We start from the raw sequence: 57671 nt of genomic DNA, 5'->3' as shown, positions 1-57671 counted from the left end.
GCTCAAAGAAAGTGAAACTATTCAAAGTATAATCGGTGGAGTTGATAAAGAGACTGGAGAATATCAGGGAATTGAGGCATTTCTCAGCAGTGAAAGTATAGTCCATGTTGCGCCAAGAATATTAATTGCACCTCAGTTTACTCATCAGTTACCTGAAATAGATGGAGTAAATCCAGTAGTGAGTGCTTTAATTTCCATAGCAGAAAAATTAAGAGCAATTATTGTTGCAGATGGACCAAATACCAATGATGAAGAAGCAATAAAATGGCGAAAAAGCATCAGTAATTCAAGAGTTTACGTAGTTGATCCATGGGTTAAGGTGTTTGAAGGGGAAGAAAAACCGGCAAGCCCATTTGTAGCAGGTTTAATAGCTAAAATAGATAGCGAGCAAGGATTTTGGCATTCACCTTCAAATAAAGAGATAAATGGTATTGTTGGAACAAGCAGGCCTATTGATTTTACGCTCGGTAATACAAATTGTAGAGCAAACCATTTAAATGAAAATGAAGTAACAACGATAATTCATCAAAATGGCTATAGGCTTTGGGGAAATAGGACATGTTCAAATGACTCAAAATGGGCTTTTTTGTCAGTGAGAAGGACTGCAGATTTAATTAACGATAGTTTACTTCGAGCTCATTTATGGGCAGTTGATCGCAATATTACCAAAACCTATATAGATGATGTGATTGAGGGGGTAAATTCTTATTTGGCCAATTTAAAAGCACAAGGAGCGATTATCAGTGGAAAATGTTATGCAACACCAGAGCTCAATACACCGGCAAACATTGCAAGCGGGAAAGTGTATTTTGATTTCGAGTTTACACCACCATATCCAGCAGAACAGATTACTTTCAGGTCACATCTTGTGAGTGGTACAATATTATAAAAAGGGGAGAAAGAGATGTTACCAAAGATTTTAAAGAATTTTAATGTATTTGTTGATGGTCGTGGTTATGCAGGAAAAATAGATGAAATTACCCTACCAAAACTTACCATAAAAACAGAAGAGTATCGTGCTGGTGGTATGGATATTACAGTAAATATTGATATGGGCATGGAAAAGATTGAAGCAGATTTCACTTTTGCTGAATACGATACAGAGCTCTTTCGGCTATTTGGGCTGATAAATGGGAATTCAGTAGCTTTGACGCTCCGTGGTGGAATGCAAGGTAGTGGTAGCAATGATATTGAAGGAGTAATAATCAATTTAAGAGGCATTTTTAAAGAATTTGATTTTGGTAGCTGGAAACCTGCTGAAAAAGCCACTCTCAAATGCACTGTAGCTGCGCATTATTATAAACTTACTATAGGTGGTAATGAATTAATAGAGATCGATGCTGAAAATATGATCCGTAAGATTAACGGTGTTGATCAGATGGCACTACTTCAGACGGTACTTGGAATATGAAGATTTTTAGAATTATATTTTTTAGATGTTGATCAAATAGTTATAAATGTTTTACAAGATTTTATTTTTTATAGGAGAATTTTATGCAAACTATAACACTAAACAACCCAATTACAGTTGATGGAATTTCTGTTTCAGAACTTACCGTTAGACGTCCAAAAGTTAGAGACTATTTGGCAATAGAACGCATTAGTGGTAGTGACCTAAATAAGGAAGTAACTTTGACTGCCAATCTGACATCAGTTGCAAAAGAAGCAATTGAAGAATTAGATATTGCTGATTATGTAAAAGTGCAAGAGGTATTAAAGGATTTTTTTTCACCGATTATCCAAAAAACTTGAGATCAGAAATACTAGTGCTTGGCTCTATCATAGGTGGTGGAGTTGAGCACATTCTTGATATGGAGATTAGTGAATTTATTTCATGGAGCAAATTAGCAAGGGAGCTTAAATGTCAACGTTATCTATAAAAATCGGAGCTGTTTTAGATGGCAGTTTTAATACTGTAATAAAGGGCAGTAGTAATCAACTTACTTATCTTGGTGAGAACATAAGGAAGCTTGACTCATCTTTAAAATCAGTATCAAAATTTAAGCAGTTGGGTCATGATGTTTTGACTAGCAGGAGGTCGTGGAAGGGCTTTGAAGATCAAGTAAAATCTTTAGCTAAACAAATGAAGGCAATAGAGAAACCGAGCAAAACCTTAAAAGCAGAATTTGACAAGGCCAAAACCTCCGCAATAAAAGCAAAAGAAGCATATTTGAAAAAGAGAGATGCTTTGCATTCATTTAATGAAGCAGTAAGAAAAAGTGGAAGAAATATTAAGTCATTAGTAAGTGATCAATATAAACTTGGTTCTTCTATTGAAGTGCTAAAAGGTAAGTATGGTAAGCTTGGGTCTGCAATACGTAGTCACCAAAGTTTTTTAGCAAGCAAAGCACATTTTAAGTCACAAATTATAGAGACTATTGGGCTAGGGCTAACGCTTGCAGCGCCAATTAAAGTTGCTGTTGATTTTGAATCGGCTATGGCTGATGTAAAGAAAGTAGTAAAATTTGTGCAAAATGACACTAAAGATGAAGCATTAAAGTTTGCTAAAGAGTTAAAGAAATTATCTCGGGAGATACCCTTGTCAGCTGCAGAATTAGCACAAATAGCTGCAAGTGGTGGTCAACTTGGTATTGACAAAAATGATCTTATTAAGTTTACAACAGTAGTTGCCAAAATGACCACAGCGTTTGATATGTCGGCAGAAGAAGCTGGTAATGCTATTGCGAAAATATCCAACGTCTATGGAATTAAAGTTGATGGTATGGAAAATGTAGGTAACATAATAAACCATCTCTCAGACAATACCGCTGCTAAAGCACAAGAAGTGGTTCTTACATTAAATAGAATTGGTGGTAATGCTAAACAGTTTGGTTTAGAAGTTGATCAAGCAAGTAGCTTAGCAAGTACGTTCATAAGTTTAGGTAAACAACCTGAAAAAGCAGCAACTGCTATAAATAACTTTCTTAGTAAACTACAGACTGCAAGAGAGCAAAGTCCTGAATTTCACGATGCATTAGATGAGATGGGAACAAGTATAGAAGAGCTCGAACAAACCATTAAAAAAAATCCTCAAGAGGCAATATTACAATTCCTTGAAACTTTAAAAAGAATAGACGATCAAGAGCGTGCCGGTATTCTTATGAATCTATTTGGCGCTGGGTTTCAAGATGACATTGCTCTTTTAGTAGGAAGCTTAGACATTTATAAGAAAGCTATTGAACAGGTAGCTGATAAAGGAAAGTACCGCTCCTCAATGCAGAAAGAATTTGAAAATCGGGCAAACACTACAGCTAATAAATTACAATTACTTAAAAATGCAGTATTTGAAGCTGGAATGAATCTAGGGTCAGTGATGTTGCCTACTTTAAATTATGTAGCTGGAAGTTTGAAAGCAATAACAGAGCGTATAGCTTCTTTTGCAGAAAAATATCCAACTTTAACTACAGTAATCATGAGTACTTTAGCAGCTTTGATAAGTTTGAAAGTCTTAGTAGTGGGAGTAGGCTATGGAATTACTTTATTAGGAAGTACAATTTTTGGTCTTAAAGCAACGATATTGGCAACATTTTCATTTTTATCAGCTATAGTTTTCCCTGCAGTAATAACAGGGCTAAGAGCAATAACACTAGCTGTAATGACTAACCCAATTGGACTTTTAATAGCGAGTCTTGTTTCTGGTGCAGCTTATGTTCTAACTAACTGGCAAAAAGTGAAAGACTTTTTCTCTAGCTTTTGGAAATCACTCATTGAACCTATAGGAAAAGCTTTTTCATGGATGGGAAATACAGTTAGTAGCATATTTGCTGAGAATAACCCGATTAGAAAATTTGAAAATAATGGAAATTTTGTTAATAAGCTTTCTAAAAATAGCATTTTCAGTAACGGAAACCCATTGACAAGTAATAGTGCTATTAAACAATTTTCAGAAAATAGTAAAGGCAATTTTGAGAGTTTTAAAGTTAAAGGTGTTATAGAAGAAAAAAGAGCTATAGAACAAGAAGAAATTGAGAAAGCATTCAAGAAAAGTAGATATGAAAATAGGGAATCTAAAGTATATAACCAAGCATTCTATCAAACGTTTAATATCAACATTAAGTCTGAAGATGTCCGCAGCGTTGCTGATGCAGTAATAGAACGATTTAGAGAACAAGCACGTGGGGCACTTTTTGATATAGTTGAAGAGTTACATTGATGTTGCTTGGAAAATGTAAGCTTGAACCAATAAGCCTAAGATACAGTAAAGAAAAAAGGTGGTATACAATTGAATGTATTGAAAAAACGTCGCTACAAAACATTGGTTCAGGAATTGAATGTATTGATTTAACAGGAGTGATTTATTCACGTTATCAGAGTAATGGCTTAGAACAGCTAAAAAATATACGTAACACTCAAGAACCACACGTTCTAGTTGATAATTCAGGAAGTGTATTTGGAAATTTTGTCATTACTAATGTAGAAGAAAAGCAGATATTATTTTTTCCTGATGGAAAACCGAGAAAAGTTGAGTTTATTTTGAAGTTAAAAAGTTACAGTAAGTGATTTATTATTACACGAAAGAAAACGAAATGTTGGATTACATTTGCTGGAAACATTATGGATACAGTAGTGGAGCAGTGGAGGAAGTATTGCTTGAAAATCCAGGCCTTGCAGAATACGCAAGCTTTTTGCCCGCTGGATTAAGAATTAAGCTTCCTAAAATTCAGAAAATATCGAAAGAATCTGTCATAAATATTTTAGATGAATGACGCCAGACTTTGATATAGTAGCAAAAAATAACCCAGTAACAGAGGTTTTAAAAAAGAGTTTAATATTATTACGTGTTACTGATGGATCCGGTACTACAAGTGACGAAGCTGAGATATATATTAGTTATAACTCTAGCGCTTTAGAACTTAAGGGTAATTTACAGGTTTTTCTAGGATATAAAGAAACAGGTTTATTACCTATGGGGGTATATAAGGCAAATCAAATTACAATACAAAGTCCACCACAAACTTTAAGAATAAAATGTGACGCTGCAAGTTTAAGAGGATCATTAAAGGAAAGAAAATCAAAGGAATGGAAAGACATTACCTTGGAAGATTTGATTAAAGAAATAGCACAAGAACATGGGTATGAAGGTAAAGTCGCTGAAAGATTTGAAAATACATTTATACCACATACCATTCAAGCAGATGAAAGCGACATGAGTTTTTTGGAAGGATTAGGCAAAAAATATGATGCACTAGTAAAACCAGCAGGAGGATATATAATTTTTATTCCAAAGGGAGAAGCAAGATCAGCGACTGGAAAGATGTTAGGTACAACAGTATTAACACCTAAAGATATTATAAATTGGGAGGTAAATTTTAATGTGCGTAACAAATATGGATCTGTTATTGCAAAATGGCACAGTTATGAAAAGGGAGAAACTATAGAAGAGAAAGTGGGAAATGAGGGTCCAAGTTATACCCTGCAAACGCTTTACTCTACCGCAGAATCAGCAATTAGTGCAGCAGCAGCTAAGTTAAAACAACTAAAACGTAGTACATCAAATTTAAATGTAACTGTTCCTGGTAATCCAGAATTATTTGCAGAAGCTAAGATCAGCCTTTCAGGATTTTGTCAGGAAATTGAAGGTGAATGGATAATTAGCAAGGCAGAACATATTCTGAATAATAGAGGATATCAAACTATAGTAGAGGCAACAGTGAGCAAAGCTGTTTAAGTGAAACTTAAGCAAATGGTCATTTAATTCCAAATAAATATATAATACATGAACATAAATTCGATCATATATAAAAATAGACTAATTTTATTAATAGCACTAGCAGTATGTATTGTAATCGTATGTATTTCCTTATCTGAAAAGAGATATAAAGATAGCATTACTAAATTAGAGATTGCATCTGAAACTTGTGACCTAGAAAATATCGAGCTCTTGATACAAAATAATGTAAATATTGGCGAAAAAGCATTGCATTATGCTGCAGAAAAAGGATGTTTAGAAATTATAAAATTTTTAGTAGAAAAGGATGTTGATATAAATACTGCCAATAAATTTAAGCGAACAGCACTACATTATGCTGCAGATAATGGACATTTAGAAATTGTCAAATTCTTATTAGATAAAGGATCAAATCCTATAGCTACAGATCGAGATGGAAGAAGACCAAGAGATATGGCTGTAGTGGAATTGCGATATGATAAAAACAAAGGCAAAACATATAGAGAAATCATAAAGCTACTTGCTAAAGCAGAGGATCAATACGAATCAACAAAAAGTAATCACTAAAGCTGTAAGTTTTCTATAATCTATACATAAATTTCTAAAACTATCCATAACAAGTTAATATTTTCACATGAAAAAGCAAAAAATCCCAATTACGGTAATTATTACCATATTAATCCAAACCGTAGCATTGATATGGTGGTTATCCAAGCTAGACTCAAGGGTACAATTTCACGATAAACTCATTGAATATGGTTTAATGGAAAAAGTGTTAGTACTTGAGGAAAGGGTAAAAAATCTTTCTGAGGAATTGGATGAACTTAAAGCTGATTTAAAGTAATTATTCTTCTACTTTTGGTGTATAAGGATCAGATTGAGATTGACGATCCTTCCAGTTTTCGATGTATTGCTCAACTAATTGAGGATCCCCTGTTATAATCAGTAGATTCTCAGCATTTCTTGATTCAGCTGCATAGGTGAAATTAAAAGAGCCAGTTATTATTTTGTTATCATCAATAATCATTATTTTACTATGAGCAATCGCTGGTTTAAAGTCAATCCATATCGGGATTTTGTGCTCAAATAATTCGTTAATTACACTATGTTTTGAACTAGTTTGTGATTCATCTAGAATAACCTTAATATCAACTCCACGCTTTTTAGCTTGAACCAAGGATTCAGCAATAGGCTTTGAGGTAAATTGGTATGCCTGAACCAACACAGATTTTTTAGCATAGTCTACGGAATCAATTATTAGGTTGGTGCAATTTTCTCCAGGCGTGAAGCAGACTGTGGCTTTTGGGCAGGAAACACATCCCGATAAAAGCGAACAAGTTAATAAAATCAATAAATACCTAACCATGGCAAAATACATCCTTTCAGTTGACGGCGGAGGCATAAGAGGCATCATACCAGCCATTATACTAGCAGAAATAGAAAAGAGGGCAAGGAAACCGATAGCTGAAATCTTTGATTTAGTGGCAGGAACCTCAACCGGTGGAATTGTTATAGCAGGATTATGTAAAAAAGATAAACAAGGAAACCCTCAATATTCAGCCAATGATTTAGTCGAGCTTTACCAAAAATACGGGTCATATATTTTTAAATCTTCATTTTTGAGAAGATCAATATTTTCTTGGCTTAATTGCACACAATACCCACATAAAAATATTGAATTTGTACTGGATAAATATTTTGGCGATGATATCCTTAAAAACACTTTAAGTGATGTGTTGATTACGAGTTACGATATTCACAATAACTGCCCATTTTTCTTCAAAAGCTGGAAAGAAGGTAATATTAAGCTGAAAGATGCACTCAGAGCTGCAACGGCTGCACCTACTTATTTCATACCAAAACATCTAAAAATTAACCAGATAAACAGAGTATTAGTGGATGGTGGGGTGTTTGCCAATAATCCAGCGGCTTGTGCATATGCAAGTGGTAAGAGGTTATTTCCAAATGATGATATTCTACTGTTATCGATAGGTACTGGAAGAACAGACAGAAGCATAGAGTATGCCAATTCAAAGAGATTTGGAAAAATAGGCTGGATAAAACCTTTGTTAAATGTGATGTTTGCCTCTGGATTGGACTGCGTAAATTATCAGATGAATCAAGTAATAGGCAATAGATACGTAAGAATACAATCGCAATTGAAGCTAGCGTCGGCTGACATGGATAACATTACATCAAAAAATATCAAATTTCTTCAACAGGAGGCAAAGGCAATGATAGAGGACAATCAGAAAGTGATAGAAAAATTCTGTATAGAAATATTAAATATATAACTATCTTTACTTACATCTTAATATATTGTTTAACACAATTCAATTTTCACACTCATCAGCAGTTAGGCCACTTGCTCGCACAATAATATCAATAGCAACACCTTCCTTAACTAGATCTTTTGCAATCTTGATTTTCTCTGCTTTTTTAACCTTTTCTTTACCAGTTTGCATTCCTTCAGATAAAGATCTGGCTACCGTATCCAGTAATTCTTGATCCTCAATTTTTTCGCATTTACCTACAAACCTCAAAACTGGCTCATTTTCATATTCTGTTAGTCCAAGAGCTTTAATGTTAACTGATAATGTCTTTGCTATCTTATATAATATTTCAATTGGAATGTCTGTATATCCTCGTTCATAGTCGTGTATTTCTTTAGGTGTTGAACCTATTTTATTTGCCAAGTCCTCCTGAGTGTATTCCCGTATTAATCTCTGCTCTTTTATCCTTTTCCCCACTTTGTAGAGTATAGAATCAGTACAAATTTCTTTCTCTATATCATCATACTCATAAGTAGATAAGCGAGTCACTTGGGAAATAATATCAACTGAAACTCCTTCTTTCACTAGATTCTTTGCTACTTCTATTTTCGCTTCTTCTTGACTAATTTTTTCGCTAATATATACAAACCTTACTAATGGATACAGTTTCTTTCGTAATTCCTGATCCTTAATTTCTCTATGTATTTTTGTTAGATAGACTATTTCTTTATCCTCATCTTCATACCAACTGTTTTCTCTTAGTACTGTTGGTCCTGGAAGTAGATCTATAACATTAACTGACAATGCTCCTGCTATTATATACGATTCTTTGATTGTAATAGCCTTGCACCCTAGTTCAAAGTTATGTATTTCCTTATGTGTTAAACCAATTTTGCTTGCTAATTTTGCCTGAGTATACCCTTGTACTATCCTACAACCTTCTATTTTTTTCCCCAGCTCGTAGCTTGCTGAGCCAATATGCTCTGAATTATCATAGATAAATCCTCTAAAAGCTGTTTTTCCTACAGAAGCAAACATATATTCTATCACAAAAAAATCCACCATTGGCTAAGTTTTTATGAAATCACAAAAATTTCTCAATCATATAATTTGATAAGCCTGTCGTTTGCAAGATAATATCAACAGAAATTCCTTCTTTCACTAAATTCCTTGCAACTTCAATCTTCTTTTCCTCTCTGACCTTTTCTCTACAAACATGTATACTTTTAAATAAAGACTTGATTAGCATATCGCGTAATTCCCGACTCTCAATCTTTTTGTATTCTTCTATCAAGTTTGATAGCTTTTCTTCCGCTTCACTATCCTCATCTGATTCGGGAAGTAGATCTATGATACTGATTGATAATACCTTTGCTATTTCATCTAACATTTCAAGTGAGACAGCAGCTCGCCCTTGTTCATATTCGTATATTCCTTGATTTGTTATGCCAACTTTATTCGCTAAATCTTTTTGAGTATATCCTCGTATCAATCTCCACTCTTTTATCCTTTGCCCTACTTTGTATGGAATGGGAATTTTGTTCTCCTCATACTCACCAATAGATAAGTTAGTTGTTCGAGAGATAACATGAGCAGAAACTCCTACTTTCATCAAACCCCTTGCTACTTCCATTTTTACCGCTTTTCTGCTTCTTTCCTCACTCAAACGAATAAATTTGGTTAATAAATAAAATACCTCGCTTAATTCTTTATCCTTATACCCCTTTACTAAATTTAATATTTCTTTATCTTCAAAATATCTTTTTTCATTTGGTAGCGTCTCTCCACAAACTAGACCTTTAACATTTACTGATAATGCTTCTGCTATAGCATATAACTTCTTAATTGGAATTTTACGGTTCCCTTTCTCATATTGCAGTATTACCCAGTACTTTACACCAATTTTCTCAGCTAAACCCTTCTGAGTATAACCTCGCTCTAACCTCCAACTTTTTACTTTTTGTCCTACTTCATAATCTAGACTTTTTTCCACGCAAAAAACCATATATATAATATTTTCTACTATAGCTCAAAGGCTCCAGGGAGAGTAGACCAGTGGAACTTCCCCTACCAGTCTCTCGCAGAACTGTACATAAACCTCTCAGCTTATACAGCTCCCATTATTTAGCCTTTTTGACCCTAAACCTAGTGTCCAATGATAGAAAATATTTGGAGACCTATCTCTCACCTTTCCTAGAAATTGTCTTGCTAGTCTTCCGTGACTCCTGAGTCTCTTATATTTCCTTTTGACCCACTTTTCTAGATGCCGCTCTACATTCTTTAGAGATTTGTAGACCTCAGTTCTGTAAAATTTGCCATAGTACTGATACCAGCCTCTGACTATTGGATTTACTTTTCCTGATATCTCCTCTAATGTTATATGCGTATTTCGTAGCATTTTCCATGATCTTATGGTTGTAGTAATCTTTTTCTTGGCCTTGTTGCTAATTGCTGGGAGAAATGAAACAAAATGCTTCCCTATTTTATTTCTTGCTAACCTGGGTCTGAATGTGTAACCCAGAAAATCAAAACTTTGTTTAGGAAATTCATCTCTCCTATTGTCATCCTTACAGTACACTATCTGTGTCTTTTTAGGATGTAATTTCAACCTATACTCAGCCAATCTTTCTTCGATCATTACTTTCACAAATCTTGTCTGTTTCTCTGTTCTGCAGTGCACTATCGCATCGTCCACATATCTCTCAAATGGTACCGTCGGATAGTTCTTTTTCATCCATATATCAAACACATGATGCATGAATATATTAGAGATGATTGGGCTAACTGAACCTCCTTGCGGAACTCCTTTATCCCTAACTACTTTACTGCCATCTGCAAGTTGTATAGGGGATTTCATCCACCTTTCAACATATAGTATGACCCATTTGCAGTCTGTGTGTTTCTTGATAGCCTGAAGTGCTAAGTCGTGATCCAGATTGTCGAAGAACCCTGATATATCAAGGTCTACCACCCAATCGTACTTCCAGCATCTCTTACGCGCTGTATCTACCGCATCCAATGCTGATTTATTCGATCTATAACCATATGAATCCTCATGGAATTTTGGCTCCACTAACGGTTCGAGATACATTGTTGCTGCTGTTTGCGCTATCCTATCTGATACTGAAGGAACACATAAAATTCTTTGTCCTCCTCCCATATCTTTCGGTATTGCTACAGCTTTTACAGGCTCTGGAAAATAACTTCCGGATGTCATACGATTCCATAGTTTGTATAGATTATCTTTTAGATTTTCCTCAAACTTTGTTATCGAAACCCCATCTACACCAGCAGCACCTCTATTTTTCGATACTTGTTTATAAGCTCTCCAAATAAGTTGCTTTGGTATATCAAAAGACTTTGTTTTATTCATTAACTCCTCCCTTTCGGTTGATAAATAACTAAAACTAAATAACTCAGCTCCTTCGCTCCATTTCCATTACAGAAACTTCTTCACTACTACGAGCTGATCCGCCCCTGTTTTCCGCATCGGTACTCTCATCCTCAGAGATCAGCTCCTTGGATTTCTCCCTTATCATCGAAACGACAGGTTCCCGCAGTTCCACGCAATAGCCCAAAATAGATTCATGCCACCTCTATGCCGGACGCCATCTATCCAGTAAACAAGCTCCCGATAGATTTATCCCAGGTTAAGTCTAACCCCTGGTTTTGACATCATCCAATTCCTTTCGACACTTTATCAGTGGTTCATTTTCATTCATCTCTCTATTTTACACATGACGCATATTTGCGCCTTTTCCATAACGCTCACTACCTTAGCTTTTTACCAAAGCAGCTTATGGTTGTTTGAAGCCTGCTCTTGTAAGCCGGCTCCGAGGGGCCCACCCCCATCTATTGCGTAGCTTTTGCACTTAGTTTGCTCTTACTTGAACATTCCTTGTGTCTCTACGGCACACTAAACTCTGGAACCTTAAAATAAATGAATTAAAGTTCCCTAAAGGTTTCTTTACTACCTCCACATACCCTATTTACCCATGAAGACAATACTTCATCATTGCTAATCTCTTTTATAGCATACTTTTCATTCCATATGCCACATCTAGTGAAATTACCTTTCTCTACTGCTTCTTGAAGTTTCACTCCCCCAAAAAGGCAGTTTTTTCCTATTTCTTCGCCTCTTTTTTGTAACTCAGCCCACATTTCCTTGTTTTCTACTCTGACTTGTACTTGATCATATTTTTTTACATCGTGGTACAATATAATATTTAGCTGACCAATGCTTGTAGGAAATTGTAATATAATAGAGCTTTCATCTGACATATCGATATAGTTTCTTATACCTCCCTTCTCGCTTTTAACCTCAACTGCATCATTACCAATTTTTAAAATATTACTTCCTAACTTTCTGTTTGCTTCCAGTATTTTGGCTACCTCTACCTTGCTATTATCAGAAAATTCTATATATGATGTTGTATTGTCTATCTCGAGATCTATTAAGGATCCTTCTTGAACAGCACTTTCGCCAGCTTTTTCTAGTTCTTCTAGTTGCTTATCTATCTGTGGCTGAACTTCTGGTTGTAGCTCATCATAGATTTCACCTATCAGTTTATTCTGTAGTAGAGTATCATGAAACTCTGCACCGCTTAACATTAATTTACGTATTACCTTTTTACGATCAACCTTATCAAATTTATGAAAATGTGTACCTAATACTACATACTCTGAGAAACTCCATTCCCCATCATTACATGCATTTAGCCTTGTTCCATCACCTATTACTTCATCTATAACTTTGTTCATCTCTTTTGGGGTTTTTGCTTTTACCACTCCACTCTTAAACCAGCTCAACTTTTCACTTTCGCTTATACTTGGCTTTATTTTTTGCAAGGCAGAGGTAAATGGATTTTTATCTTCTTGATCACTTGCAGGTTTTGTGCCATAAACATAGTCAAATCCTTTCCCACAGTTGATTTTGTTTTCGCGAACTTCTCTACCAGGGAAAGGTGCTATTTCCTCAGGCTTTTTAGCCTTATTAATTTTGCTTACAAAGGTGGATTGCTCCTTAGTACGACCAATTCCTATAATCGCATTTAACACCTCACCTTTTGATAATCTATCAAGATCAATGTTTAACTCGTAAGTACCTCCTTCTTGATCATCAAAAGGTACAATTATTTTATTACTCATATTAGCCTCCGCTATTAAATATATTTTACTAAGTCTATAACCGACTTTATTACTTTATAATTAATTTAATATATACTTTCTCATTAATTATAAACAAGAATTAATGTATTTGCAAATACTTTCTTCATTCAAGTAGCTAAATAACTCATGAAAAGTAAGACTCTTCATCTACTTCAAACATCTGCTTTATAACAGTCCTTGCTCTTTAAAACTAAAATATCCAACACTTGTAATGATAATGTGATCCAGTAACCTAATCCCTATAGTCTGACAAGCTTTAGCCAAGTCTTTAGTTACAGCTTCATCCTCATCAGATGGCTTTAACCTTCCTTCTGGGTGGTTATGCGATATTATTATTGACGTCGCTTTCCTTATTAATGCCTTTCTTGTTACTTCTCTTATGTAAAAAGGTACCTTATCCACTGTACCAGTGAACACTTCTTCCCCCTTTAAATGGCACTTTTGATCAAAATATATTATTTTCATCTTTTCCTCCTCCGAATAACCAATACTCACCCTTAAATATTTTACTATGGTTTCCAAGTTATCCATTACAGGTCCTTTCTTTAACTCTTCTCTTGGTACTCTCTTTGCAGCTTCCTTTAGGCATAAAATTACTGCTACTGTAGAGTCAGTTATCCCTTCTATAGTTTTCAAGTCATCTATTTCCTGGCCTAAAACTCCTCCTATTCCAAAACTATCTATTAGCTTTCTAGCAATAATTCGAGCTTCTTCCCTGTCATGCACTGCACTTAGAAACGTTTCTATTACTTCACGATCAAGTAGAGCTTTACCGTTGCTTTCTAATGCTCTGAATTCTATTTCTTCTCTACGATCTTTCTTATTATTCATAAAAATTACCCTTCACTAATAACAAAATGTTTTTATATATTTACTGCCATTTTTTAGCAGTCTTGGCATAAGGCCATAGCTTTTGAGTGAAGTCAAATCAATTTTTCAATCTTTTTTACTTATTTTTTCATCAAAAAGTAAAGATATTAATAGATACTGATTTTTTATTTTAAATTTGTTGAATTTCGTCTAAAGAGATGCCTACTGTTTTTAAAATAATATTGATAGAAATTCCTTCCTTAACTAAATTCTTTGCAATTTTCATCCTTTCTACTCTCTCCACTTTCTCTTTGCAAACTTGTATACTTTCAAACAGAGATTTTATTAGTACATTACGTAGTTCTTGGCTTTTAATCTTTTTGTATTCTTCTATTAACTTTGATAGCTCTGCTTCACTATTCTCATTTTCTGTTGTTTCTGGAAGTAGGTCTGTAATACTAATTGATAGTACCTTTGCTATTTCATCTAACATTTCAAGTGAAACAGCAGCTCGTCCTTGTTCATATTCATATATTCTTTGATTTATTATACCCACTTTACTTGCTAAATCTTCCTGAGTGTATCCTCTTCTCAACCTCCATTCTTTTATTCTTTGACCTACTTTATACGGAATAGAAATTTTTTTCTCATCATTATCATATTCATCAATAGATAAATTGGTTGTTCGAGAGATAACATGAGCAGAAACTCCTTCCTTAACTAAACCCTTTGCCACCTCTACTTTTACTGCCTTTCCACTTTCTTCCTCACTAATACGGATGAATTTGGTTAATAAATAAAACGTTTCACGTAATTCTTGATCCTTAATCTCTTTATGTCTTCTTACTAGATTTAATACCTCTTCTCCCTCGTACTTTTCCTCATTTGATACTTCTTGTCCGCAAGCTAGATCTCTAGCAGTTGTTGATAATGCTTCTGCTAATTCATATAACTTCTTAATTGAAATTCTGCGTGTTCCTTTTTCATATTGCAGTATTACCTGATATGTTGTATCGATTTTTTTTGCTAAATCTTTTTGAGTATAGCCCTTTGCTAATCTACGATTTCTTACTTCCTGTCCTATTACTTTGTAATCTAAAAAATTAGAGCATTTATTCTCTTTTTTCACATTTTATACTCCATAACCAGAAGAGCTGTTACGTATACTTAATTGGCAACCTTTTTGACAAACTGAACTCATCTCCTTTCAAACAATTTTTCTATATCACTTAGTTTCATTTCTATATACGTTGGTCTTCCGTGATCAGAATATGGAGTTTTCTCAATTTGTCTTAGTATCTCATTCATCTCTTCCAATTTCATTTTTCTTCCTGCTCCGTGGCAAGCGATTATGGATGATATTTTGTTCACCTTATCCTCTATTGGTAGCGTATCTTCTATTTCCATTAACTTATCTACTATATCAACTAGCATCTCTTTTATATCTATTGTTCCCAAGATTGCAGGTATTTCTTTTACCCTTACTTTATCTTCTGATTCTATTTCAATACCAAAACCCATTTCAAAAAGCTTATCTTTATAAGTTTTAACCATCTCCATTCCAGCTTGGTTTTTAATTTCAACTATTTCAGGAATGAGAAGTTTTTGTCTTTTTATGCTTGTTAAGCACTCGTATATCAATCTCTCATAGGCTGCATGTTGATCTACTATAATCAGCCTATCTCCAGCCTCAGCAATAATGTAAGTATTGTAGACCTGACAGCGTGCATATCCTAGAGGGTGATCCTCTATCAAATCAATTTGCTTCTTTTCTAGAACCATCGTTCCCTTTTGGGTTGGAGATTCTCCATATTTAAACGTTTCTGGTAAGCTTTGCCTTCTTTCATCTGGTGCATTGAATTCTTTCATTAAATGATTTTCTAAAAGACTTGGCCTCTTTTCATAAAATTCTTTTTGATCTTTTTTCTCTTGACTATCAACCTGCTCTTGGCTTTTACTATCATTAAAAATTAGCTCCTCTTCAATACCTTGATCACCCGCTGCAAATCTCGTTGATAGTGTTTTTATTATCCCTCTTCTCACTATTTCATATATTAGCCTTTTATTCTGAAATCTTACTTCCGATTTATTTGGATGCACATTTACATCTACTTGGTCATATGGTACTTCTAAATGCAACACTGCAAAAGGATACCTATTGTTTGGAATAAAATCGTGATACGCATATCTAATTACACCAACAAGTAGATTCTCTTTTATTGGCCTTCCATTAACAAACGTATAAATTTGAGTTGAGTTGCCACGATTGACATTAGGTTTACAGATGTGTCCCTTAAGTTTGATGCCTTCTTCTTCCTCTTTAACTTCCAGTGAATTGCTTTGAAATTCTTCTTCTATTTCACATAATCTGTTGAACAGCGAAGTTTGCTTAACATATTTTAAGAGCTTTTTATTACCAGAAGTGAGAGTAAACCCAATACTATAATTAATCATCGCTAAGTTATTCACAATATCAACAATACTTTGTGTTTCTGCCCTTTCGGTTTTTAGAAACTTTAGTCTATTTGGTGTAGCAAAAAATAAGTCACGAACTTCAATATATGTACCTTGCAACAAAGAACAAGGGGTAATCTCTCTTATTTTTTCTCCTCCCTCATATCTTATAGACCATGCTTCCTTTGCTCCACTTGCCTTAGACGATAATTTCATTCTACTTACTGCTGCAATTGAAGGCAAAGCTTCTCCTCTAAAGCCAAGATGTTTGATTTCTATTAACTCACTATCGCTTAATTTTGAAGTAGCGTGGCGCATAAACGCAAGTTCCAAATCTTCCTTTTCTATTCCATTTCCATCGTCTGTTACAGTTATAAGATTACGCCCACCACTTTCTATTTTGATCTCTATCTCTGAACTTCCAGCATCTATTGCATTTTCTACTAATTCCTTTACTACACTCGCTGGCCTTTCTATTACCTCTCCCGCTGCTATACGATTTATAGTTTTTGTGTCTAAAAGAATTATTGCCATAACACTCCCTCCAATCTATAAAACTTAGAGCTCCCTCTATTTTTTTGTGATTTCTTGATCTCACAATCTCTATATTTTAGCTTTTTAGATTTCTTTCTAGCAAGTCTATCTGCTTCTTTATTATAGGTATTACCACTGTGAGCCTTAACCCACTTCCAGTTAATATCATGCTGCAAGACAATTTCATTCAATTCCTTCCATAATTCCTTGTTCTTTACTGGCTTTTTATCAGCTGTCTTCCAACCATTTGTTTTCCACTTGTTGATCCACTCTGTTATACCTTGTTTAATATACTGACTATCAGTGTGTAAAACAACTTTGCAAGAAACTTTCAACATCTTTAGCCCGTTAATCACAGCCTTTAACTCCATTTTGTTATTCGTTGTGTTTTCTTCACCTCCAGAGATGCGTTTTTTGATAAAGATACTTTTATTTTCATACATCACCACGGCTGCCCATCCACCAGGCCCCGGATTTCCATCCATCTGTATATATTATAACCTTCTTTTTGTCCATATTGACAGGATATAGATTTAACATAAATTTGCTACTGAAATGTTGACACTAAGTTTCAAGATCTTTATCATGTAAAGGTGTGGGAGATTAATGAACCTGTCCTCACGATATTAGGTAAATCGTAATTGAGCTTTTGGGCTTGTATTTTTATTAGGAGGTTAATCTCTCACACCCAAAATAAGTGTTTTTAAAGCTCTTTATAGCTCATGAATTCATTTGCTGGGGTTTATGGAGGGAGTTGTAAAAGATGATAAAATAAACAGCTAAGGTGCGCAGTAGCATTCTATGGTCATCTATGAAGGTAGTTTTTTGCCAACTCTTGAAATTTAGCTAACTTTAATAGACTTTAGCACAAAAACGTTGAATATTTCTTCACAATTGTGTATAATTATTAATGCTTTTTAAGTCGATTCCCTATGGCTCTTTCAAAATTTTTAGATCCTAAGCTTGATTTAACATTTAAGAAAATATTCGGTACTGAAAAAAATAAGAATATCCTTATTCACTTTTTGAATGATATTTTGGGGTTTACTGAAATAAATACTATACAAGAAGTTGAATTCCTTAGCACCATTATGGACCCTGAAATTGCCTCTGATAAGCAGAGTATTGTTGATGTTCTGTGCAGAGATTCCACTGGGGCCAGATACGTGATTGAGATGGTGCGACCTGAAAGTCTTCGGTCATATTGTTTAAAAGGAGAGGAATTCATTCAGAAAGAAACTGAAAGGATTCTAAAACTTATTAAACCAGATGTTTTGCCGTCTGAGTCTACGCATCAGTGCGAATCGGGCAACCGGTTGGTGCCAAGCGATGCGGACAATGAACCTCCTCTTGAAAAAGAAGATGCTCAATCGTGAGAGGGGCATAAACTGCAAGCATCATGTGGTTGGAGGGCTAGGCTAGTGGTATGGTGAACGTAAGTGAAGCTTTATAAGTACCGATACGATGAAAGAGCTAAAGATGCTGATAAGCTCTGACCAAAAGGTAATGTGGATAAGTTACATTTTTCATTTCTAGATGTACGCAAATAATAACTCCACCGGTATAGAGAAGCCACCTAACCCACTGTTGTATGACTGGAGAAACAGGGTAAGCCTGTATTTTCGCCTACATGGCAAGCAAACCGCAAGGAATGCTGATGGAAGTGCAGGTAAAGGAGAATGGAGAAAGCGAATGCCATTTTGTAACGAAATGGATAGAATTTGTAACATTAATTCGCGTGAAAACGAGCAGACTTCCATTTGGTCCCTCGTGACAAGAAACTTTGTTAACCACTTAAGGTAGGAAAGCAGATGATTACAAGTAAACCCGTAAGTGCATCTACCGAAAGCTTTGAAGCATGGAAGCAATTGCCATGGAAGAAATGCCAGAAAGTTATTGTGAGGCTACAAAGACGTATTGTTAAGGCTGTCCAAGAAGGAAGATGGGGTAAGGTAAAAGCTTTACAACATCTTCTCACACGCTCTTTTAGCGGAAAAGCTTTGGCTGTTAAGAGAGTAACTGAAAACCAAGGAAAAACCACAGCAGGTGTAGATCGTCAACTATGGTCAACTTGCAATGCTAAATTTCAAGGAATAAAGCAGTTAAAGCAAAGAGGATATAAACCTTCTCCGCTAAAACGGATTTATATCAGTAAATCTAATGGCAAAAGAAGACCTCTTGGAATACCCACGATAAAAGATAGAGCCATGCAAGCATTATATCTGTTTGCTCTGGAACCGATAGCTGAAACGATCAGTGATCGTCACTCCTATGGCTTTAGACCTAAAAGATCCTGTGCAGATGCTACAGTAGCTTGTCATTTGTTACTGGCAAGTCGTAATCAACTACAATGGATACTTGAAGGTGATATCAAAGGATGCTTTGACAACATTAATCATGAATGGCTTATGAAGCATATTCCTATGGAGAAAAAAATTCTGCATAGTTGGTTAAAAGCTGGCTTCCTAGAATCAAAAACTCTGTATCCCACAACTGCAGGTACCCCGCAAGGTGGTATAATTTCTCCAATACTAGCCAATTTAGCCTTAAACGGACTTGAAAAGTTATTGGAAAGTCGATTTGGTAAACTCGGCAGTAGAAAAAGAAACAAAATCAGAAGTGGAGTGAATGTAATCAGATACGCAGACGACTTTATTATTTCAGGTTTCACACATGAAGTACTGGAAAAGGAAGTTAAGCCTTTAGTATCATCTTTTCTTCATGAGCGAGGTTTAATTCTGTCAGAAGAGAAGACAAAGATTACATCTATCACAACAGGGTTTGACTTTCTTGGTTGTAATGTACGTAGATATAATAAGAAGTTAATTATTAAACCTTCGAAAGAAAGTATTAAAAGACTTCTTAATAAAGCACGTACATTGATAAAAGCAAATATAGCGAACACTCAGGCTATAGTAATTAAGTCACTCAACTCTCTACTGAGAGGATGGGGAAATTACTATCACCATGTGTGTGCTAAAAAAGCGTTTAGAAAGATCGACAATGAAATTTGGCATAGTTTATGGAAATGGGCAAAGAAAAGACATCCTCGTAAAGGATTACGTTGGATAAAGAATCGTTACTTCAAAGTAATGGGTCAACGCCAATGGGTTTTTGCTGCACCCATATGCAAGAACAAACCAAAAGAGATACGGTATTTAAGACTGCTTAAGCTGATTGATATACCTATCAGACGACATGTTAAAATCAGAGCGGATGCAAATCCCCTTGACTTAAAATGGAAAAAGTATTTTGATGAGAGAGTGAAACGAACAAGAATGTTAGCAAGCTCTTTCTCAAGAGAAGGTTCTCTACTGTTGGTGTCACCATTAAGAATGATGTTTCCTGAGGAATCATGAAGGACAAGCCGGTTCTAGAAAAGAAGAACTTAGATAAGGGGCTCAAGCGTAGTGTGGGGAAACCTGCATGCTGCGTTTCTAAGGGAGGGGGTAGTAGTAATACTGCTTCCTTACCTGACCAGTTCACTAAGACCAAGGGCTTCGAAAAGCGTGCTCAATATTATGCTGCTAAAGCCTATTCAAGTCAAGCTGATCAAGGTGATGACTATCATAACCTCAAGGAAATTATCTTTATTGCTGTTGCTGATTGTATTATTTTTCCAGACAAAGCTGAGTACAAATCTAATCATGTCATTTTAGATCAAAATAGCTTTGAACATGACTTAAAGGATTTTTACTTCGTATTCATAGAATTACCAAAATTTACAAAAACAAAGGAAGATCAACTAGAAAATATAGTAGAGAAATGGTGTTATTTTTTTCGATATGCAGGAGAAACAAGGGAAGAGGATCTAGATAAGATAGTTGGTAGTGATGTAATAATAAAACGAGCTTATGAAGAGATGAATAAGTTTAACTGGTCAGAAGAAGAATTACTAGCATATGAACAAATGAAAAAACGTATAATGGATGAAATAGCTGCTTTAGCTCAAAAATTTGATGAAGGTCTTAGGGTTGGAGAAGAAAGAGGCATCCAAATCGGCCAGGAAAAAGGCAGAAAAGAAAGAGAAATTGAAGTTGCAAAAAACCTACTTAAAGCAGGTGTATCTGTTGACTTAATAGCTGAATCTACCGGTCTTCCTAAAGTTGAAATTTCAAAACTTAAGGAAAAAGCCTAAGTATTGTAACTCCTTTAGAGCCCTTATCCATTAGTCTAATATATTAAAGCCTATATCTAACTCTTCCACTATTCTTGCTACTGGCCTATTTGATTCTCTCACTAATTCTACGTATCAGTCAAACATAGAATGCCTAAATATAGAAAATGTTTTTCATAAAATTTTTTTATCCTTGATAATTTTATTGTTGATATTTGATTCTAACTTTTGCATAATGCAGTAAATATTTTTATATAGGAGGTAGAATGCCAAGATGGACAGATCGTCATGCTAGAGTACTTGAAAAATTGCAAGATTCTATTCAACGTACAGATCCAAATGTTGCTGAAAAGAAATTAGCTATCAAGAGATGGGTAGAAAACTATATGGAGTATGTGCAATTCTTTAAGGATGATAAGCTGCAGTTTTTGTACAATATATTCCAAGATGAAAATTGTTGGTCGGATACAAGGTTAAATAATGTTTTTTTAGGTCAGAAATTGACTGAAGAGAAAATAGGTGGAATAGATAACCCACTGCCAAGGTATGATATGGCATCTAGGTATTGTATAATGGATAAGATAGGTGATTTTTTCAATAAACAGCTTGCATTCTCTAAGGGTCAATTTACTCCAGAAGAGATAGATACTCAACCACTATCGGCTGAGAGCCGAAAGGTTGGATATAGCGCTGGAAGCGCGGTGAGAAGCTAAAGCTACTCCAATCTTATACTAGATATAGAATGAGGCTGATGTGCATCTGTATGTTTATTGATGTACTCATTAATGACTTTATCTGTGATATGTCCGCTGGTAGCACTAAAGTATCCTCTTCCCCAAAAACGCTTTCCCCAGTACATTTTATTTAGCTCTGGAAATTCTTGTTGAACTTTGCGTGAAGACCTGCCTTTGGCTCTTTGAACAAAATCACTCACAGCTATATGAGGAGGTATTACTACGAATAAATGTAAATGATCTGATGATATTACTCCGTTTTCTATCTTAATCTCCATTTCTTCAGATACTTCTGCTATGATTGTTCGTATTCTCTCCTTCATAGCCTTAGTTAATACTCTGTACCGATATTTTGTAATCCAGACTATATGGTACCTATGATAAAATACAGTGTGTTTTCCTTTGTCATATTCCGTCATAACTATACTTTATAAAGTACAGTTATGACATTGACAAACTAAAGTTTCTCCACCTAGAAGGTGGAGGCTTGTACCATCTTATGGAAAGTCAAGGTAATCCGATAAGTGATCAATATGTAAGAAACATTCTGCTATTATCTATGAAGAGGCGAGATCCAGTATGGCTTTGTTGCATAGCACTGATAGGCATGTAAATCACAGTGAATTCACGCAGCTAATTTAAATTTAGCCATACCTATATCAGTAAATTTGTTCAATAAGTAGCACTTAATTAACAGCTCTTTTTCACGATTTACCTCTGATTTATTTTTCAAGCCAAACCCAAATATTTGCTTCAACCTATAGAAAAAGACTTCAATATAAGACCGTGCTCCATACTTAACTTTTTTCTTCCATTCATTAATACCATCTTCATAATTCTCATATGACCTAATTCTACTAATATACTTGTTTCTTTCTGATAAGTAGTCAGCTAAACAAATTTTAGTATCCTTCCTAGGGCGAATAATAGGCACAATATTGTATTTTCTGCATTCTTTATACACACTTTTTATATCATAAGCCGCATCTGCTCGAATAGAACAAATGTTATATTTATCACTGACTTCTTCTAACATATCGCAGACCGGCAAATAGTCTACAGCAACACCACTAGTGTAGTTCATGCTTATTGCTTTCTTATCATTTATGTTTAAAACAACATGTAATTTTCTTACTTGACCATAACCACTGTATTTTCTTTTTCGAATATTAAGCTTACTATGCCCACCGTTATTATTGTAGATACTAACTCTAGTGCTATCTACGGCAATTTCAACATTTTCCAGATCGTCTTTATTGCTTCTATGGTCATCAATCTTCAAATTAAGCTTTTTAAATCTTCTGGAAGCTTGTGTATAGCTGATAATCTTAAGTTTTTTGCCTATTTGTACCATATAACCTTTTACAAAACCTACAGCTTGTCTCAAGCCAATTCTAAAAAGATATGTGTATTAAAATTACAACTTTATCACTATAAGTGTTATTGCCACCTGCAACTTTTGGACTATTTTCATACCAATTTTCTATGGCTTGATTAACAAAATGAAAAACATTTCCTCTTTTTTTGAGAAACTCGTTATATTCTCTTTGGTTACTTACTCTCATTTTTTGTGGCATAAGTTGTACTTGTTTGAAAAATGCCTGTTTTACAACAAAATGCGTTAGTAGCCATATATTAAAAAGCTTTTCTTTTTACAATAACCTCAACCAACACTAGCTATGCAACAAAGCCATGAAGGATAACGGGAAACTGTTAAGTCCGGTTTTGAAGCCGAGGGGGGAAAGGCAACTTTCTCTCCTTAGGTAACAGGACCCCACCTCAAGCTTGATCGCCTCGAGAACCCTATGCAACTTTCTTTCTCTGTATGCAACGCACACAAAATGTTCACCATTTTTTTTATCTGCTACTTTGAGAATTCTTGGAAGATCTCGCTTGTAAAAGAGTAACAAGGGTTCTAAAAAGCAATCAAGTCTTTTTTCTCTTAAAATATAACATAAAAAGTCCACTTCGTTGTCATACCCTTCGCTGTAAAAATCTGAACAAGCATCTGAATATTTACCATTTTCAAGATTGGACTTTATAGAACTTACTATACACGCTTTCATGATACAGATCTCAAAAAACACATACTGCCATTAGTACACACTATTAACTATTTGTAAAGTTTTTTTATGATAGCAGGATCAATATTAACATCGGTAAAATGACCCATCATACTATCAAACTCTTCCTTCTTTTTAACAGACATCTTATCTCGTATAGCACAATATTCATCTGTATCAAGCTTATCTTTTAGGTATTTGAAGGCTTGAATGGAATTCCATGGCTCCCCATCATAGTCACGTCCATGCCAATAACTAAGATTCTGAAGAGCGTAACTGAATATCAATAGCTTCTCTTTCCAGGAAATCTTGTTCTGAAAAAAATTTAATAAATTATCGACTTTGTTTTTATATTTTAAGCTGTCCACAGCATCTAAGTAACATGCACAGTGAGCAAAGACTTGCTTATACATCTCAATTATTTCATTATGATTAAGTTTATATTCACATTTCCTCAGCAAGCCTTCAATCTCCTCAGCTTGAATTACATCAACCTCAGCCTTAACATATTTATAATGTTCTCTTTTTATTTCACTTGCGGTTAAAGTTGCTTTTCGATTATTTTCTTCTTTTATACGTTTATTTTTACTATTGAAATTTTTATCGTAGAAATTAACACAAGGCAACTCAAAACTGAGCTTCTTAAGATCTATTTGCTTTACAACATTTTTCGAAAACTTATTTGGAAAATTGCCATTTAAAATTTTTGTTTGAAGATTAAGTAAAATTTTGTTTGCAGAATTTTTATCTTGAGGATCAGTAATAATGGTTAAGAGATCGCTCTTACAAATGTAATCAAATATGCTCAGACCTTGAGAGTCTGTTTCTTCCTCAATTAGATGTTTATAACCTCGAGGTGTAGAAGAGAGCACTTTTTCTGTTAAAAGTTTAAAAATTTCTTTTTTTGTATTATTCTCTGCAGTGCCTAAAATTGTAAAAATCAGCGAGTTATGCCCTCCATGTAGCGTATTGCGTAAAGGATCAGCATTGTGTTTCAATAAGTACTTCACCTCCTTTATAAGTCCTTTATAGCAAGCAAACATTAAAGGTGTAACTTGTTGTTGAATGGAAGAATATTTCTTATTTTTTAAAAAATAACATGGCAAATCAACCTCTTCTTCGTTTACTTCGCCTTTATTGAATTCAGTTTGAAGTTTTGGGAAAAGCACTTGTTTATGCAATTTGATTAAATAAATCTCATCACAATCATCGAAGTCGAAAATTTTCTTCATACTGCTTAATGGAACTGTGTCTTTCGTTATCTTCAATAGTTCATATCCCTTATTAGCAGCCACTTTTTCCTCATATGAAAGATCATTATCAGTTGGATGTAAATAAACGATATTGATGTCAAATACGTAAGAACCACCGTAGTCAATGAGCAGCTGCTCACCTTCTTTAATATTTTTTAGCACTTGAATAGCCCTACCATCATTGCTTTCTGCAAAATAACAGTTACAAGAAAAGCTTGAATGATTTAAGAAACGTGTCCAGTTAAAAATACACGTTGCGTCTAATTGTTGATTTTTATTCATAATCATCAAAAATTTTCTATCAACAACTTCACCAGACTTAACATTTTTCCCTTTGTAATAACCAATAACATCACCTTTTTTAATATACTGCCGAGCGTACACGCCAAGGTTGTACTTACCCTCAATCGCAGCAACTTCTGCAATCCTAAGTTTAATCGGGTTATTGCTTTCTTCTTTTTTATCCTTTAAATACTGACACTCACCTTTACCTTGCTGCCTACTTACATATTTCAGGAACTTTTTTTCTTCTCCTTTTTCAAAGGGGATACTAACACTAAACTTCATCTGACAAAACTTATTATAAAAAAGTTATTTTAATAGCTTAAGGAGAAATATAATACAAAAAAAGGAAGTGATTACCAATTTTTGTTATTGGAGAGAATATAACGAGTTTCTCAAAAAAAGAGGAAATGTTTTTCATTTTGTTAATCAAGCCATAGAAAATTGGTATGAAAATAGTCCAAAAGTTGCAGGTGGCAATAACACTTATAGTGATAAAGTTGTAATTTTAATACACATATCTTTTTAGAATTGGCTTGAGACAAGCTGTAGGTTTTGTAAAATAGGCAAAAAACTTAAGATTATCAGCTATACACAAGCTTCCAGAAGATTTAAAAAGCTTAATTTGAAGATTGATGACCATAGAAGCAATAAAGACGATCTGGAAAATGTTGAAATTGCCGTAGATAGCACTAGAGTTAGTATCTACAATAATAACGGTGGGCATAGTAAGCTTAATATTCGAAAAAGAAAATACAGTGGTTATGGTCAAGTAAGAAAATTACATGTTGTTTTAAACATAAATGATAAGAAAGCAATAAGCATGAACTACACTAGTGGTGTTGCTGTAGACTATTTGCCGGTCTGCGATATGTTAGAAGAAGTCAGTGATAAATATAACATTTGTTCTATTCGAGCAGATGCGGCTTATGATATAAAAAGTGTGTATAAAGAATGCAGAAAATACAATATTGTGCCTATTATTCGCCCTAGGAAGGATACTAAAATTTGTTTAGCTGACTACTTATCAGAAAGAAACAAGTATATTAGTAGAATTAGGTCATATGAGAATTATGAAGATGGTATTAATGAATGGAAGAAAAAAGTTAAGTATGGAGCACGGTCTTATATTGAAGTCTTTTTCTATAGGTTGAAGCAAATATTTGGGTTTGGCTTGAAAAATAAATCAGAGGTAAATCGTGAAAAAGAGCTGTTAATTAAGTGCTACTTATTGAACAAATTTACTGATATAGGTATGGCTAAATTTAAATTAGCTGCGTAAATTCACTGTGATTTACATGCCTATCAGTGCTATGCAGAAGTGCAGGTGTGTATAGTGCATCAGATACGTAACTCACTGAAGTATGTAGCTAGTAAAGATGCAAAGAGTTTTTTGAGTGATTTAAAGAAGGTGTATCAAGCTTCAAGTAAGGAAATTGCCGAGAATTATCTGTTGGAATTAGATGAAAAATGGGGCACAAAGTACCCTATGGTTATAAAATCTTGGCAGAATAATTGGGAAAACCTATCTGGTTATTTTAAGTATTCCGACCCAGTTAGGAGGATAATCTATACTACTAATCCCATAGAGGGGCTACATAGGCAAATTAGGAAATTCACCAAAACCAAGGGCTCATTTACTAGCATAAATGCCTTGTATAAACAGGTATATTGTGCTATAAAGAAAGCGGAGGAGAAATGGACTATGCCTGTACATGATTGGGCATTGACTATATCTCAGCTCGACATTTTCTTTCCCAACAGATTGAAAATTGAGTTGAGCTAAAAATGCGGTTTGACACAGTTTATTTAATACTCTCGGTAATGAGCCAGAGCCCGAGCTTGAATTTCCTGGTGTGATTTCTTCTGGTTCTCGTAAGAGGAAAAGGGCCTTTACGCTGAGTGTTAATTAAGTAGTTCACCCATTGGTGTAAGTGATTTTTCTCGTTGTAGCAAATAGGGAGATGTTTTGTGTCTTTAATTAGAAGTTTAGTTGATGGAAATCTTGAAGCTTTTAGACAAGAATTTGAATCTTTTTTAGATCGTTGTTCATCTTTCTCGCATCATGTGGGTTCAGGTCGTTTCCTTCCTGTATTCTTTTTTAGTATGTTTGCTACTGCACATGATGCTAATATCTTAAAAGCAAATGAGAGAGTGTATTTTCGTTTTGATAATCATGGTATTGATACAGGTGGTAGAAATAGAAATACAGGGAACCTAAAAGTCGCTGTTTATCGTGACGGACAGCAAGTTGTCAGATGTTACAGTATTTCTGATCGTCCTAATAGTGATGGGTTAAGGTTCAGTACAAGGGAGAGAAATGCTCTAGTGCAAGAGATTAGACAGCAAAATCCAAATTTAAGGAAAAAAGACTTAATTTTTGAGCAATACAAAGTATACATGCATGGAAAGGGCAAGAGTCAGGGAAAGGCAATTGCAAAAGTATTCGGGGTGATTAGTGAAAGAGATAGATTTGCTAAATATTCAGCGTCTGAGGTTAGCCTTCTGAGGCATATAGAACGTAATAGGCTTAGGGAGATTAATGTGCGTGTGCCACGCAGTGTGTTGACAGTTAAGGAAATAGCAGGAATACAACTTAATCAAAATCAGCTCAGACAACTTGATAGATCAGTCAATTTTGCACAGGTAGTACAAAGTCAACAAGGGACTGACAACTTTATGGAAATACTAGCAAACAACCAAAAACAAAATGTAGAACGTAGAATGCGCGAGGAAGTTTTGCCATACATCACTCACATCTATGGTAATTACAGACAAGCGCTAAAAAATAATATTAAAAATCGCAATCAAAAATTTGAGAGTCACGGGTTTTTATTAGGTTTTTTAGTAAATTTTAGTCATCGCTACAAAATAGATATCGACCTTGAATTGTCTATTGGAAATTCACACGTTGCTTTTCTTGTACATCATCAAGCAGAGAGAAAAAATATTTTTATTTTTAATATTACTAGATGTAAGGCACCGTCAGATGTTGCATTAAACCGTGCCATAGGCTACGCTGAAAGGTTATACGATTCTTCATTTATACCTACATCAAAGCATACTGTTTGTGTTGGATTGAATTTTAATGTAAATCTAGATCCTTTTAGTGTTGATACAGTAGAACTTCAACAGGATAAATTTCCTTTAGTACAAAGATTATTTGAGTGTGTAGAGAATGAAGGCATTAGAGAAAATGTTAGAGATTTCTTACTTGAACATCTTCCTGCTGAAATACCAAGAAATGCAGAGAATTATAATAGAATATTTGATTGCATAATTGGGTTCGCTTCTGGAAATAGTGTTTTTGATAGGCACCATTTACAACTCGAAGGGGGAGGGGAAGCACCTGTAACAAAGTATACATTTAGACATGGTGATGAGGGTTTAAGATGTTTAACTATGGTCTTTCATGCTGAAGGTTCTGATATAGTTATACTTCATATTAGAGCTCACGATGCACGACAACAAGGAGCAATCAATTTACAAGATCTTAATATGAATGGGAATAATGTTCATGTATGGGAAGTTTCATACACACTTAATAATCAACTTTACTTTAATATTCATACAGGTAACCTTGGTTTATATCACAATTACCAAAATAATAATGCAAATAATTTTATTGGTGGTAATCTTGTGAAAGTCCCTAATGCTGGAAATGTGTATAATGCCTTAGATCAAGTTTTAAATGATGGCTGGCGAGATAAAGCTCAGTATCAAGAATTACTTAGAAACATTTCTGCAGTATTAATGCCAGAAAATATGAATGGTAATGCAATAATAGATGTAGATAGCGAGGACAAGTTTCGGTCTATATTGTATGGTGTGTTTTATAATTGTGACGATATTTGTAAAGTAGTTTCTAGGTACAAGATAAGTCAAATATGTATTTCCGATATAAGAATGGTAGGAAAAATAGTGGAGCGAGTAAATACAAGAGTTGCAGAGCATAGATTAGATCTCCTAGTATCAAGGCAACCTACAGAGAATGATTCAGATGTTCACTCAATTGGATTTATATTAGGATTTGCTAATGATCAAAGCGTAGTAGCACAACAGAAAAGTAATGCAAAACAGAAGATGCGTAAATTTACGAATGAAGTGAAAGAACGTAGGTTACTTTCTACTTGTGGAAGTATGATTTTATCTTATGCTGTATTTAATAGAGGTGCACAGGGAGCAGAGGACCTTATATTTTCACATAGAAATAAACTTGACTCCAGTCGTGCTTCAGGACCCGGTGGAAGGACAGAAAGAATTGTAAGGCTAGAAGATGATATTTTACCCCTAGTAAATCTGCATATTCAAGATAATATAATGGGTCTTAATTCGATAGAAAATGTGCATGATATACTCACACTAGACTTTGCAACAGATAATCGTTACTATCATTATTGGCTTCAAGAAAGGGATATACGTTCTGCTGCAAGGACAACACTATATAACTTACAGCCTGTTCTGCATAATAATGTGCTCTTTGCCACACTACCTATAGGGTGGGTAAATGATCATTTGCAAAAGTTGCAAAATCATATTAGCAATAAAGAAATGCAAAACAATGAAATATTGATATCAAATTTGATTGTTAATATAGATGGCAGCCATTGGGCTACATTAACTATTGCCTTTCAAAATAGGAAGTATTATGGGTATTATGCTAGTTCAATTGGTGGTAACGTTCCGGATAAGCTAAACAATCTTATAGTAAATGGTGCTCCTGTTCCAGTCCATAATGTTCTTGCTGACCAGCAAGACAATGCGTTAGTACAGCAGAGAGATGGCCATAATTGCGGTATCTGGGCATTAGAAAACGCCAGAGATATTAGTCAAGCTTTACAACGAAATGGTGATCTTGGAGAACAAGGTAGAGGTGTGTTAGATGAAATGCGTGATCTTCTTACGTTAAATGTTCCAGGCCTGGATAATATAGTTGATCCAGACAATCTTAGAAATGGACAATACTTTCAAGAGCGGAGAAGAGCAATCTCAAGAGAATTTCAAAACATTGATAATATTCACCAATTTCCTGAGGAGGAGCATTTACTCAATAGAAGGGTTGTTATATCATGTCAAAGGCTAAATGAAATTCGTCAATTACTATTAAGTTTTTTAGAGCGCCAATATCCAACGCATGGGGTATGGCACCAGCAACCACAAGGAGGGAAAGGACCACCTATGTCACTTACTGTTAGTGATATAGGCAATTTTGGTAACCCACAATCTACCTTAGAAGATCCTAAAGCTAGTAATATCTCTGATCTTAGCAAAGGTAAAAGTGGCAGGCAGAGGTAACCGGTTGTGAAGGGAGTGTAAAAAAAACTTACATATCAAGTTATTTGAAGGAAAATCTTAAATGAGCAGCCGTTAACTTTACAGTATATAGTGTTAATAAATTTAAATAATATAACCATTTCCGGCGCTCAAAATCAGCAGTGTGAGAAGAGTTTGTTTTGGAATGAATTGGTCTACCAAACGATACATACGAACTTTTTAATATAGTGATTTTGCTATACGCTAAAATCAGCTATAATGGCTTACTTTCACTAGGCTTACATACGAACCAATTTGCCTAAGCTTATGGAAATAATTTAAATCTTCTATTTTTAGAATTTTATTTTTACGCAACGTGTTCTCACAAATATACGATCTTTTTATGTTTTTTGGAGGAAGTAAATAATTCAATTCCTTATAACACTAATTAGTATGGTCTTTTCATTAAATTTATCCTTTCAAAAAGACTATGCTTTATTCACCTGCTTTAATGGTATTATAATATTTTACACCTAAACCTACTCTATAAAAATTCACAATACGAATTAGTAAATAGATTATATTCAAATTGATTGTATTTATTATATATAGCGCATACAATATATTACTTGTTTATTTTAGTAGGGGGTATAGGTATGTTTAGTTTTAAGCAGGTAGTACAATATAATTTATTTGGTAGTAACGACCTTGAAGGCAATTCATCTTGTGAATTTGAAGATTTTCCTGAAGAGGTATTTGAGATTAGCAATGAAGAAAATCAAGCAATAGATAGTTTGAAAAGTAAAATAGAAAATCTACAACAAGAAAATTTTGATCTTAAAAAAAATGTATAGATTATATTCAAATTGATTGTATTTATTATATATAGCGCATACAATATATTACTTGTTTATTTTAGTAGGGGGTATAGGTATGTTTAGTTTTAAGCAGGTAGTACAATATAATTTATTTGGTAGTAACGACCTTGAAGGCAATTCATCTTGTGAATTTGAAGATTTTCCTGAAGAGGTATTTGAGATTAGCAATGAAGAAAATCAAGCAATAGATAGTTTGAAAAGTAAAATAGAAAATCTACAACAAGAAAATTTTGATCTTAAAAAAAATGTAGAGTTACAAAAACACTATAAGAAAAGAGTAGAAGAGTATTACGAAGAAGTAAGTGAACTTACCAGAGAAATGCAAACCCTAGAAGGGAAAATTAAAAGGCTTGAAGTTGAATTACAAAGAAGGACGAGAAATTTAACTGAAAATGATCAAGACATCGAACAGCTAAAACAGAAAGTAGAAATATTATTATTAGAAACTCAGAACAAAAGTGATATAATTAAGAACTTAAATAATCAATTAAAAGAGGCAAAGAATGAAATTCAGTTAACAGACAAAATAAATGAAGAATTACAGCAAAAACTGGTTTTGACTGAAGATGAGTTAAATAGAGTAAGAAAAGAAAGTACAGTGCTGATAAACAGTATAGAGGATTTGAAAGGTGATTATGAAAATCAGATATTAGAAAAAGAGAAGGAGCTTAATGATGTAAGAGATCAATTTTGTATTTATTTATCAGAGTATAAAGAACTATTTGCAGAATTCAATAGACTGCAGAAGGAAAACGAAAGTTTAAAACAGAAAAATTTCTATATTAGTAATGAAGTGTCTCTTGCAGATGAAATAAACAAAGAAAACGTAAGAGAAGAAATAGCAAAGCTTCAGTTTGTACCTGAAGTGAAAATTAAACATATTATTGATAATAATGACCAAGAATCAACCTTACCAGATAGAGAAGCAGAAAATTATCGAACAAGTGAAGATAAAAACCTTGAAAATACTGATTTCGAGATTGGAGTATGGAATGAAGCTGACGATGAAAGTAGCGATGACCAGAAATCAACCTGGCTATATGGAAAAACAGAAAATTGCCGAACAAGTGAAGATGAAAACCTTGAAAATAATGATTTCCCAATTGAAGTATGGAACGAAACGGATAGTGAAAGTGACAATGTTAGCCCTTGCCCTGATTATGATGAAAGTTTTGGTAGGCGTTACAGTCAACTATTCTATGATGAAGCCATAATTCATAAAGAAAAAGATACTTTTGTTTTAATTCGTCAAAAAGATTCTTTTTCTTTAGCGAAAGTAAAACCGAATACAAGAGAAGAAGAAAAGTATGAAAGTATTTGGCAAAAAATAAATAAGATCCATGATTATCTGGACACTTTAGGTTACTCTGGTAGCGAAGAAGATTATGAGGAGTGCGAAAAAGAACTTGATAAAGTTATAAACGAAGCACTGAAACAAGGAATAATGTTCACTTTTCCATATAAATCTGATATGTCCTTGATAGATCGTATAGCTGACACATTCCCAAAGCTATATTTATCTGCTGACACTACTCGAATTTATGAGTTTTTACACAAGAAAAAAATATTTCAGATAATATCAGAAGGTGCATCTTTAAACAGATTTAGCGATGAAGAGCATGGAGATGTAGTAAACGTAATTTGTTCAGATAAAGATACCTTAGGTCAGCGAAAAGCAAACCTTTCAAAGCTGAAGGAGTTAGCACTTGAAAGTATTATAAGTAAAAATGAGCAAATTGATAAACATGACTTTGAACTAGAAATAGATAATGGATATTTTTGTATAGATTACCCACAAAATAGTACTATTGAAGTTGCAAAGATATTCAATAATCAAAAAGCTAAAGATTTAAATCTAAACATTGGTGTACTTCAAGTTGGAAAAAGTATAATTAGAGTTGAAAATATAGGAGGAAGTAGAAATTACACAGACGTATCAGGAGATAGCATTAGAATGTCTTTTACTACCGAAGTAGGAGAAATCAGTATTCATCTATGTCCTAGTGAGAAAGATAGTAATAAAATAGAGGTGAGGCTTGTCGATGAAGTAAGATTTAACAAGTTAGAGAATAAATCAAGTTTAGGGCAGAGTTGTCTGTTAGGGGGAAAAAGTGTTTTGACAGCTATAGAAAATGGATATTTCGAAAGAAATAGTAGTGTTTTTAAAGAGTCAGGTAAGACTATTAAACAGTCAGAGTGTACAATGGAAAATCCATCTAGCTTTCTAGAGGGGGTGAATAAAAATCAATTACTCAGAGTAAATGCAAGAGCTTATGGTCGGGGATTATGATAGTTGCTGTACATTGTAGATATAAAAATAAGGGGGATGAAGATGCGTTTTAATTTAGAGCCGGGAGGTGCTTTTTGTGATGGTAAAAATAAGCTTGTAACTGTTAAAATAAATGATGAAGAAAAGATTAATTTATCTGTAATAGTTTAGACTTAATCGGGAATGTTCAAAAAAGCGTGTCAAGCCGCATTTTTAGTTCAACTCAATTTTCAATCTGTTGGGAAAGAAGATGTCAAGTTGAGACATAGTTAAAGCCCAATTAGGGAGAGCCATAATCCACTTTTGCTCCACTTTTTTTATAGCACAATATACCAACTTATACAAGGCATTTGTACTGGTAAATGAGCCCTTGGTTTTAATGAATTTCCTGATTCATCTATGCAACCCCTCAATTGGATTGGTGGTATAAATTAGCCTTCTAACAGGGCCAGAATACTTAAAATAACCAGACAAATTTTCCCAATTGTTTTGCCACGATTTTATGACCAAAGGATATTTTTCACCCCATTTTTCTTCCAGCTCAAGCAAATAATTTTCAGCGATTTCTTTACTTGAAGCACGATATATTTTTTTCAAATCATTCATGAAAATTTTCACATCTTTGCTGGATACATATTTCAATGAATTTCTTATCTGATGCACTATACATATTTGTACTTCTGCTTTGGGAAATACACTATTTATAGCCGCAGGAAAACTTTTTAGACCATCAACACATGCAATCAGAATATCCTCTACCCCTCTCTCTTTTAGGTCATTTAACACTCCTAACCAGAACTTCACTTTCGGCTAAATAAAAGCCTAGTACTTCTTTTCTGCCATTTTGATCTATGCCTAATATATTATACATGCATTTACTTACGCAATGCCCGTCCTCCTTGACTTTGAAAAACATGCCATCCATGAATACTATTGGATATACAGATTGCAGTGGACGACTGCGCCATTCATTGATTAACGGCAGTAATTTGTCGGTGATATTGGATATTTCTGCTGCAGATATTTTGTGGTCATACATCTCCTCTACATGCGATGCTATGTCCCTATACCCTTACTATTACCCACAAATGTAAATGGACTTATAAATAAAGGATTAGAATATTAAAGTTTGTGAATATTGAGGGTATAAAAATGGCAAACAAGGGTAATGAATGGGCTAGAAATGAATTGGGGGATGCTGCACTTGGAGATAAAAGACTGACAGATCGATTAGTAAATATTGCTGATAGTTTAATAAGTTTACCTGAAAGTTCAATCAATCAAGCATGTGGAAGTTGGTCAGAAGCAAAAGCAGCTTATCGTTTTTTTCAAAATGAGAATGTAAAAGGAAGTGATATCTTAACATCGCATATTGCAAAAACTGTTGAAAGAACAAAAACTCATAAAAGGATTCTTGTGATTCAGGATACAAGTTGCATTTCATATATGGGACATGAAAAAATAAGAGGATTGGCAGTTGTTTCAAAAAAACAAAGTAAAGGTATTATGATGCACACAGCTTTTGCGATTAGTACAGAAGGCTTGACATTAGGAATACTAGACCAAAAGCTTTACTCGAGACCATCTATATCTAAAGAAGACCAAGAGCTAGAAAAAAGAAGACGTTGTAGAAACGTTAGTATTGAAGATAAAGAAAGCATAAAGTGGCTAGAAAGTTTAAAGAAAACAAATGAAATTATAGATTCAACTCAAACAGAAACTATAACGGTATGTGATAGAGAAGCAGATATTTATGATTTTTTTGAGCTTGCTTACCGTCTTAATTCAGCGGTTTTGATAAGAGCTTGTAGAAACCGAAACGTAAATAAAACATCTAGGTATTCTCGAGAAGAAAAATTATGGCAATTTATAGAAAGGGTTCCTTGTACTGGAAAAGTAGAAGTTGAAATTCCGGCTAGAGATAACAAGCCAAAAAGGATAGCATCTTTAGAAGTTAGATTTGGAAAATTTACTATGAACCCAGATAGAGGCAATATAAGATTAAGACATAAAGAAGAGCTACCTGACCTACCGCTCTATGTAGTTCAAGTTATTGAGAAAAATCCTCCTCCTGAATCAACACCACTAGAGTGGATGCTTTTAACGAATCTTTCAGTTAATACTTTTGATGAAGCTATTGAAAAAGTTAATTGGTATTGTCTTAGGTGGAAAATAGAAGTCTTACATAAAATTTTAAAATCTGGCCTTAAAGTTGAAGAATGTAGACTGGTAACAGCAGAAAGATTAATGCGATATCTAACAGTCATGAGTTGTGTGATTCATATAGGTCATAACAACTGATTTGTCAGATTAAGTCTGAATTTTAAATAGTTAAGTAACGTTGTGTTTTTGAATTGACTTTAATCTTTGATCATGCTTGTAATTTTGCATGACAAAAGGCTCCTTTGACGGAATGTAATTTTTTTGCACTTCACTTAAACAAGGAATTGTACTTTCTAGCTCTTTATATTTTTCCCATGGAGTTTTCCCTTGAAGAGAGCTATGAGGACGTTGTCTATTATAATGGTTTTCCCAATCTCTGAGTTTAATTTGTAGGTCAGGATCCTTGATGTTAACACTACTGTAAAATTCATCTAAATCTGTACGCTGAGCTCTTTCCACTTTACCGTTTAAATGCGGGGAAAATGGCTTGATAGGACGAAATTTGATTTTCCATTTTTTCAAATATTCTTGCACCCCATAAGCAAAAAATTCCTGTCCTCTATCGGTTTGAATTCTTTGACAATGAAATGGCATTTTTTCTCTTAGTTGTTCAAGAAAATCTAGAGTGTTTTCTGCAGTACGTCTTGGGTACAATGTAACAACTTTATAACGTGTACAATCATCTATAGCGGTATACTGATAAAGTCCAGAAGCTATTTTGCATACATCCATCTGTATACGTTCTCCTGGTACTTTACAGTTGTAACGCTTTATTTGTTTGCGGTAATGACGTTTAATACGTAAAAGACTTACATCATATTTTTTGAAAACTTTGTGTATAGTAGCCAATGAAAAAGAGAGATCATGTAAACGTTTCAATTCAGTTTGAATACGTCTTGCTCCTAATTTTCTAGTTTTTCTTAAGTGGAGAATAAGTTGATCACTAGATATATTGGTTTTTTGTAAAGGTGAGGTTTTAGGCCTGCTACTAAGATTTTCTAATCCTTTTTCACCAAACTCCTTGTAACGTTTACACCATTTGCGTAAGGTAAAGCGTGAAATATTATAGTGCTGACATACTCTTCCTGCATGACCTAATTTTTTATATAGGTTTACCCAATTCAGGCGTAGCTTAACTTTAGAGTCCATTTACTTGCGGCTTTTATTGTTGATATACTTCCCACCATAATTGTAATAAGGTATATAAACTATCACAAGTACAAATTTCTATTTGATCTTACATTTTTATTGTAATAACCTATATGAATCACACACCTTAATTGATGAATAAATCGGTTGTGCGAGTAGGAGATTATTGTGCAGAAGCAACACTACATTTTTGCGTTAGTGGCAGTAACAATGTTTTTGTAAATGGTAAGCCAGTTTGCCGGAAAGGAGATAATTTTACAGAAGGTAGAGTATTAACTGAAGGATCAAAAACAGTGTTTGCAAATGGGTTTGGAGTGGGAAGAGTTGGGGATTCAGTATCTTGTGGTTTCAAGGTAATAAGTGGAAGTAATAATGTTTTTTCAGGATAAAAATAAACCATCTGTTATACTTACCAAAAGTAAGGTTATGAACATGGGTATAACTACTAGCCTATTAGGAGACATTAGTGATTTAATAGATAGAGCAAAGAATTATCTTTCTGTTCAATTCAACTCTACTCTAGTATTGTTAAACTGGGAAATTGGCTCCAGAATTGATCAAGATATCCTAAAGCACAAACGTGCAGATTATGGGAAGCAAATCATCTCTCAACTTGCAAAAGAACTTCAGATTAAATATGGACGTGGATTTGATAGAGCGTCATTATTTCGTATGGTACAATTTTCTAAATTCTTTCCTGATCAAGAGATTGTCGCGACACTGTCACAACAATTGAGTTGGTCACATTTTGTAGAAATTATTGCAATTTCTGATGAGCTGAAGCGTAATTATTATATAGAAATGTGTCGTATTGAAAGGTGGAGTGTTAGGGCACTACGTAGTAAAATCGATACTATGTTGTATGAACGTACAGCACTAGCAAAAAAACCTGAAGATTTCATAAGAAGGAGTATAAAAAATTTACGTGAAGAAAATATGTTAGCACCAGAATTCATTTTTCATGACCCATACTTCCTTAGCTTCATGGAATTGCCATCAAGTTATAGTGAGACTGATCTAGAAAATACAATCTTGGATGAATTGACAAAATTTTTACAAGAGTTTGGAAATGATTTTTGTTTTGTAACACGTCAAAAAAGGATGAGTACTAAAACAACTGACAGGTATTTGGACCTGCTATTTTTTCACAGAGGATTAAAACGCCTTATAGCAATAGAACTAAAAATAGGTCGCTTTGAACCAGCCTATAAAGGACAGATGGAATGGTATTTAAATTGGTTAGATAAAAATGAACGAAAAGCAGGTGAAGAAAAACCGTTAGGGATTATTTTATGTGCTGATAAGGATCAAGAGGATATAGAATATCTTGAACTCGAAGGCTCTAATATTCATGTTGCACAGTATTTAACACAGCTTCCTTCTAAAGAAATTCTTGAAAAGAAGTTGAGAAAGGCTATTTCTATAGCACGTGAAAAACATGCAAGTATTAAGTCAAATCCATGAAAAATATATGAAAGGAATGGATGCTAAAACAGGGAAAGAATTAGAGGGAATAGAGCACTTAAAGCAATCGATAATTGATATACTGACCACTCCTATTAACAGTAGAATAATGAGGAGAGATTATGGGTCAAGATTATTTGAATTGGTGGATAAGCCAATAAATAGAGATTTAACACTTGAGATATATGCAGCAACTGCAGAAGCTTTGGAAAAATGGGAGAGAAGGTTTAAATTAGAGAAAGTGAAGATAACAGAAGTAAAAGAAGGGAGAGTAACATTGAATTTAGAAGGTGTCTATCTTTCAGAAGGTAAGTTCATAAATATTAATGGAGTAGTTGTTTAAAAATGCAGCAGCCAAATATTATCGAACCACTGAACTTTGAGGAAATATTTTTCAGAATGAAAGAAGAGTTAGTGAGTCGGGATGCAAGCTTTACAGGATTGGTGGAAAGTGATCCAGCGATAAAGATTCTGGAGGTAGCAGCATGGCGAGAACTTTTGCTCAGACAAAGGATGAACGAAGCAGTAAAGAGTAATTTACTGAAATTTGCAAAGGGAGAAGATCTTGATAATTTGGCTGAATTTTATGGAGTAGAGAGAGAAAAAGAAGAAGAGGATGAAAGATTTAGAAAGAGGGTAAAAGCAAAAATAGCAGGTTGGTCAACAGGAGGAAGTAAGGAATATTATAAATATCATGCACTGTCAGCAGATAGTAGAGTAAAAGATGCACTAGTAGAATCACCTATACCAGGAAAAGTACAAATTTCAATCTTATCAACACAAACTGGCATATTGTCAGAAGAGCTACTAGAAATTGTAAAAAAGCAGGTTACTAGAGATGATATAAGGGTTTTAACAGATACAGTAACAGTAGTTGGTTGCAATATTACGGAAATAGATATTCACAGCAGAATGAGCATAAGTCCTGTGATATCAAAGGAGGAAATCAAGAAGCAGTTCATCAAGAAGTTTGAAGCAAGCAAAAGATTGGGATGGAATGTTACAAAATCTTGGATAATAGCAAATTTATTTGTAGAGGGTGTAGAAAACGTAGAATTAATCGAGCCAAGAGAGAATGTTATGGTGCTAGGTAATGAGTGTGCAGTTCTTAGTCATGTTAAATTAGAGGAAATATAGGATTTGAAACGTATTCTTTTACTAGCAAGCACTTTTAAGAAGTTCATAATATTTTTGAATATATTACATTAGCAGTAAATCAATTGACACGATATTACCTCAGATTATATTGTATGTGTGGAGGATACAAAACTTAAATAGGTAACATTAGGGGGTATTTTAATGGCACAGGAACAACAATCAAATGCAAACTTTTGCGGGGCTGTAGGCAGAGCACTACTTTTGCCATTACATGCAATAGTTTATGTGTTTAATCCATGTAATTGGTGTAATTCATCAGATAAGGTTAAAAGAGATGCAAGAGTTGCATTAAAAGAAGTGGTGGATGGCCATCCAAGGGTTTGTTTACACTCAGAAATGTTAAGAAGCAGTGCAGAGTTGGGCATGAAGATCTTGAAAGTTGGATCTGGATTTGTTGCGTTTTCAATACCCAGGTGCTTTTCAAGTAAACTGAAGCAGAAAGAAATTGACGATCTGCAAAGAGAACATCCCAACATCAAGCTTAGTAAGGAAGACAGAACAGCTATTATTGAGATTGATATTGTGGAAATTCAAAGAGGGTTGCATGGCAGAAAAGCTATTATTAACCAAATTGCAAGCAGGATATGTTCAGACCTAAAAGCATTGACACGAGCTGGCATTGAAAAAGTATCATATGGTGATATGAAGCTCATTTACAGTATTGCAAAAGCGTTGCATGATAGCCATAACTATACTAGAAGCGAGGAGAAAGAGATATTCACAAAATCTGATGGTGATATGATAATTTGCATTGCCAACAAAGGTATTGTATCTCTCGGTGGTAGAAATCATAGAATAGAAGATAATAAAAAAAACAGAGTATCTCTCAATGAGCCTGGAAGTAGTATGTCTAATGTAACGGCAAGCAGTTTTTACGTTAAGCAAATTTAGTAACAGATACACTTTTAATGAGGAAATTTCCGTACCAAGGTCAGAACTATCTCTTGTTTACTTATGTATCATATAAGCAAAAGAGTTAGAGCAAGAAAAAGCAAATGAAAAGTTTATTACCGCCAAACGCAACAAAGCAAGAAAAAGTGCTAGTAGAAGCAATCGACTACAAAGTTAATCCAAGTTGCATCAGGGAATTTAAATTTAGTCTTAAAGATGAAATACTGCCGTGGTTGATTGAGGAATATGAATTGGGGGAAATTCTACGTTGGATAAAGGATAAAAGAAAAGCCGTAGTAGAAGGAGTAAAATTTCAAAGACTGAGAGGAACTCCAGCATCACTCAAAATAGCACTAAAGTGGGCGAATATAGAAGATATTACAATTATTGAGGAGCCATCTGGCAAGCACTTTTTTGAATTACAGATAGGAATAAAAGATGTTCCAAATGACTTTTTTGTAGATGCAGTAGTAGAACTTGCAAAACTATCGTTACCAGCAAGATCGCGGCTAATGAGGATTTTCAATGATCACTATAACGTTGATAGGTTTATATTAGATGAAAGCTTTTTTGGAAATTTGTTATCGGATTACTCAGGGATAAAAATTGAAAAAGATGGACCAGTATTATCGTTTGGAAGAGTAAATTTTTTTTGGTTTAGTGGTACATCAATTAAGGTTATAGAGAGTTATCTACGTAACCATTATGAGCAAGCATTTAGTAATGACATATATCGCTTAGATGTAGCAGTACTTGGGGAAACAGAACCTCACACAAGGGATTATAAAGGCATTTATGAAAGAAATCATCAGTGGTACAATTTAAAAGCACTATATCCACTACCACAGAGCTTATTACCAGAAATAAAGTTTGCGAAAGCGCAAGTTATATTATCGGACAGTTGGAACTTAGGAGAAACAAATGCGTGCTTTCCGGTTGATAGCATAGAAGAAGAAGGAAATAAATTTGTATTGGGAAACGATAAACTTTCAGGGCAACGTTGGAATTTAAAACACAAGCCAATTTTAGAAAGGTTTAGCTGTGTGATTCATATAGGTTATTACAATAAAAATGTAAGATCAAATAGAAATTTGTACTTGTGATAGTTTATATACCTTATTACAATTATGGTGGGAAGTATATCAACAATAAAAGCCGCAAGTAAATGGACTCTAAAGTTAAGCTACGCCTGAATTGGGTAAACCTATATAAAAAATTAGGTCATGCAGGAAGAGTATGTCAGCACTATAATATTTCACGCTTTACCTTACGCAAATGGTGTAAACGTTACAAGGAGTTTGGTGAAAAAGGATTAGAAAATCTTAGTAGCAGGCCTAAAACCTCACCTTTACAAAAAACCAATATATCTAGTGATCAACTTATTCTCCACTTAAGAAAAACTAGAAAATTAGGAGCAAGACGTATTCAAACTGAATTGAAACGTTTACATGATCTCTCTTTTTCATTGGCTACTATACACAAAGTTTTCAAAAAATATGATGTAAGTCTTTTACGTATTAAACGTCATTACCGCAAACAAATAAAGCGTTACAACTGTAAAGTACCAGGAGAACGTATACAGATGGATGTATGCAAAATAGCTTCTGGACTTTATCAGTATACCGCTATAGATGATTGTACACGTTATAAAGTTGTTACATTGTACCCAAGACGTACTGCAGAAAACACTCTAGATTTTCTTGAACAACTAAGAGAAAAAATGCCATTTCATTGTCAAAGAATTCAAACCGATAGAGGACAGGAATTTTTTGCTTATGGGGTGCAAGAATATTTGAAAAAATGGAAAATCAAATTTCGTCCTATCAAGCCATTTTCCCCGCATTTAAACGGTAAAGTGGAAAGAGCTCAGCGTACAGATTTAGATGAATTTTACAGTAGTGTTAACATCAAGGATCCTGACCTACAAATTAAACTCAGAGATTGGGAAAACCATTATAATAGACAACGTCCTCATAGCTCTCTTCAAGGGAAAACTCCATGGGAAAAATATAAAGAGCTAGAAAGTACAATTCCTTGTTTAAGTGAAGTGCAAAAAAATTACATTCCGTCAAAGGAGCCTTTTGTCATGCAAAATTACAAGCATGATCAAAGATTAAAGTCAATTCAAAAACACAACGTTACTTAACTATTTAAAATTCAGACTTAATCTGACAAATCAGTTGTTATGACCTATATGAATCACACACTTATTGTTTTCTGCTGCACGAGATGAAACATGTGAAAACCAAGATTTAGTGTATTTTTAATCATGAAAGGGGTTTTATGGGCAAAATTTAAAAAACCCATAAAACCCTTAGCTAAACCAAGAGAAAATATACTATATAGAATTACTTTGTTAAATATTCTCTACTCCCAGGTTTCGTTATGGGTAATTGTTTTAACTCACTTGGCAGTTCTTTCTCGCTATAGTTTTGAATGTTCAGTTCAATCAAAGATATAATAGAAAAAGGTAGTTTTGTTTCACTACTTCTCTTTATCAAAGAAGCTTCAACAACAACTTTACCTCCCTTCTCTTCTGCACATTTTACTGCTTCAAGTGAAGATTTACCTGTGGTAATCACATCTTCAATTAGTAATATCTTCTCACCTTGTTTAATCTCAAATCCACGGCGTAATTCAAATTTACCATTAACACGTTCGCAAAATATTGTTCGGATTCCAAGCTGTCTACCAATCTCATAACCCACAATTATTCCACCAATCGCAGGAGATAGTATTAAATCTATGGGTTCAATAAGCTCTTTTCTTATTTTATTCGCCAATAGCTCACAAACGTTCATTGCTCTGCTTGGATTTTCAAAAATTTTAGCGCATTGTATGTAAGTGTTGCTGTGCAGCCCTGACGAGAGTACAAAATGTCCGTGCAAAATCGCACCAGCCTCTTCAAATTCTTTTATTATTGTATTATCTAATATCATTCTTGAGTTTGAAATTCTTTATTAATTATCTGCGTTATACAGATATCAGACCACACATTTATTGCAGTTTCAAACATATCAATGATTGTATAAATAGGCAAAATCAATCCCATAATGTACAAAGGAACATTCATTGATACCAAATAACTAGTTGCCATAAAATAGCACCCCATCGGCACTCCAGCGTTACCAATTGCAGCTCCTGTAGCTAAAAAAATCCATATGAACATCTCACTTAAGGAAAATGTGTGCCCATTCATCTCTGCAACAAACATCACTGTAATCAAAATAAATGCAGCACACGCATTCATATTGATAGTTGTACATATTGGTAGAATAAAAGATGACAATTTCTTTGGCACTTTTAGCTGATTTTGCACACAGTCTATGGTTGTAGGCAGCGTTGCACTAGATGATTTAGAAAAAAACGCAAGTGTAAGTGCTGGCATAACACCTTTCATCGTTTGAATTGGTGATATACCTTTATACCACATGAGTAGTGGCAAAATCACAAATGCTTGCACGAAATTTGCAGACATTATGCAAGCAAAATACCAAAAAAGACTATGGAATTCGCTGCCACCTTTTAACTCGTATAAAAAACATGTGATAAAAGACCATACAGCAAGAGGAATAAACTTTAACAACCCTTGAGCAATTTTAAGAAGTGTATCAAACAGTGCAGAGAATATTTGGTGTAATATATCCTGTTTTTCTTTTGAGAGCGAAATAATAGCTCCACCCATCAAAAAAGCAATCAATATGCTGCCAATAACGTTATTTTCAAGAAAAACTTGCACAAAATTTGATGGAATGAGTGATTTTAAGTATGAGAAGTAATTGTGGTTGCTGTCACTCACACTTTCTATTGTGTTACTTATGAAATTTTTTCTTACTGGGTCTATGAATAAATAGAAAGATAACGCAACAAATGCAGCTACAATTGTTGTAAACAGCGTGTAAAACAGCGTCTTCTTAAGTAATACTTTAATTTCAATTGAGTCTTTAAGCCCTGAAATTGTGGACACTATAGATAGAAAAACTAAAGGTAAGCTAATCAATTTCAACAGACTGATGAATATATCGCTAAATAGCTTTGCTATTTCAAATATTACTTCATTGTTTAAATAGTAAGCAATTACCGCAAACAGTATAGAAAAGAGTATTGCAAGTTTGCGCATTGAAAATAAAACCTCAAAATGATATTATACAATAATTTTTGAAATTAGGTTAAGATAACTTTACAGGTTAAGTAAAGATGAGTAACATTTTATTATTAATTAAGTGTTAAGGAGGGGTATGGATAAAAAAACTAAAGAAGAGTTAATCCTTGTTGGAATATTAATGGGAATGAATATTTCAATAGGAGTGCTTGTAGGTCTTGGTCCAAGTTTCGCAATTTTATCACCTTCCATTATAGGTGGAATTATTGCTGCTGTTTCTACAATATTATCTATCGCATACCTTACATATTGTGATTATAAGGAAGATAAAGTAAATCGAGAATGCATTTTCCCTATATTTTGTATGGGCGTTACTAGCACTGCAATCGGGATTGGTCTTGGTGCAGCTATAGGTGCTATTTTTCCTGGTGTAATGTTAAATACAGGATCAGCAGTTTTGATGGGTGCGACAATAGGAATTATTGCCCCAATTACAGGCCTTATTGTTGGAAATATGATTGTAGAACCTATGATTAAGAAAATAAATCACTACATTATAGAGCCGGTAATTGAAAAAATAAAAGAATGCTTTTCTTCAAAGGAAGCATAAATTATCCTCGCAAAATAGTGTACCTTGGACTTAAATTGAAGTGTACTCAATTGAAATAGGTCATATTAGAGAAGGTTAGAAGTTACCTACCCAAAACCCTTATCTCCCACTCAAGTTCAATGTTAAATTTATCTTTTACTGCATCTTTTACTCTGTTGCCAAGGTTTTCTAAGTCAAGTGCAGTTGCATTATTGTAATTGAGTAGAAAATTACAATGTTTCTTAGAAATTTTAGCTACACCATTATCTAATCCTCGGCAGCCAGATTCATCAATCAGTTTCCATGCCTTGCAGCCTATTGGATTTTTGAATATACAACCAGCAGTTTTTCCTCTTACTGGTTGACTTTTATTTTTTTTATCAATAACTTCTTTCAATCTTTGCAATATAAGCTCATACTCTGAACTTACTCCTTTAAATTCAGCTTCAATAAAAATCCACCTGCCTTTTAGACTATGTCCACGATAAAAATATCCCATTTCTTCGCTGGAGAATTCATATAAATTTCCATCTTCTAGATTCACTGCCCTTATAAATTTTACAACACTCGCAATATCACTACCATATGCACCTGCATTCATTTCTATTCCACCGCCAACTGTTCCTGGAATTCCAGCAAGAAACTCAAGCCCACTAATTTGCTGTTCCCCTGCAAAGTAGGCAAGGTTACTAAGCAGTGCAGCACCACCTGCAACTATGGAGCTATTATCTTTACATTTAATATACGCAAATTCCTTACCTAATTTCACCGTTATTCCTCGAATGCCACTATCTCGAATTATTATGTTGGATGTTGCACCGATAACGCTAATTGGTAACTCCGCATCTTTTATCAAGCACATTAGATCTTCAATGTCACGTGGCTTAAATAGTACATCAGCTTGGCCACCAACATTTAACCAAGTCATTTTAGACATTGAAACATTATAACGGTAGATTCCACATACTTTAGGTAAGCTTATAAGCATTTTGATTTTAACTCTAATCCTGCATCCATACCCATTTTTTCTGCATCTTCTACAAACGAAGTGCGTTCAGTAAAGTATATAACTCTCTCGCCCGCTAACATACAATAAAGATGTAGCATGTTTTCACTCACATATTCTGCTAAAGCTGCAAGCGGTGTAAAGCATGAACCATTTACTGTCTTCATGAAACTGCGCTCTGATTTTGCCCTTATAAAAGACATATTATTATTAATTTTCTCTAAAAGATCGATAACTTTTATATCATTCTTTCGGCATTGAATGCAAATTGTCCCCTGCCCTACTGCGCTTAACATGACTTTTGGTGGCAATACCTCTGTAATTAAGTGATATTTTTTTAATCTTATCAGCCCTGCTTCAGCTAAAATCATTCCATCAAAATTCTGATTTTGCAGTCTAGTTGTCACATTTCCACGCAGTGGCACTACATTTAAGTCTGGCCTGAGATTTAACAGCTGAACTTTTCTTCTTATTGAAGAAGTTGCAATTGTAGCCTGCTGTGGCAAAGTTTTTAGGCTCTTATATTTATGAGAAATAAATACATCACATGGACTTAGCCTCTCTAAAACACAAGGAATTGTTAAGTCCTTCGAGAAAAACGCAGGTACATCTTTTAGCGAATGAACCGCCATATCTATATTATTTTTGAGTAATTCAGCCTCAATCTCCCTGAGGAACAGTCCTTTACCTCCTATTTCAGCAAGATTTACATTAACATACTTATCACCAGAAGTTTTGATTTTAATGATCTCAACGGATAGATTAGGAAAAGACTCTAATAATCTTTGTTTTGCTTCCAAAGCTTGGATGAGCGCAAGGTCGCTTCCTCTCGTACCTATTTTAACTAGCATATATCCTTCATATTATATGTCTATATTCTATGCCCATTTTTTATTATCTCCAATTTAGTTATTGAACATTTTACAATTAGCCCTTAGTATCACGAACATTTAGTAATCTAGGAGTATGTATGTTTGATATTTTAAAAGATTCTAATGGCAGATTTAATAAAAAGAATATTTTACCTCTTGTATGTACTACTGTCGCTATTATTCTAACAGCATTAAGTGCAGTAGTAGCAATTCCCAGATTTTCCTCTCATCCTTCTCTATCTAGTCCTCTCGGTTGGAAAGATCCAAGTTATAGTGAATTTCTTGCTATTCACATACCAGCTACCATAGTTACTTTCTCAATACTTGGTTTATGCATTTACCTTCCGATTGATAGCATTAGAAAAAATAAACAAATAGAGAATCTTAAAGCTACCTCTGAACCTCATTCATGGATTTATAATGATATTTTAGAAAAACAAACGCAGACCATCAATTATAGATCAGGGCTTTAGGCGGTCCTAATCTTTTAGGTGCTTGTGATTAGCAACTATTCGGTCTACAATGCACTAATATAGTTTAAATTTATGCCAAACAAGATAATAGTTAAATCTCTTTCAGTGTTACTAATTTTTTTGCTGTCCTTATATATAATACTGCCAAATTTTATTGATAATAAGTTCTTTACCTCAAAAAAGAGAATAAATTTAGGGCTTGACCTGAAAGGTGGATCATCTCTGCTTCTAAATGTAGACTTAGATTTTTACTTCAAAGAGAAACTAAGCATGCTAACCGATGAAATAAAAGAAGGTCTGTTAACACAAAAGATTGAATTTAGCGCAAAAAACGATAAACAAGTGGTTGTAACTTTAAATAATATTGATGATTACAAAAAAGTTTCAACGTTAATACATAAAATAAACCCAAATTTAGAATTGAGTAGAAAAAATACTGCAATTTTCATTTCATATAAACCGCATTATAAGAATTCATTAATCAATGAAGTAGTTTCAGAGTCAATAGTTAATGTTCAAAGACGCTTAGATAAGCTTGGTACTAAGGAAGTAAGTGTGCAAAAACAAGGACAAAATAAGATATTAGTCCAAGTTCCTGGAGTAGAAGACACTCAGCAGATAAAATCTCTGCTTGGCAAAACAGCCAAGCTGGCCTTCCATTTGGCAAACACCAATGTAGCTAAAATGCAAGATATCGATCATGACACTACGATTATGCTCAAGGATTCTTTGGGTAATTCCTACCCGATATTCCGCAAAACTGAAATAGGCGGTGATTCATTAGTTAACGCATCAGTTAGATTTGGCAATTTAGGTAAACCAACAGTACATTTCAAATTCGACAGCATAGCAAGTAAAAAATTTGCAAAAATTACTAAAGAAAATGTAGGAAAGCCTTTTGCAATTGTTTTAGATAACACAGTCTTAACTGTACCAACAATACGTGAACCTATTCTAAATGGAGAGGGAGAAATTAGCGGTAATTTCACTGAAAAACAAGCGAGTGAACTTGCAATACTTTTAAAATCAGGTGCACTACCTGCACCACTTAAAATAATTGAAGAAAAAAACATTGGTCCAAGCCTTGGAGAAGAGTCAATAAAAGCAGGAGAAATTGCAGCAATAATCTCTATCATAGCCGTTGGTTTATCTATAATCATTACTTACGGCAAATTAGGCTTATTAGCGTCTGTTGCACTCGTTTTTAATGTAATCTCTATACTACTCATTCTTACCTTACTTGAAGCAACTCTTACTCTCCCTGGAATTGCTGGAATTGCGCTAACTGTTGGCATGTCAGTGGATGCAAATGTTTTAATATTTGAACGCATCCGCGAAGAAATAAGAGCAGGAAAAAGAACAGCTCGTGCCATTGAAGAAGGATTTAAAAACGCAATAAAAACAATTCTTGATTCAAACCTCACTACACTAATTGCTTCAGGAATAATGTTCATTATTGGTAGCGGAGCAATTAGAGGATTTTCTATCACTTTATCGATAGGAGTTTTATGCTCGATGTTTTCTGCAATTATAGTCACAAAACTTCTGATAGAATTGTGCATCAACCCACAAAAGCTAGTACTTTAGTATCTGTTCAGCAGAGTGACAAAATAAGATAGACGAGAAAAGACAACTAAATGGTTGTCATGAAAGTAGCTATCCAGTCTTTTCGTCGTCAAAAACGTTGTAACATGCTCACCAATTTAGTGAGCATAAAACCAATATATTTGTGGAAGAAAAGGAAAAAAGAAACAGAAACCATCTTCAGGCTATCACAAAGGATATGGCCATAAGATTAAAGATATGGATAGATTTATCAAATTTCTGAATGGAAATCAGGATATTAGAATTGAAAAGATATTATTACTAAAAATTAAACATCAAACCAACTTCAATATTATGAGTGGATATATCGTCTGCAATAGGTGTTGGAATATTAAAGTAACGATAGCCGAGAAAGGTTTTAACTTCTGGAATTACTGAGTAATCAACACCAAGCTTTATTTGATAAACAAGCCAAGGAACATTCAGTGGCATTAAATTTTTAGATGATTTATCAATCCTTTTTAATCTAAAAACTGTTGATCCTATACCAAGACCAATATACGGAGCAAATTGAGTATTTTGAACATTAGGGTTATAGTAAAAATTTAATAAGAATGCAGATACACTTGCTGATTTATCAAATACCGGAGGAGAGTTACTATCTTCAATATTGACTTTAGAATACATGGTCTCAAAATCAACTCGGCCATTTTCTCCAGCATAGTAACCTACAGATATGCTGCTAAGCCACTGAAAATCAATTTTACCGTTAAATTTTTTTATGTTTTTAATTTCATCTCCTAAGAATAGGTCTAAAAGAAAACCACCATAACGGCCCTCAGCTAAAGCAAGAATTCTTTTTCCTATTGCACGTATACCCTCCACAAATACTTCTGAGCTATCAGAATATATCTTACCACCATTAGCACTAACATAGAAATCAAGTTTTTTTGATTTTTCCTTTGTAGGTTCAGCTTGATCTGCAATACTTGGCCATATATTTTTCTGATTAGCTACTTGGAAAACAGAAGGTGAACTACTTTCAAGTTCTTGACATTTTATTGGCACTTCTTTTTCAGTAACTTCTTCAGAATGTATCACACTTTCATTATTGTCCGTTTCTAATTTTAAGGGCTGCACTTGCTCAATGTGTGTATTGTTACTGATATAAGTAATAAAAAAATAGACACACGGAACGAAGATGAAAAATAAAGCAATAGATATTCTAATTATCATAAATGAATTATCACTTATAGTATAACTACTATATCATATATTCCTTTAATGTACAAAAATTAAGAAATAATATTTCCAATTAAACAATTATTTTCTATTCCTTTAACATGAGCTTTCACAATACTTTTAGCTTGAACTCTTGATGTAAGTTTTATTAATGCAAAATTTTCTGTTCTACCAATATTATTCTGCTCAACCAAAACGCTTTGCTCAGTGCCGAGCAAAGATTGATAAAAACTGCTCATCATTTCTTTATTTATTTCTCTTAGATGCTTTACTCGTTCTTTACGTACATTCTCTGATATTTGTGGCATCCGTGCAGCAGGTGTGTTTTTCCGCTCTGAATATGGAAAAGCATGTAGATAAACTACATTTATTTTTTTCAGTAAATCAACTGTATCCTGAAACATTTCATCAGTTTCTGTTGGAAATCCAGCAATAATATCAGCGCCAAATGCTATATTAGGTCTTAAGCTCTTCATTTTATGATAAAATTCTATCACTTGTTCTCTATTGTGACGACGTTTCATTCTCTTTAGTATTAAATTATTACCAGACTGTAGACTCAAGTGTAAGTGAGGCATAAGTCTTGACTCATTAGCTATTAAATCCATTAGTTCATCATCAACTTCAGCAACATCAATAGAGGAAAGTCTTAGTCTCTTTAACTGTGGTATATCCTTTAAAACTCTTCTAATCATTGAACTGAGTGATTGCTTACCAAACAAATCTGTACCAAAATCAGTAATATCAACACCTGTAAACACCACTTCTTGATACCCATTTTCTATAAAAATCTTAATTTGCTCTATAATATTGTTTACTGGCACAGATCGATTATTTCCTCTTGCCTCAGTAATTGAGCAAAATGTACAACTATGATTACAACCATTTTGAATTTCAATAAATGCCCTTGATTTATCTTCAAATCCATTAATGAGAATAGGTTCTACTTGGTTATCACTGACTAAGATTTCATCATTATTTAGTAGATAATTTTCAGCTCTTAGCTTGTCTTGATTACCTAGCACTTTACTTACACCAGGAATATCACTATATGATTTAGGATCTAATTGAACGGCACAGCCAACTACGATAATTTCTTTACTTGGGTCGTTTTTATAGATCTTACGTATTTTTTGCTTCACTTGGCGTTCTGCTTCGTTTGTCACTGCACAGCTATGCACTACAACAACATTTTCTCTCTTTGCTTTTTTTAATGCTTCTTTGATTAACTCACTCTCGTAGAAATTTAGACGACAACCAAATGTTATTACTTCATTCATGCTTTTGCTTTAATAGATCTAAATTATATCAAATATCCAAGCAAAATGACTATTTTTTTGGTAGATATTATAATTTAAGCATAACCTCTAGAGTTGAAAATCACAGGAAGAATTTGTAGATATACAGTAAGATCATTTAGCATTAAAAAAAGCTTAAGGCCAATGATGTTAACCTCAAGCGAATATAAACCAAAAAACATTTTGCTAAACCTTGAAGCTCTACCATGCAAATTCATCTATATCATTTGGTACATAAGTGTCAGAATAAGCTTCATCCAAACTTTCTGCTTTCCATGGAAGCCATGAAGAAGGTTTTATCTTCTCTAAAACTTTACCTGGTATTGATGTTATCTCTTGCTTTACGTCTTCTTTTAATTTTTCTATTTGTAACCGAGCAAAATCTTCCACGCGAACCATGAGTTTATCTGTTAGCTCTTTTATCATGTCTTGATTTTGTTCTGCAACTTTCTTTGTAATAGGTACGACAATTTTACTTATAATCTCCGTTCCTAATGGAACAACGATTTGCTTTGCAACCTGATCACTAACAGGTTTAATAAGGTAATCTGCTATACTCTTTGCTGTATCTCCAGTCAGATTTGTTACTTTTTTTAAACTATCACCAATAATACCATAGTTTTTTTGGTACATCATATCTTCATCAGCAACTTCATATCTTCCTAAATCATCATACATTCCCATTTGTTGGTGAGACAATCCATTTGCATCAGATACATATCCGTATTTATTAAGTGAATTGGAATTAGACCGCATAACATTCTCCTAATTATTTATATATGCCTATTTTAGTATGAAACAACTAACAAAACATTAACTTTTAAGAACTCTTCTCAATTAATACATCAATAAAGGTAAGACCATATAATTTTCTCCTTTCTTGATACTATTCTCCTCCGAACTTAGTTCACACAGTTATTCAGACACTTCTGAATTTACCACCCCAAATTCCACTGCTTTTTTATATTTTGACTAGGTCTTCTCCTACAATTAGATAATCAGTACTCTTATCTGAAATGTACCATATAACTACACCAAGCTACAAATATGACACAAGAGTTTAGATTATTTTAGTTATTCTCTTGTATAAGATACTCTTTATATCAAAAAGAGGACCATATGAGTGAAGCAACTTTTTCTGAAAAAAATCAGCTTTCTAGAGAAGACATAGCAGAGTTAACAGAACTTATGTGTCTTGAACGAAGTGAAGTAAGTGAAAGTGGAACAGGGCTATTAGAACTTATAGCTGAACAGGAGCAAATACTTGAGGATTTAGGAATAGAATCAAAAGAGCTTTTATGTTCTCAGCATACAGGAATGTATGAGAACCTTAGTCAGCCCTATTCTACGGATCTCGAGGTTTTATAGCAGATATATAGATTATCATTATTACTGATACCTACTCAAGAGTTGCTATGGCAAACAGAGAAAACTGCAATTACTGCCGCTAATCTTTTTAATATATCTTTCTTTGATGGTGCTATTATCGCGCATTTTGACTGATATGGGCTATGATAAACCAGAAAATCACAGCTATATTTAGGAATTGAGACAAGGCCTCATTTAGGTAAATATTGCTATGCAGACTTTTCTTGATAGCAAGCATATTGCTTTTTAGAAAAATATTAGTAGCATCAAACATAGAGATTGACATTAGTTTTTCTGTCAGATTAAGTTGCGTCTAGTACATATTATCAAGGTGAAATTTCACGTTTTTTATTAAGAGGATCCACATCTGGATCTTCTATATAGTTTTGAGGTTGTTCTTGAAACACAAGACGTTCTCCCTCAAAGTTATACTCCTCACCTTCATATAAAGAATCTTCTCCTTCAAAATTGTGTTCTATTTCTACTTCAAACTTGAATCCTAACTTCTCGCAGAATTTGTAGAAATATTCTTTAATGGTATCAAATAAACTTCTGCCATCAATTTTGTAATCTCTCAATTTTCTAGGCACAGTAAGTGACAATTTGCCATCTTTATATATCACATCATCTTTCCCATCTTGAGATTCAAGTGTAAATTCTAGTGAGCTGGATAGATCGCATACCTTGTCACCTAATTGAACATCACTCTCTTGGGAGAGTATTGGTAATGTCATATCAGATCTAACACTCACATTATTTTGGTCAACATAATAGATATTTATAACTTTTTTAGGTGAGAGTATTTTCAATGAATGTTGGCTAAGTGCAAATTGAGATTCTATAAATACACCAGCTTCATACCCTGCCTGATTACAATTGGTAACCAATTCCTCTAAGATAGAGTCACTTGGAACCTGAGCGTTGGCATATTCAAATATTTCCTTAAAAACTTCTTTTGCAAATGCACGATAACTCTTGTTTTTATCTCCTTCTTTCGGTAATAGATGCGTGTGTTCTTTGCCTAAATCGTAAAATCTTTTAATCTCTTCTTTATATTGATCAGTTTTTTTATCACTAGGGATTTCCGGATCTTCACAATATTCTTCCCAAATCTTATCAAATCCTTCCTTATTTCTGTTTACCAGCGCTTTAATTAAGATTTTGTCTATATTTCTGTCTTTAATAACAAAGTCCATTCTGTCAAAATCTTTATATATAGCTTCACCAGAATTTGCTTCTTTATTATCTCTTGGAGCTCTTAACTTACTGAAATCAAACTTTTCTGCCTGAGCTTTTAGTGTAACGACTGGATTTTCATTTTTTTCCTGTGTAGAGTTGTTCATTGTTAATACTTTGATATGAATTGCTGATAGTATAATAATACATAAAAATAGTTAATATGTCAATAATATACTTAACATAGACAGTCATAATAGGGTGACAGGATTTTAGTAAGGCTCTATTATGAATAAACGGTTTTACACAGTATGAATGTTGATGAGCAGTCAAGTGTGCTGACTTTTCTAAATAGTAAAATTGAGAATATACCAAAGTTTCATTCCGCAATATTGCCTAAACTTTGCGGTGGAGACAGAGTAATGGACTTGCTGTTTTATAGGCCGCTCAGTTATGTGGATAGAAGTAAATCACTACCTGATGCTCAAGTAGGAGAATTTACAACTTTTATGGCAAAAGTGTATGAGCACCAGCGCCCCACTGTTAGAGGTAGGCCATATAAAATAATCGTTGAAAGTGAAAGTCAGTATTTATTTATAGTTTTTTTTAATTACTCAGTTAAATATTTGTATAAATTATTTCCAGTTGGAACAGATATAGTAATCAGTGGTAAACTTGAAAAGTTTGCCGAACATTGGCAAATTACTCACCCAGATTATATGTTATCTGATATCAATCAATTTAAAGAAATAGCCTGCATAGAGCCAGTTTACCAATTATGTCGCGGTATTACTAACAAGAGCATTAGAAACATAATAAGTTCTAATCTAAAAGATTTGCCTGATTTGCCAGAGTGGATAGATGAAACATTAATCAAGCAAAAGAAATGGCTGAATTGGAAAGAAAGCATCATAAGATTGCACAGACCGAGCTCACTCGCAGAAGCAGAAGTTTGCAGAGAAAGACTTGCTTATGATGAGCTATTTGCGTACCAGTTGGCACTAAAGCTTGCAAGGGAAAATCATGTAAAAAAAGAGGGAAAAGAATTTATAATATTGAGTAAATACAAAGAGCAGGTCTTAAATGAATTACCGTTCCAATTAACAAATGATCAAATTCGAGCGATAGATGAAATCTCAGAAAGACAAAAATCCAGATACCGCATGGTAAGTCTGCTGCAAGGTGACGTTGGGAGTGGCAAAACTGTAGTTGCACTCTTTGCGATGCTGAATGTGGTAGAAAATAACATGCAAGCAGCTCTAATGGCACCAACTACTATCTTGGCTGAGCAACATTATAATTGGATCGAAGAAGCTCTATCTTGTACTGATATAAAAGTTGCTTTGCTTACCGGTAAAACTGCGCGCAAGGAAAGAAAGATTATTATGAACGAACTTGCAAGTGGTATTTTAAATATAGTAATTGGTACTCATGCATTATTTCAAGCTAACGTTACATTTAAAAATTTAGGACTCGCAGTCATAGACGAACAACAGCGATTTGGAGTGATACAGAGGAATCGGTTGGTAGGAAAAGGAGAAAATACCGATATACTTTTTGTTACTGCAACTCCCATTCCAAGAACCTTGCAGCAAGCTATGTATGGTGATGTTGAATGTTCTATTTTAAGGGAAAAACCAAAATCTAGATTGCCAATAAAAACCGTTATTATGAACGTTAAAAAAGTATCAGATATTATTCAAAGACTGAAAAATGCTATAAATAGAGGCGAAAAAGCATATTGGATTTGTCCATACATAGAAGAAAACGAAGAACTCAATATTGCCGCAGCAGAAATGCGCTTTCAGGAACTACAAAAGACATTTTTTGATAGAGTCGGAATAATACACGGAAAACTAACTCAAGAGCAGAAAGATCAAGTGATGTTTTCCTTCAAGAGAAATGAATTTTCTCTGCTTGTTGCAACCACTGTGATAGAAGTTGGCATAGATGTACCAGATGCAACTATTATGATTATAGAGAATGCAGAGCAGTTCGGGTTATCGCAATTACATCAGTTAAGAGGTAGAGTAGGACGAGGAAATAAACCGTCTTTTTGTGTACTGTTATATGACAATCTCAGTAAAAGTTCGTATTCAAAGTTAAAGATTATGTGTGAGTCACAAGATGGATTTTATATTGCTGAAAAGGATATGATGCTGAGGGGTAGCGGAGATATTCTAGGCACAAAACAATCAGGGTGCATGGAGTTTAAATTTGCTGATTTATATGAGGACAGAGAATTGCTCAACCTTGCATATAATAGTGCAAAAGGTACAATAGCTAATTTTGAATTACTGCTTGATATATTTGAATATAGAAGTAGACTACATTTTTCAAAATTTCAGTAATCTTCCAAGCCATAACCTTCATGAGTAGAAATTCCTTGACAGACGGGAGTATTTAACAAACCATATGCGTCAAGTTAAGGAAAAATAAGAGTGAAGAAGAAGTTTTTACCATAAGAATAAATTGTGCAGAGTTAATAGCAGGCCCTGTAAACAAAATGTTAGCAGGTCAAATTAATCAAGGGCAGGAAGTATAAAAATGGAAAAAAAGCGGTAACTTAGCCTAATGACAATAAATATATATATAGAAGGTACCGTTTTAAAGAGCACAAAAGGAATACACAGTAAAAGCGAGAAGAAGTTGAGAATATGTATGGAAGCAGTGTGGAGAAGTGGCTGCCAATGATCAAAAATTTACCACAATTACAGAAGTATACACAAGAGGTTTAAAAGGTGATGCAAAAAGGGAATTTTGGCAAAATGACTTAAGTATGCACAACAAGATTTGCATAATTGATGATCAGATGTCATTCATGCTCAGCCTATATATAGAAAAAATTCTCAAGCTCAAGAGGGCTTAGGGTGGAACTAAAATTCATGGACTTGTTGACGCACGTAATTAATTTCTTTTTTTTAAGTTAATTAATGTTAACAAGCCACGTCTGCCTGTAATCATGTTAATACCAAAATATAATGTAAGAGAAGAAATGGGCAGTGCTATGCAACAGTTTTTGTTTCTTTCTAACCATGCTTCCATATGAAAAACATATGACATAAAAAGGAAAACAAAAAGCTAAGAACCTTGACGCGCTTTACATCTTGGCTTTACCTTATTTATAATATAAACCTTACCACCCCTTTTCACAACTTTACAATTTTTATCTCTGTTACGATGAGATTTTAGCGATCCTTTAACTTTCATATCTACAGTAAGAATAGAATTACCTTACATTATTATCACTTACAGCGAGTTAGTCAATTGATTAAATTTTATTAAAATATTGTATAATTGTTGCTGATACTTCTTCGATCGACCTTTGCGTAACATCAATAATTGGCCAGTTATTTTGCTTAAAGAACTCCTCTGCTTCTTTAATTTCCTTTTCTACTTTTCTAGGGTCAGCATATAT

Annotated in this window: 56 protein-coding genes and 5 pseudogenes (2 of these 61 only partly in view); 35 read left to right on the top strand and 26 right to left on the bottom strand. The window is 34.0% G+C overall.

Translation table 11 applies throughout. The features are described from left to right. The 10 genes from AB3210_RS02395 to AB3210_RS02350 all read left to right on the top strand — a co-directional run. Positions 1 to 889, top strand: partial view of a phage tail sheath subtilisin-like domain-containing protein gene (locus AB3210_RS02395; protein ID WP_264377103.1) — the 3' portion only. Its footprint begins 287 nt before the window's first position; 889 of the gene's 1176 nt are visible here — the last part of the coding sequence; the start codon falls outside the window, past its left edge; the stop codon is at positions 887 to 889. Between the two features lie 15 nt (positions 890 to 904). After that, positions 905 to 1411 carry a phage major tail tube protein gene (locus tag AB3210_RS02390; protein ID WP_264690043.1) on the top strand — a complete coding sequence of 169 codons (507 nt, stop codon included), beginning with the start codon at positions 905 to 907 and terminating at the stop codon, positions 1409 to 1411. An 83-nt stretch (positions 1412 to 1494) separates the two neighbouring features. Then, on the top strand, positions 1495 to 1752 hold the full coding sequence (locus AB3210_RS02385; protein WP_264686026.1) for a phage tail assembly protein: 258 nt from the start codon (positions 1495 to 1497) through the stop codon (positions 1750 to 1752). Beyond that, entirely contained in the window at positions 1749 to 1880 is a 132-nt protein-coding gene (locus AB3210_RS02380; protein ID WP_341821595.1) for a hypothetical protein, read from the top strand. The genes AB3210_RS02385 and AB3210_RS02380 overlap by 4 nt, the downstream gene beginning before the upstream one ends. Continuing rightward, the gene (locus AB3210_RS02375; protein ID WP_262986493.1) at positions 1862 to 4153 is read left to right on the top strand and encodes a phage tail tape measure protein; all 2292 of its coding nucleotides are present in this window, start codon (positions 1862 to 1864) and stop codon (positions 4151 to 4153) included. The genes AB3210_RS02380 and AB3210_RS02375 overlap by 19 nt, the downstream gene beginning before the upstream one ends. Then, positions 4153 to 4500: a phage tail protein gene (locus AB3210_RS02370; RefSeq protein ID WP_262986492.1), complete on the top strand. Its 348-nt coding sequence runs from the start codon at positions 4153 to 4155 to the stop codon at positions 4498 to 4500. Before AB3210_RS02375 ends, AB3210_RS02370 begins: the two co-directional genes overlap by 1 nt. Positions 4501 to 4526: 26 nt before the next feature. Beyond that, positions 4527 to 4706, top strand: a complete 180-nt coding sequence (locus tag AB3210_RS02365; protein ID WP_214303299.1) for a tail protein X — start codon at positions 4527 to 4529, stop codon at positions 4704 to 4706. Beyond that, positions 4703 to 5668 carry a phage late control D family protein gene (locus AB3210_RS02360; RefSeq protein ID WP_264377099.1) on the top strand — a complete coding sequence of 322 codons (966 nt, stop codon included), beginning with the start codon at positions 4703 to 4705 and terminating at the stop codon, positions 5666 to 5668. The genes AB3210_RS02365 and AB3210_RS02360 overlap by 4 nt, the downstream gene beginning before the upstream one ends. 48 nt (positions 5669 to 5716) lie before the next feature. Next, positions 5717 to 6235 (top strand): ankyrin repeat domain-containing protein, encoded by a 519-nt coding sequence (locus AB3210_RS02355; protein ID WP_262986489.1) that lies wholly within the window; start codon positions 5717 to 5719, stop codon positions 6233 to 6235. Between the two features lie 67 nt (positions 6236 to 6302). After that, entirely contained in the window at positions 6303 to 6512 is a 210-nt protein-coding gene (locus tag AB3210_RS02350; protein ID WP_262986488.1) for a hypothetical protein, read from the top strand. On the opposite strand, the gene AB3210_RS02345 is transcribed toward AB3210_RS02350, so the two are convergent. Further along, the gene (locus AB3210_RS02345) at positions 6513 to 7034 is read right to left on the bottom strand and encodes a phospholipase D family protein (protein ID WP_264377098.1); all 522 of its coding nucleotides are present in this window, start codon (positions 7032 to 7034) and stop codon (positions 6513 to 6515) included. It lies immediately after the preceding gene. On the opposite strand from AB3210_RS02345, the gene AB3210_RS02340 reads away from it, so the two are divergent. Next, positions 7033 to 7962, top strand: coding sequence for a patatin-like phospholipase family protein (locus tag AB3210_RS02340; RefSeq protein WP_264377097.1), 930 nt, complete (start codon positions 7033 to 7035; stop codon positions 7960 to 7962). The two genes, AB3210_RS02345 and AB3210_RS02340, sit on opposite strands and share 2 nt — an antisense overlap. Positions 7963 to 8001: 39 nt before the next feature. On the opposite strand, the gene AB3210_RS02335 is transcribed toward AB3210_RS02340, so the two are convergent. From AB3210_RS02335 to rnhA, 8 genes and pseudogenes are all read right to left on the bottom strand, one after another. After that, positions 8002 to 8979 carry a helix-turn-helix domain-containing protein gene (locus AB3210_RS02335; protein ID WP_264686056.1) on the bottom strand — a complete coding sequence of 326 codons (978 nt, stop codon included), beginning with the start codon at positions 8977 to 8979 and terminating at the stop codon, positions 8002 to 8004. 46 nt (positions 8980 to 9025) lie between these two features. Continuing rightward, positions 9026 to 9946 carry a helix-turn-helix domain-containing protein gene (locus tag AB3210_RS02330; RefSeq protein WP_264686027.1) on the bottom strand — a complete coding sequence of 307 codons (921 nt, stop codon included), beginning with the start codon at positions 9944 to 9946 and terminating at the stop codon, positions 9026 to 9028. Between the two features lie 96 nt (positions 9947 to 10042). Then, positions 10043 to 11314 carry a group II intron reverse transcriptase/maturase gene (gene ltrA, locus AB3210_RS02325; protein ID WP_264377358.1) on the bottom strand — a complete coding sequence of 424 codons (1272 nt, stop codon included), beginning with the start codon at positions 11312 to 11314 and terminating at the stop codon, positions 10043 to 10045. Positions 11315 to 11886: 572 nt separating this feature from the next. Further along, positions 11887 to 13089: a hypothetical protein gene (locus tag AB3210_RS02320; protein WP_264377094.1), complete on the bottom strand. Its 1203-nt coding sequence runs from the start codon at positions 13087 to 13089 to the stop codon at positions 11887 to 11889. Positions 13090 to 13275: 186 nt separating this feature from the next. Then, positions 13276 to 13941, bottom strand: coding sequence for a RadC family protein (locus AB3210_RS02315; RefSeq protein ID WP_264377377.1), 666 nt, complete (start codon positions 13939 to 13941; stop codon positions 13276 to 13278). A 169-nt stretch (positions 13942 to 14110) separates the two neighbouring features. Continuing rightward, complete coding sequence (locus AB3210_RS02310; protein ID WP_264377092.1) at positions 14111 to 15049, bottom strand: helix-turn-helix domain-containing protein; 939 nt, start codon at positions 15047 to 15049, stop codon at positions 14111 to 14113. 68 nt (positions 15050 to 15117) lie between these two features. Further along, positions 15118 to 16908 (bottom strand): DNA mismatch repair endonuclease MutL, encoded by a 1791-nt coding sequence (mutL, locus tag AB3210_RS02305; protein ID WP_264377091.1) that lies wholly within the window; start codon positions 16906 to 16908, stop codon positions 15118 to 15120. 92 nt (positions 16909 to 17000) lie between these two features. Then, positions 17001 to 17424: pseudogene (gene rnhA, locus AB3210_RS02300) on the bottom strand (ribonuclease HI); the annotation flags it as partial. Between the two features lie 416 nt (positions 17425 to 17840). Between rnhA and AB3210_RS02295 the strand changes: the two are divergent. From AB3210_RS02295 to AB3210_RS02280, 4 genes and pseudogenes are all read left to right on the top strand, one after another. Beyond that, positions 17841 to 18086 (top strand): annotated as a pseudogene (locus AB3210_RS02295) (PD-(D/E)XK nuclease family transposase); the annotation flags it as partial. 633 nt (positions 18087 to 18719) lie between these two features. Continuing rightward, entirely contained in the window at positions 18720 to 20267 is a 1548-nt protein-coding gene (gene ltrA / locus AB3210_RS02290; RefSeq protein ID WP_149168704.1) for a group II intron reverse transcriptase/maturase, read from the top strand. Beyond that, positions 20264 to 21046, top strand: a complete 783-nt coding sequence (locus tag AB3210_RS02285) for an Rpn family recombination-promoting nuclease/putative transposase (RefSeq protein ID WP_230609053.1) — start codon at positions 20264 to 20266, stop codon at positions 21044 to 21046. Before ltrA (AB3210_RS02290) ends, AB3210_RS02285 begins: the two co-directional genes overlap by 4 nt. A 245-nt stretch (positions 21047 to 21291) precedes the next feature. Further along, positions 21292 to 21738 (top strand): hypothetical protein, encoded by a 447-nt coding sequence (locus AB3210_RS02280; RefSeq protein ID WP_304956781.1) that lies wholly within the window; start codon positions 21292 to 21294, stop codon positions 21736 to 21738. 2 nt (positions 21739 to 21740) lie between these two features. On the opposite strand, the gene tnpA is transcribed toward AB3210_RS02280, so the two are convergent. The 5 genes from tnpA to AB3210_RS02255 all read right to left on the bottom strand — a co-directional run bounded on the left by tnpA (position 21741) and on the right by AB3210_RS02255 (position 25642). Next, on the bottom strand, positions 21741 to 22178 hold the full coding sequence (tnpA, locus tag AB3210_RS02275) for an IS200/IS605 family transposase (RefSeq protein ID WP_230609054.1): 438 nt from the start codon (positions 22176 to 22178) through the stop codon (positions 21741 to 21743). Between the two features lie 206 nt (positions 22179 to 22384). Beyond that, the gene (locus tag AB3210_RS02270) at positions 22385 to 23113 is read right to left on the bottom strand and encodes a transposase (protein WP_230609056.1); all 729 of its coding nucleotides are present in this window, start codon (positions 23111 to 23113) and stop codon (positions 22385 to 22387) included. Positions 23114 to 23153: 40 nt separating this feature from the next. Then, a complete protein-coding gene (locus AB3210_RS02265) occupies positions 23154 to 23336 on the bottom strand; it encodes a hypothetical protein (protein WP_230609058.1) in 183 nt (60 codons plus the stop codon). A 96-nt stretch (positions 23337 to 23432) separates the two neighbouring features. Then, positions 23433 to 23825, bottom strand: a complete 393-nt coding sequence (locus AB3210_RS02260; RefSeq protein WP_230609060.1) for a hypothetical protein — start codon at positions 23823 to 23825, stop codon at positions 23433 to 23435. A gap of 47 nt (positions 23826 to 23872) precedes the next feature. Then, complete coding sequence (locus AB3210_RS02255) at positions 23873 to 25642, bottom strand: SET domain-containing protein (protein WP_353281278.1); 1770 nt, start codon at positions 25640 to 25642, stop codon at positions 23873 to 23875. Between the two features lie 67 nt (positions 25643 to 25709). Here AB3210_RS02255 and AB3210_RS02250 point away from each other — a divergent pair, with 67 nt between their 5' ends. The 6 genes and pseudogenes from AB3210_RS02250 (at position 25710) to AB3210_RS02225 (ending at position 33778) form a co-directional block, all read left to right on the top strand. Next, positions 25710 to 25886, top strand: coding sequence for a hypothetical protein (locus tag AB3210_RS02250; RefSeq protein ID WP_230609065.1), 177 nt, complete (start codon positions 25710 to 25712; stop codon positions 25884 to 25886). 96 nt (positions 25887 to 25982) lie between these two features. Then, complete coding sequence (locus AB3210_RS02245; protein WP_230609067.1) at positions 25983 to 26639, top strand: transposase; 657 nt, start codon at positions 25983 to 25985, stop codon at positions 26637 to 26639. A 33-nt stretch (positions 26640 to 26672) separates the two neighbouring features. After that, positions 26673 to 27143 (top strand): annotated as a pseudogene (locus AB3210_RS02240) (transposase); the annotation flags it as partial. A 185-nt stretch (positions 27144 to 27328) separates the two neighbouring features. After that, on the top strand, positions 27329 to 30652 hold the full coding sequence (locus AB3210_RS02235; RefSeq protein ID WP_264690038.1) for a cytoplasmic incompatibility factor CifB: 3324 nt from the start codon (positions 27329 to 27331) through the stop codon (positions 30650 to 30652). 614 nt (positions 30653 to 31266) lie between these two features. After that, positions 31267 to 31464: a hypothetical protein gene (locus AB3210_RS02230; RefSeq protein ID WP_367363648.1), complete on the top strand. Its 198-nt coding sequence runs from the start codon at positions 31267 to 31269 to the stop codon at positions 31462 to 31464. A 79-nt stretch (positions 31465 to 31543) separates the two neighbouring features. After that, the gene (locus tag AB3210_RS02225; protein ID WP_264336144.1) at positions 31544 to 33778 is read left to right on the top strand and encodes a hypothetical protein; all 2235 of its coding nucleotides are present in this window, start codon (positions 31544 to 31546) and stop codon (positions 33776 to 33778) included. Between the two features lie 192 nt (positions 33779 to 33970). Here AB3210_RS02225 and AB3210_RS02220 read toward each other — a convergent pair. Next, positions 33971 to 34829: pseudogene (locus tag AB3210_RS02220) on the bottom strand (IS256 family transposase); the annotation flags it as partial. An 80-nt stretch (positions 34830 to 34909) separates the two neighbouring features. Here AB3210_RS02220 and AB3210_RS02215 point away from each other — a divergent pair. Next, positions 34910 to 36034: pseudogene (locus tag AB3210_RS02215) on the top strand (IS4 family transposase); the annotation flags it as partial. A 54-nt stretch (positions 36035 to 36088) separates the two neighbouring features. On the opposite strand, the gene AB3210_RS02210 reads toward AB3210_RS02215, so the two are convergent. Continuing rightward, the gene (locus tag AB3210_RS02210) at positions 36089 to 37069 is read right to left on the bottom strand and encodes an IS481 family transposase (protein ID WP_019078870.1); all 981 of its coding nucleotides are present in this window, start codon (positions 37067 to 37069) and stop codon (positions 36089 to 36091) included. Between the two features lie 134 nt (positions 37070 to 37203). Here AB3210_RS02210 and AB3210_RS02205 point away from each other — a divergent pair, with 134 nt between their 5' ends. From AB3210_RS02205 to AB3210_RS02175, 7 genes are all read left to right on the top strand, one after another. Beyond that, complete coding sequence (locus tag AB3210_RS02205; protein ID WP_230609252.1) at positions 37204 to 37458, top strand: PAAR domain-containing protein; 255 nt, start codon at positions 37204 to 37206, stop codon at positions 37456 to 37458. Between the two features lie 37 nt (positions 37459 to 37495). Continuing rightward, positions 37496 to 38533 (top strand): YhcG family protein, encoded by a 1038-nt coding sequence (locus AB3210_RS02200; protein WP_264336166.1) that lies wholly within the window; start codon positions 37496 to 37498, stop codon positions 38531 to 38533. A 7-nt stretch (positions 38534 to 38540) separates the two neighbouring features. Continuing rightward, positions 38541 to 38876, top strand: a complete 336-nt coding sequence (locus AB3210_RS02195; protein WP_096097272.1) for a GPW/gp25 family protein — start codon at positions 38541 to 38543, stop codon at positions 38874 to 38876. 2 nt (positions 38877 to 38878) lie between these two features. Continuing rightward, complete coding sequence (locus AB3210_RS02190; protein WP_230609256.1) at positions 38879 to 39670, top strand: baseplate J/gp47 family protein; 792 nt, start codon at positions 38879 to 38881, stop codon at positions 39668 to 39670. A gap of 162 nt (positions 39671 to 39832) precedes the next feature. Next, positions 39833 to 40582 (top strand): hypothetical protein, encoded by a 750-nt coding sequence (locus tag AB3210_RS02185; RefSeq protein ID WP_230609257.1) that lies wholly within the window; start codon positions 39833 to 39835, stop codon positions 40580 to 40582. Positions 40583 to 40686: 104 nt separating this feature from the next. Then, complete coding sequence (locus AB3210_RS02180) at positions 40687 to 41685, top strand: phage tail protein (protein ID WP_230609259.1); 999 nt, start codon at positions 40687 to 40689, stop codon at positions 41683 to 41685. Between the two features lie 62 nt (positions 41686 to 41747). Beyond that, positions 41748 to 42728, top strand: coding sequence for an IS481 family transposase (locus AB3210_RS02175; RefSeq protein WP_019078870.1), 981 nt, complete (start codon positions 41748 to 41750; stop codon positions 42726 to 42728). Between the two features lie 202 nt (positions 42729 to 42930). Here the strand turns inward: AB3210_RS02175 and pyrE are convergent, their stop codons facing one another. Together pyrE and AB3210_RS02165 are read right to left on the bottom strand one after the other, a co-directional pair. Continuing rightward, complete coding sequence (gene pyrE, locus AB3210_RS02170; RefSeq protein WP_052265028.1) at positions 42931 to 43521, bottom strand: orotate phosphoribosyltransferase; 591 nt, start codon at positions 43519 to 43521, stop codon at positions 42931 to 42933. Next, positions 43518 to 44702 carry a dicarboxylate/amino acid:cation symporter gene (locus tag AB3210_RS02165; protein ID WP_007301913.1) on the bottom strand — a complete coding sequence of 395 codons (1185 nt, stop codon included), beginning with the start codon at positions 44700 to 44702 and terminating at the stop codon, positions 43518 to 43520. The genes pyrE and AB3210_RS02165 overlap by 4 nt, the downstream gene beginning before the upstream one ends. 118 nt (positions 44703 to 44820) lie before the next feature. On the opposite strand from AB3210_RS02165, the gene AB3210_RS02160 reads away from it, so the two are divergent. Continuing rightward, complete coding sequence (locus AB3210_RS02160; RefSeq protein ID WP_007301914.1) at positions 44821 to 45294, top strand: glycine zipper family protein; 474 nt, start codon at positions 44821 to 44823, stop codon at positions 45292 to 45294. Positions 45295 to 45376: 82 nt separating this feature from the next. Here AB3210_RS02160 and murB read toward each other — a convergent pair whose 3' ends face one another. Beyond that, a complete protein-coding gene (gene murB, locus AB3210_RS02155) occupies positions 45377 to 46261 on the bottom strand; it encodes a UDP-N-acetylmuramate dehydrogenase (protein WP_012481841.1) in 885 nt (294 codons plus the stop codon). Then, the gene (gene hemC, locus AB3210_RS02150) at positions 46252 to 47130 is read right to left on the bottom strand and encodes a hydroxymethylbilane synthase (RefSeq protein ID WP_052265029.1); all 879 of its coding nucleotides are present in this window, start codon (positions 47128 to 47130) and stop codon (positions 46252 to 46254) included. The genes murB and hemC overlap by 10 nt, the downstream gene beginning before the upstream one ends. A 119-nt stretch (positions 47131 to 47249) precedes the next feature. On the opposite strand from hemC, the gene AB3210_RS02145 reads away from it, so the two are divergent. Beyond that, on the top strand, positions 47250 to 47624 hold the full coding sequence (locus AB3210_RS02145; RefSeq protein WP_007301917.1) for a hypothetical protein: 375 nt from the start codon (positions 47250 to 47252) through the stop codon (positions 47622 to 47624). 72 nt (positions 47625 to 47696) lie between these two features. Further along, positions 47697 to 49211, top strand: coding sequence for a protein translocase subunit SecD (gene secD, locus AB3210_RS02140; protein ID WP_012481842.1), 1515 nt, complete (start codon positions 47697 to 47699; stop codon positions 49209 to 49211). 279 nt (positions 49212 to 49490) lie between these two features. Here secD and AB3210_RS02135 read toward each other — a convergent pair whose 3' ends face one another. The 3 genes from AB3210_RS02135 to AB3210_RS02125 all read right to left on the bottom strand — a co-directional run bounded on the left by AB3210_RS02135 (position 49491) and on the right by AB3210_RS02125 (position 52465). Next, positions 49491 to 50405: an outer membrane protein gene (locus AB3210_RS02135; RefSeq protein WP_052265030.1), complete on the bottom strand. Its 915-nt coding sequence runs from the start codon at positions 50403 to 50405 to the stop codon at positions 49491 to 49493. Positions 50406 to 50464: 59 nt separating this feature from the next. Continuing rightward, on the bottom strand, positions 50465 to 51691 hold the full coding sequence (gene mtaB, locus AB3210_RS02130) for a tRNA (N(6)-L-threonylcarbamoyladenosine(37)-C(2))-methylthiotransferase MtaB (RefSeq protein ID WP_052265031.1): 1227 nt from the start codon (positions 51689 to 51691) through the stop codon (positions 50465 to 50467). Between the two features lie 219 nt (positions 51692 to 51910). Further along, positions 51911 to 52465 (bottom strand): hypothetical protein, encoded by a 555-nt coding sequence (locus AB3210_RS02125; RefSeq protein ID WP_007301922.1) that lies wholly within the window; start codon positions 52463 to 52465, stop codon positions 51911 to 51913. A 363-nt stretch (positions 52466 to 52828) separates the two neighbouring features. Here AB3210_RS02125 and AB3210_RS02120 point away from each other — a divergent pair, with 363 nt between their 5' ends. Next, positions 52829 to 53077, top strand: coding sequence for a hypothetical protein (locus tag AB3210_RS02120; protein WP_007301923.1), 249 nt, complete (start codon positions 52829 to 52831; stop codon positions 53075 to 53077). Between the two features lie 326 nt (positions 53078 to 53403). Here AB3210_RS02120 and AB3210_RS02115 read toward each other — a convergent pair whose 3' ends face one another. Continuing rightward, positions 53404 to 54420, bottom strand: coding sequence for a hypothetical protein (locus AB3210_RS02115; protein ID WP_230609260.1), 1017 nt, complete (start codon positions 54418 to 54420; stop codon positions 53404 to 53406). 144 nt (positions 54421 to 54564) lie between these two features. On the opposite strand from AB3210_RS02115, the gene recG reads away from it, so the two are divergent. Next, the gene (recG, locus tag AB3210_RS02110; protein WP_052265032.1) at positions 54565 to 56604 is read left to right on the top strand and encodes an ATP-dependent DNA helicase RecG; all 2040 of its coding nucleotides are present in this window, start codon (positions 54565 to 54567) and stop codon (positions 56602 to 56604) included. Between the two features lie 329 nt (positions 56605 to 56933). Beyond that, entirely contained in the window at positions 56934 to 57122 is a 189-nt protein-coding gene (locus AB3210_RS02105; protein ID WP_007301926.1) for a hypothetical protein, read from the top strand. A gap of 212 nt (positions 57123 to 57334) precedes the next feature. Here AB3210_RS02105 and ykgO read toward each other — a convergent pair whose 3' ends face one another. Together ykgO and AB3210_RS02095 are read right to left on the bottom strand one after the other, a co-directional pair. Further along, positions 57335 to 57463 carry a type B 50S ribosomal protein L36 gene (ykgO, locus tag AB3210_RS02100; protein ID WP_006015378.1) on the bottom strand — a complete coding sequence of 43 codons (129 nt, stop codon included), beginning with the start codon at positions 57461 to 57463 and terminating at the stop codon, positions 57335 to 57337. A 61-nt stretch (positions 57464 to 57524) separates the two neighbouring features. Next, a protein-coding gene (locus AB3210_RS02095; protein WP_052265033.1) for a pyruvate, water dikinase regulatory protein crosses the window boundary here: on the bottom strand, positions 57525 to 57671 show its final stretch. The gene runs 672 nt beyond the window's last position; the window shows 147 of its 819 coding nt (coding positions 673-819); its start codon lies beyond the right edge, outside the window; the stop codon is at positions 57525 to 57527.

The organism is Wolbachia endosymbiont (group B) of Scrobipalpa ocellatella, assembly GCF_964188425.1.
GTDB lineage: Bacteria > Pseudomonadota > Alphaproteobacteria > Rickettsiales > Anaplasmataceae > Wolbachia.
The sequence above is the reverse complement of the archived record's forward strand: the minus strand, read 5'-3'. Positions and strand labels throughout refer to the sequence as shown.

Bases quoted from the DNA above. Each gene is read 5' to 3' on its own strand.
- AB3210_RS02190 (WP_230609256.1), top strand. From the start codon at position 38,879: ATGCAGCAGCCAAATATTATCGAACCACTGAACTTTGAGGAAATATTT.
- AB3210_RS02260 (WP_230609060.1), bottom strand. From the start codon at position 23,825: ATGAAAGCGTGTATAGTAAGTTCTATAAAGTCCAATCTTGAAAATGGT.
- ykgO (WP_006015378.1), bottom strand. From the start codon at position 57,463: ATGAAAGTTAAAGGATCGCTAAAATCTCATCGTAACAGAGATAAAAAT.
- AB3210_RS02345 (WP_264377098.1), bottom strand. From the start codon at position 7,034: ATGGTTAGGTATTTATTGATTTTATTAACTTGTTCGCTTTTATCGGGA.
- AB3210_RS02350 (WP_262986488.1), top strand. From the start codon at position 6,303: ATGAAAAAGCAAAAAATCCCAATTACGGTAATTATTACCATATTAATC.
- AB3210_RS02135 (WP_052265030.1), bottom strand. From the start codon at position 50,405: ATGATAATTAGAATATCTATTGCTTTATTTTTCATCTTCGTTCCGTGT.
- AB3210_RS02315 (WP_264377377.1), bottom strand. From the start codon at position 13,941: ATGAATAATAAGAAAGATCGTAGAGAAGAAATAGAATTCAGAGCATTA.
- AB3210_RS02165 (WP_007301913.1), bottom strand. From the start codon at position 44,702: ATGCGCAAACTTGCAATACTCTTTTCTATACTGTTTGCGGTAATTGCT.
- AB3210_RS02330 (WP_264686027.1), bottom strand. From the start codon at position 9,946: ATGGTTTTTTGCGTGGAAAAAAGTCTAGATTATGAAGTAGGACAAAAA.
- AB3210_RS02385 (WP_264686026.1), top strand. From the start codon at position 1,495: ATGCAAACTATAACACTAAACAACCCAATTACAGTTGATGGAATTTCT.
- AB3210_RS02115 (WP_230609260.1), bottom strand. From the start codon at position 54,420: ATGAACAACTCTACACAGGAAAAAAATGAAAATCCAGTCGTTACACTA.
- AB3210_RS02280 (WP_304956781.1), top strand. From the start codon at position 21,292: ATGCCAAGATGGACAGATCGTCATGCTAGAGTACTTGAAAAATTGCAA.
- AB3210_RS02185 (WP_230609257.1), top strand. From the start codon at position 39,833: ATGGCACAGGAACAACAATCAAATGCAAACTTTTGCGGGGCTGTAGGC.
- AB3210_RS02355 (WP_262986489.1), top strand. From the start codon at position 5,717: ATGAACATAAATTCGATCATATATAAAAATAGACTAATTTTATTAATA.
- ltrA (WP_149168704.1), top strand. From the start codon at position 18,720: ATGATTACAAGTAAACCCGTAAGTGCATCTACCGAAAGCTTTGAAGCA.
- AB3210_RS02370 (WP_262986492.1), top strand. From the start codon at position 4,153: ATGTTGCTTGGAAAATGTAAGCTTGAACCAATAAGCCTAAGATACAGT.
- AB3210_RS02160 (WP_007301914.1), top strand. From the start codon at position 44,821: ATGGATAAAAAAACTAAAGAAGAGTTAATCCTTGTTGGAATATTAATG.
- AB3210_RS02180 (WP_230609259.1), top strand. From the start codon at position 40,687: ATGAAAAGTTTATTACCGCCAAACGCAACAAAGCAAGAAAAAGTGCTA.
- AB3210_RS02205 (WP_230609252.1), top strand. From the start codon at position 37,204: ATGAATAAATCGGTTGTGCGAGTAGGAGATTATTGTGCAGAAGCAACA.
- tnpA (WP_230609054.1), bottom strand. From the start codon at position 22,178: ATGACGGAATATGACAAAGGAAAACACACTGTATTTTATCATAGGTAC.
- AB3210_RS02200 (WP_264336166.1), top strand. From the start codon at position 37,496: ATGAACATGGGTATAACTACTAGCCTATTAGGAGACATTAGTGATTTA.
- AB3210_RS02270 (WP_230609056.1), bottom strand. From the start codon at position 23,113: ATGGTACAAATAGGCAAAAAACTTAAGATTATCAGCTATACACAAGCT.
- AB3210_RS02125 (WP_007301922.1), bottom strand. From the start codon at position 52,465: ATGCGGTCTAATTCCAATTCACTTAATAAATACGGATATGTATCTGAT.
- AB3210_RS02230 (WP_367363648.1), top strand. From the start codon at position 31,267: ATGTTTAGTTTTAAGCAGGTAGTACAATATAATTTATTTGGTAGTAAC.
- secD (WP_012481842.1), top strand. From the start codon at position 47,697: ATGCCAAACAAGATAATAGTTAAATCTCTTTCAGTGTTACTAATTTTT.
- AB3210_RS02265 (WP_230609058.1), bottom strand. From the start codon at position 23,336: ATGCCACAAAAAATGAGAGTAAGTAACCAAAGAGAATATAACGAGTTT.
- mutL (WP_264377091.1), bottom strand. From the start codon at position 16,908: ATGGCAATAATTCTTTTAGACACAAAAACTATAAATCGTATAGCAGCG.
- AB3210_RS02335 (WP_264686056.1), bottom strand. From the start codon at position 8,979: ATGTTTGCTTCTGTAGGAAAAACAGCTTTTAGAGGATTTATCTATGAT.
- AB3210_RS02175 (WP_019078870.1), top strand. From the start codon at position 41,748: ATGGACTCTAAAGTTAAGCTACGCCTGAATTGGGTAAACCTATATAAA.
- AB3210_RS02145 (WP_007301917.1), top strand. From the start codon at position 47,250: ATGTTTGATATTTTAAAAGATTCTAATGGCAGATTTAATAAAAAGAAT.
- AB3210_RS02225 (WP_264336144.1), top strand. From the start codon at position 31,544: ATGTTTAGTTTTAAGCAGGTAGTACAATATAATTTATTTGGTAGTAAC.
- AB3210_RS02365 (WP_214303299.1), top strand. From the start codon at position 4,527: ATGTTGGATTACATTTGCTGGAAACATTATGGATACAGTAGTGGAGCA.
- AB3210_RS02360 (WP_264377099.1), top strand. From the start codon at position 4,703: ATGACGCCAGACTTTGATATAGTAGCAAAAAATAACCCAGTAACAGAG.
- mtaB (WP_052265031.1), bottom strand. From the start codon at position 51,691: ATGAATGAAGTAATAACATTTGGTTGTCGTCTAAATTTCTACGAGAGT.
- pyrE (WP_052265028.1), bottom strand. From the start codon at position 43,521: ATGATATTAGATAATACAATAATAAAAGAATTTGAAGAGGCTGGTGCG.
- murB (WP_012481841.1), bottom strand. From the start codon at position 46,261: ATGCTTATAAGCTTACCTAAAGTATGTGGAATCTACCGTTATAATGTT.
- recG (WP_052265032.1), top strand. From the start codon at position 54,565: ATGAATGTTGATGAGCAGTCAAGTGTGCTGACTTTTCTAAATAGTAAA.
- hemC (WP_052265029.1), bottom strand. From the start codon at position 47,130: ATGCTAGTTAAAATAGGTACGAGAGGAAGCGACCTTGCGCTCATCCAA.
- AB3210_RS02120 (WP_007301923.1), top strand. From the start codon at position 52,829: ATGAGTGAAGCAACTTTTTCTGAAAAAAATCAGCTTTCTAGAGAAGAC.
- AB3210_RS02285 (WP_230609053.1), top strand. From the start codon at position 20,264: ATGAAGGACAAGCCGGTTCTAGAAAAGAAGAACTTAGATAAGGGGCTC.
- AB3210_RS02375 (WP_262986493.1), top strand. From the start codon at position 1,862: ATGTCAACGTTATCTATAAAAATCGGAGCTGTTTTAGATGGCAGTTTT.
- ltrA (WP_264377358.1), bottom strand. From the start codon at position 11,314: ATGAATAAAACAAAGTCTTTTGATATACCAAAGCAACTTATTTGGAGA.
- AB3210_RS02255 (WP_353281278.1), bottom strand. From the start codon at position 25,642: ATGAAGTTTAGTGTTAGTATCCCCTTTGAAAAAGGAGAAGAAAAAAAG.
- AB3210_RS02320 (WP_264377094.1), bottom strand. From the start codon at position 13,089: ATGAGTAATAAAATAATTGTACCTTTTGATGATCAAGAAGGAGGTACT.
- AB3210_RS02195 (WP_096097272.1), top strand. From the start codon at position 38,541: ATGAAAGGAATGGATGCTAAAACAGGGAAAGAATTAGAGGGAATAGAG.
- AB3210_RS02340 (WP_264377097.1), top strand. From the start codon at position 7,033: ATGGCAAAATACATCCTTTCAGTTGACGGCGGAGGCATAAGAGGCATC.
- AB3210_RS02390 (WP_264690043.1), top strand. From the start codon at position 905: ATGTTACCAAAGATTTTAAAGAATTTTAATGTATTTGTTGATGGTCGT.
- AB3210_RS02210 (WP_019078870.1), bottom strand. From the start codon at position 37,069: ATGGACTCTAAAGTTAAGCTACGCCTGAATTGGGTAAACCTATATAAA.